55 protein-coding genes and 4 pseudogenes (1 of these 59 running past the window's edge) are annotated in these 57,671 nt (G+C 51.1%); 19 read left to right on the top strand and 40 right to left on the bottom strand.

Features of this window, described 5'->3' with window-relative positions; all coding sequences use genetic code 11:
- On the bottom strand, window positions 1-57 hold the beginning of the coding sequence (gene recA / locus DCH402_RS04680) for a recombinase RecA (protein WP_040000035.1). 1,020 nt of this gene lie to the left of the window's left edge; only the first 57 of its 1,077 coding nucleotides appear in the window; the start codon lies at window positions 55-57; the stop codon falls past the left edge of the window.
- A 109-nt stretch (window positions 58-166) separates the two neighbouring features.
- The gene (gene pncC, locus DCH402_RS04675; RefSeq protein ID WP_040000033.1) at window positions 167-655 is read right to left on the bottom strand and encodes a nicotinamide-nucleotide amidase; all 489 of its coding nucleotides are present in this window, start codon (window positions 653-655) and stop codon (window positions 167-169) included.
- A 267-nt stretch (window positions 656-922) separates the two neighbouring features.
- Here pncC and DCH402_RS22985 point away from each other — a divergent pair, with 267 nt between their 5' ends.
- From DCH402_RS22985 to DCH402_RS04665, 3 genes are all read left to right on the top strand, one after another.
- On the top strand, window positions 923-1,105 hold the full coding sequence (locus DCH402_RS22985) for a hypothetical protein (protein ID WP_233276321.1): 183 nt from the start codon (window positions 923-925) through the stop codon (window positions 1,103-1,105).
- Complete coding sequence (locus DCH402_RS21075; RefSeq protein WP_226052390.1) at window positions 1,086-1,391, top strand: GNAT family N-acetyltransferase; 306 nt, start codon at window positions 1,086-1,088, stop codon at window positions 1,389-1,391. Before DCH402_RS22985 ends, DCH402_RS21075 begins: the two co-directional genes overlap by 20 nt.
- A gap of 1,744 nt (window positions 1,392-3,135) precedes the next feature.
- Entirely contained in the window at window positions 3,136-3,591 is a 456-nt protein-coding gene (locus tag DCH402_RS04665) for an SRPBCC family protein (RefSeq protein ID WP_040000031.1), read from the top strand.
- Window positions 3,592-3,656: 65 nt separating this feature from the next.
- Here the strand turns inward: DCH402_RS04665 and cybB are convergent, their stop codons facing one another.
- The 3 genes and pseudogenes from cybB to DCH402_RS04650 all read right to left on the bottom strand — a co-directional run bounded on the left by cybB (window position 3,657) and on the right by DCH402_RS04650 (window position 5,363).
- A complete protein-coding gene (gene cybB, locus DCH402_RS04660; protein WP_040000029.1) occupies window positions 3,657-4,190 on the bottom strand; it encodes a cytochrome b561 in 534 nt (177 codons plus the stop codon).
- A gap of 327 nt (window positions 4,191-4,517) precedes the next feature.
- Window positions 4,518-4,709, bottom strand: a pseudogene (locus tag DCH402_RS22980) (LysE family translocator); the annotation flags it as partial.
- Complete coding sequence (locus DCH402_RS04650; RefSeq protein ID WP_040000025.1) at window positions 4,710-5,363, bottom strand: hypothetical protein; 654 nt, start codon at window positions 5,361-5,363, stop codon at window positions 4,710-4,712.
- Window positions 5,364-5,697: 334 nt separating this feature from the next.
- Here DCH402_RS04650 and DCH402_RS04645 point away from each other — a divergent pair, with 334 nt between their 5' ends.
- From DCH402_RS04645 to DCH402_RS04635, 3 genes are all read left to right on the top strand, one after another.
- The gene (locus DCH402_RS04645) at window positions 5,698-6,471 is read left to right on the top strand and encodes a (S)-acetoin forming diacetyl reductase (protein WP_012768726.1); all 774 of its coding nucleotides are present in this window, start codon (window positions 5,698-5,700) and stop codon (window positions 6,469-6,471) included.
- Between the two features lie 626 nt (window positions 6,472-7,097).
- Complete coding sequence (katB, locus tag DCH402_RS04640; RefSeq protein WP_411431455.1) at window positions 7,098-8,573, top strand: catalase KatB; 1,476 nt, start codon at window positions 7,098-7,100, stop codon at window positions 8,571-8,573.
- 60 nt (window positions 8,574-8,633) lie between these two features.
- Window positions 8,634-9,227: an ankyrin repeat domain-containing protein gene (locus DCH402_RS04635; protein WP_040000022.1), complete on the top strand. Its 594-nt coding sequence runs from the start codon at window positions 8,634-8,636 to the stop codon at window positions 9,225-9,227.
- Between the two features lie 88 nt (window positions 9,228-9,315).
- Here DCH402_RS04635 and mgtS read toward each other — a convergent pair whose 3' ends face one another.
- Window positions 9,316-9,411: a protein MgtS gene (mgtS, locus tag DCH402_RS22175; protein WP_012768723.1), complete on the bottom strand. Its 96-nt coding sequence runs from the start codon at window positions 9,409-9,411 to the stop codon at window positions 9,316-9,318.
- 1,041 nt (window positions 9,412-10,452) lie between these two features.
- On the opposite strand from mgtS, the gene ytfQ reads away from it, so the two are divergent.
- From ytfQ to eutR, 8 genes are all read left to right on the top strand, one after another.
- A complete protein-coding gene (gene ytfQ / locus DCH402_RS04630) occupies window positions 10,453-11,409 on the top strand; it encodes a galactofuranose ABC transporter, galactofuranose-binding protein YtfQ (protein WP_040000020.1) in 957 nt (318 codons plus the stop codon).
- Between the two features lie 76 nt (window positions 11,410-11,485).
- Entirely contained in the window at window positions 11,486-12,988 is a 1,503-nt protein-coding gene (gene ytfR, locus DCH402_RS04625) for a galactofuranose ABC transporter, ATP-binding protein YtfR (protein WP_040000019.1), read from the top strand.
- Between the two features lie 13 nt (window positions 12,989-13,001).
- On the top strand, window positions 13,002-14,039 hold the full coding sequence (ytfT, locus tag DCH402_RS04620; RefSeq protein WP_040003377.1) for a galactofuranose ABC transporter, ATP-binding protein YtfT: 1,038 nt from the start codon (window positions 13,002-13,004) through the stop codon (window positions 14,037-14,039).
- Complete coding sequence (gene yjfF, locus DCH402_RS04615; protein WP_040000018.1) at window positions 14,026-15,018, top strand: galactofuranose ABC transporter, permease protein YjfF; 993 nt, start codon at window positions 14,026-14,028, stop codon at window positions 15,016-15,018. The genes ytfT and yjfF overlap by 14 nt, the downstream gene beginning before the upstream one ends.
- A gap of 411 nt (window positions 15,019-15,429) precedes the next feature.
- Window positions 15,430-16,854 (top strand): phosphatidylserine decarboxylase family protein, encoded by a 1,425-nt coding sequence (locus tag DCH402_RS04610; protein ID WP_040000017.1) that lies wholly within the window; start codon window positions 15,430-15,432, stop codon window positions 16,852-16,854.
- Between the two features lie 98 nt (window positions 16,855-16,952).
- Window positions 16,953-18,641, top strand: coding sequence for a dipeptidase (locus DCH402_RS04605; RefSeq protein ID WP_040000016.1), 1,689 nt, complete (start codon window positions 16,953-16,955; stop codon window positions 18,639-18,641).
- Between the two features lie 472 nt (window positions 18,642-19,113).
- A complete protein-coding gene (locus DCH402_RS04600) occupies window positions 19,114-20,460 on the top strand; it encodes an aldehyde dehydrogenase family protein (RefSeq protein ID WP_050583353.1) in 1,347 nt (448 codons plus the stop codon).
- A 228-nt stretch (window positions 20,461-20,688) separates the two neighbouring features.
- Window positions 20,689-21,732, top strand: coding sequence for an HTH-type transcriptional regulator EutR (gene eutR / locus DCH402_RS04595; RefSeq protein WP_040000012.1), 1,044 nt, complete (start codon window positions 20,689-20,691; stop codon window positions 21,730-21,732).
- Between the two features lie 72 nt (window positions 21,733-21,804).
- Here the strand turns inward: eutR and yjiA are convergent, their stop codons facing one another.
- The 9 genes from yjiA to DCH402_RS04550 form a co-directional block, all read right to left on the bottom strand.
- The gene (gene yjiA / locus DCH402_RS04590; protein ID WP_040003375.1) at window positions 21,805-22,767 is read right to left on the bottom strand and encodes a GTPase; all 963 of its coding nucleotides are present in this window, start codon (window positions 22,765-22,767) and stop codon (window positions 21,805-21,807) included.
- A 31-nt stretch (window positions 22,768-22,798) separates the two neighbouring features.
- Entirely contained in the window at window positions 22,799-23,002 is a 204-nt protein-coding gene (locus DCH402_RS04585) for a YbdD/YjiX family protein (RefSeq protein ID WP_012768713.1), read from the bottom strand.
- A gap of 105 nt (window positions 23,003-23,107) precedes the next feature.
- Entirely contained in the window at window positions 23,108-25,255 is a 2,148-nt protein-coding gene (locus DCH402_RS04580) for a carbon starvation CstA family protein (protein ID WP_040000010.1), read from the bottom strand.
- Between the two features lie 412 nt (window positions 25,256-25,667).
- The gene (gene btsR, locus DCH402_RS04575) at window positions 25,668-26,393 is read right to left on the bottom strand and encodes a two-component system response regulator BtsR (protein ID WP_040000008.1); all 726 of its coding nucleotides are present in this window, start codon (window positions 26,391-26,393) and stop codon (window positions 25,668-25,670) included.
- A complete protein-coding gene (locus DCH402_RS04570) occupies window positions 26,393-28,078 on the bottom strand; it encodes a sensor histidine kinase (protein WP_040000006.1) in 1,686 nt (561 codons plus the stop codon). The genes btsR and DCH402_RS04570 overlap by 1 nt, the downstream gene beginning before the upstream one ends.
- Before the next feature lie 202 nt (window positions 28,079-28,280).
- Window positions 28,281-28,502: an acyl carrier protein gene (locus tag DCH402_RS04565; RefSeq protein ID WP_040000004.1), complete on the bottom strand. Its 222-nt coding sequence runs from the start codon at window positions 28,500-28,502 to the stop codon at window positions 28,281-28,283.
- A gap of 18 nt (window positions 28,503-28,520) precedes the next feature.
- Window positions 28,521-29,957, bottom strand: a complete 1,437-nt coding sequence (locus tag DCH402_RS04560) for an AMP-binding protein (protein ID WP_040000003.1) — start codon at window positions 29,955-29,957, stop codon at window positions 28,521-28,523.
- Window positions 29,954-31,072 carry a membrane-bound O-acyltransferase family protein gene (locus tag DCH402_RS04555; RefSeq protein WP_040000001.1) on the bottom strand — a complete coding sequence of 373 codons (1,119 nt, stop codon included), beginning with the start codon at window positions 31,070-31,072 and terminating at the stop codon, window positions 29,954-29,956. Before DCH402_RS04555 ends, DCH402_RS04560 begins: the two co-directional genes overlap by 4 nt.
- A 129-nt stretch (window positions 31,073-31,201) precedes the next feature.
- A complete protein-coding gene (locus tag DCH402_RS04550) occupies window positions 31,202-32,338 on the bottom strand; it encodes an SGNH/GDSL hydrolase family protein (protein ID WP_040003373.1) in 1,137 nt (378 codons plus the stop codon).
- An 885-nt stretch (window positions 32,339-33,223) separates the two neighbouring features.
- On the opposite strand from DCH402_RS04550, the gene DCH402_RS04545 reads away from it, so the two are divergent.
- Window positions 33,224-34,051: a methylated-DNA--[protein]-cysteine S-methyltransferase gene (locus DCH402_RS04545; protein ID WP_040000000.1), complete on the top strand. Its 828-nt coding sequence runs from the start codon at window positions 33,224-33,226 to the stop codon at window positions 34,049-34,051.
- A 124-nt stretch (window positions 34,052-34,175) separates the two neighbouring features.
- On the opposite strand, the gene DCH402_RS23240 is transcribed toward DCH402_RS04545, so the two are convergent.
- Window positions 34,176-34,310, bottom strand: a complete 135-nt coding sequence (locus DCH402_RS23240; RefSeq protein WP_267879508.1) for a type II toxin-antitoxin system Phd/YefM family antitoxin — start codon at window positions 34,308-34,310, stop codon at window positions 34,176-34,178.
- Window positions 34,311-34,535: 225 nt separating this feature from the next.
- Here DCH402_RS23240 and DCH402_RS04535 point away from each other — a divergent pair, with 225 nt between their 5' ends.
- Window positions 34,536-35,003 carry a hypothetical protein gene (locus DCH402_RS04535; protein WP_152486895.1) on the top strand — a complete coding sequence of 156 codons (468 nt, stop codon included), beginning with the start codon at window positions 34,536-34,538 and terminating at the stop codon, window positions 35,001-35,003.
- Between the two features lie 139 nt (window positions 35,004-35,142).
- On the opposite strand, the pseudogene DCH402_RS22170 reads toward DCH402_RS04535, so the two are convergent.
- The 4 genes and pseudogenes from DCH402_RS22170 to DCH402_RS04520 form a co-directional block, all read right to left on the bottom strand.
- Window positions 35,143-35,289, bottom strand: a pseudogene (locus DCH402_RS22170) (IS256 family transposase); the annotation flags it as partial.
- 25 nt (window positions 35,290-35,314) lie between these two features.
- A pseudogene (locus tag DCH402_RS22165) lies at window positions 35,315-35,499 on the bottom strand (integrase core domain-containing protein); the annotation flags it as partial.
- A 493-nt stretch (window positions 35,500-35,992) separates the two neighbouring features.
- Window positions 35,993-36,412, bottom strand: a complete 420-nt coding sequence (locus tag DCH402_RS04525) for a hypothetical protein (protein WP_039999998.1) — start codon at window positions 36,410-36,412, stop codon at window positions 35,993-35,995.
- Window positions 36,413-36,978: 566 nt separating this feature from the next.
- Window positions 36,979-37,227, bottom strand: coding sequence for a helix-turn-helix domain-containing protein (locus DCH402_RS04520; RefSeq protein WP_039999997.1), 249 nt, complete (start codon window positions 37,225-37,227; stop codon window positions 36,979-36,981).
- Window positions 37,228-37,326: 99 nt separating this feature from the next.
- On the opposite strand from DCH402_RS04520, the gene DCH402_RS04515 reads away from it, so the two are divergent.
- The 3 genes from DCH402_RS04515 to DCH402_RS04505 all read left to right on the top strand — a co-directional run bounded on the left by DCH402_RS04515 (window position 37,327) and on the right by DCH402_RS04505 (window position 39,604).
- A complete protein-coding gene (locus DCH402_RS04515) occupies window positions 37,327-37,560 on the top strand; it encodes a helix-turn-helix domain-containing protein (protein WP_039999996.1) in 234 nt (77 codons plus the stop codon).
- Window positions 37,561-37,661: 101 nt separating this feature from the next.
- Entirely contained in the window at window positions 37,662-37,910 is a 249-nt protein-coding gene (locus DCH402_RS04510; RefSeq protein ID WP_012885878.1) for a helix-turn-helix domain-containing protein, read from the top strand.
- Between the two features lie 374 nt (window positions 37,911-38,284).
- On the top strand, window positions 38,285-39,604 hold the full coding sequence (locus DCH402_RS04505; RefSeq protein WP_039999991.1) for a tyrosine-type recombinase/integrase: 1,320 nt from the start codon (window positions 38,285-38,287) through the stop codon (window positions 39,602-39,604).
- Between the two features lie 72 nt (window positions 39,605-39,676).
- Here the strand turns inward: DCH402_RS04505 and darG are convergent, their stop codons facing one another.
- The 20 genes and pseudogenes from darG to DCH402_RS04405 all read right to left on the bottom strand — a co-directional run bounded on the left by darG (window position 39,677) and on the right by DCH402_RS04405 (window position 57,602).
- Window positions 39,677-40,726: a type II toxin-antitoxin system antitoxin DNA ADP-ribosyl glycohydrolase DarG gene (gene darG, locus DCH402_RS04500; RefSeq protein ID WP_039999989.1), complete on the bottom strand. Its 1,050-nt coding sequence runs from the start codon at window positions 40,724-40,726 to the stop codon at window positions 39,677-39,679.
- A 13-nt stretch (window positions 40,727-40,739) separates the two neighbouring features.
- Complete coding sequence (darT, locus tag DCH402_RS04495) at window positions 40,740-41,387, bottom strand: type II toxin-antitoxin system toxin DNA ADP-ribosyl transferase DarT (RefSeq protein WP_039999987.1); 648 nt, start codon at window positions 41,385-41,387, stop codon at window positions 40,740-40,742.
- A gap of 104 nt (window positions 41,388-41,491) precedes the next feature.
- Complete coding sequence (locus tag DCH402_RS04490) at window positions 41,492-42,325, bottom strand: DUF4942 domain-containing protein (RefSeq protein WP_039999985.1); 834 nt, start codon at window positions 42,323-42,325, stop codon at window positions 41,492-41,494.
- Window positions 42,326-42,441: 116 nt separating this feature from the next.
- Entirely contained in the window at window positions 42,442-42,762 is a 321-nt protein-coding gene (locus DCH402_RS04485; RefSeq protein ID WP_039999983.1) for a TA system toxin CbtA family protein, read from the bottom strand.
- Window positions 42,763-42,787: 25 nt separating this feature from the next.
- Window positions 42,788-43,144 (bottom strand): type IV toxin-antitoxin system YeeU family antitoxin, encoded by a 357-nt coding sequence (locus tag DCH402_RS04480; RefSeq protein WP_039999982.1) that lies wholly within the window; start codon window positions 43,142-43,144, stop codon window positions 42,788-42,790.
- Between the two features lie 44 nt (window positions 43,145-43,188).
- Entirely contained in the window at window positions 43,189-43,662 is a 474-nt protein-coding gene (gene radC / locus DCH402_RS04475; protein ID WP_039999980.1) for a RadC family protein, read from the bottom strand.
- Window positions 43,663-43,735: 73 nt separating this feature from the next.
- Window positions 43,736-44,203 carry a hypothetical protein gene (locus DCH402_RS04470; RefSeq protein ID WP_050583262.1) on the bottom strand — a complete coding sequence of 156 codons (468 nt, stop codon included), beginning with the start codon at window positions 44,201-44,203 and terminating at the stop codon, window positions 43,736-43,738.
- 28 nt (window positions 44,204-44,231) lie between these two features.
- Window positions 44,232-44,798 carry a hypothetical protein gene (locus DCH402_RS04465; protein ID WP_039999979.1) on the bottom strand — a complete coding sequence of 189 codons (567 nt, stop codon included), beginning with the start codon at window positions 44,796-44,798 and terminating at the stop codon, window positions 44,232-44,234.
- Between the two features lie 67 nt (window positions 44,799-44,865).
- A complete protein-coding gene (locus DCH402_RS04460; RefSeq protein WP_039999977.1) occupies window positions 44,866-45,576 on the bottom strand; it encodes a DeoR family transcriptional regulator in 711 nt (236 codons plus the stop codon).
- 201 nt (window positions 45,577-45,777) lie between these two features.
- Complete coding sequence (locus tag DCH402_RS04455) at window positions 45,778-46,611, bottom strand: DUF932 domain-containing protein (RefSeq protein WP_039999975.1); 834 nt, start codon at window positions 46,609-46,611, stop codon at window positions 45,778-45,780.
- A gap of 86 nt (window positions 46,612-46,697) precedes the next feature.
- Window positions 46,698-47,564 carry a GTPase family protein gene (locus tag DCH402_RS04450; protein WP_039999973.1) on the bottom strand — a complete coding sequence of 289 codons (867 nt, stop codon included), beginning with the start codon at window positions 47,562-47,564 and terminating at the stop codon, window positions 46,698-46,700.
- A 480-nt stretch (window positions 47,565-48,044) separates the two neighbouring features.
- Window positions 48,045-48,689: an OmpA/MotB family protein gene (locus DCH402_RS04445; RefSeq protein ID WP_039999971.1), complete on the bottom strand. Its 645-nt coding sequence runs from the start codon at window positions 48,687-48,689 to the stop codon at window positions 48,045-48,047.
- Between the two features lie 11 nt (window positions 48,690-48,700).
- Complete coding sequence (locus tag DCH402_RS04440; RefSeq protein ID WP_039999969.1) at window positions 48,701-50,449, bottom strand: hypothetical protein; 1,749 nt, start codon at window positions 50,447-50,449, stop codon at window positions 48,701-48,703.
- Window positions 50,446-51,717 (bottom strand): hypothetical protein, encoded by a 1,272-nt coding sequence (locus DCH402_RS04435; protein WP_039999967.1) that lies wholly within the window; start codon window positions 51,715-51,717, stop codon window positions 50,446-50,448. Before DCH402_RS04435 ends, DCH402_RS04440 begins: the two co-directional genes overlap by 4 nt.
- Window positions 51,718-51,736: 19 nt before the next feature.
- Window positions 51,737-52,696 (bottom strand): ATP-binding protein, encoded by a 960-nt coding sequence (locus DCH402_RS04430; protein WP_081642126.1) that lies wholly within the window; start codon window positions 52,694-52,696, stop codon window positions 51,737-51,739.
- 341 nt (window positions 52,697-53,037) lie between these two features.
- Window positions 53,038-53,661 (bottom strand): inovirus Gp2 family protein, encoded by a 624-nt coding sequence (locus DCH402_RS04425; protein ID WP_039999965.1) that lies wholly within the window; start codon window positions 53,659-53,661, stop codon window positions 53,038-53,040.
- 240 nt (window positions 53,662-53,901) lie between these two features.
- Window positions 53,902-55,311: a YfjI family protein gene (locus tag DCH402_RS04420; RefSeq protein WP_039999964.1), complete on the bottom strand. Its 1,410-nt coding sequence runs from the start codon at window positions 55,309-55,311 to the stop codon at window positions 53,902-53,904.
- 136 nt (window positions 55,312-55,447) lie between these two features.
- Window positions 55,448-55,684, bottom strand: a complete 237-nt coding sequence (locus DCH402_RS04415) for a helix-turn-helix transcriptional regulator (protein WP_039999963.1) — start codon at window positions 55,682-55,684, stop codon at window positions 55,448-55,450.
- Between the two features lie 384 nt (window positions 55,685-56,068).
- Window positions 56,069-56,293 (bottom strand): annotated as a pseudogene (locus DCH402_RS23460) (IS110 family transposase); the annotation flags it as partial.
- Window positions 56,294-56,528: 235 nt separating this feature from the next.
- Window positions 56,529-57,602: a hypothetical protein gene (locus DCH402_RS04405; protein WP_152486894.1), complete on the bottom strand. Its 1,074-nt coding sequence runs from the start codon at window positions 57,600-57,602 to the stop codon at window positions 56,529-56,531.
- Between the last annotated feature and the right edge of the window lie 69 nt (window positions 57,603-57,671).

Genomic DNA, 57,671 nt, shown 5'->3' with positions numbered 1-57,671 from the left:
TTCGATCTGGCCCAGCGCCGCCGCCAGTGCCTTTTGTTTGTTCTCATCAATAGCCATTTTTACTCCTGTCGCGCAGCCTGCCGCTGCCTCTACGCCGTTGCTTATTCATGATTCACCGAACCGATGCACGCATTATACTGTATACTCATACAGCATCAAGCCTATTTTATAAAAATCTCTCCAGCAGCGTCTGCAGAGCAAAAGCGACGGCCTGCAGACGAACATCGCGGCGATCGCCCTCAAACTGCATACGCAGGGCTGCACGGTTGCCCGCTTTATCACAAAAACCGAACCATACGGTGCCGACCGGTTTATCTGGCGATCCTCCGTCGGGCCCTGCAATCCCGCTGACGGATACGGCGATATCCGCACCGGCGCGACTCAGCGCCCCCGTTGCCATTTCAGCGACCACTTCGCGGCTCACCGCACCAAATTCGGCCAGCGTCTTTTCCTGTACGCCGATAAGCATTTGCTTCGCCTGATTGCTGTAAGTGACAAAGCCATAATCAAACCATGCCGAGCTTCCCGCGACATCGGTAATAGCCTTTGCCAGCCAGCCACCGGTGCAAGATTCAGCACAGGTTATTTTTGCCTGACGCGCCTTCAGGCGCTCGCCTAACTGTTCGCTCAGTCGCAATATGTCTGTTTCTGTCATTACGGTATCCCGTTTTATCTATCGCACCTCATTCATCACCGCTCAATAGTAATGGTCGCCGTCTTCCTCGGGGTAGTATTTTTCCTTTCTCCACGTTCTTGCATCACAGGAATGCGAAGTCGCACGCAACATAACGCAACAGACTGTCGTATTATTGTCACCGTATCGGTATATGCTCGACACACAATAATAACGGTGATAGCGTTTTTTACGACATGCATGCCCCGCCTCGGGGCTTTTTTATTGGTACAACTGCAGAACACCGCAATGATTATCCGTAAGCTAATCCCCGACGACCTTGCTGAATTTCGGCGCATCAGACTGGAAGGCTTGCTGAACGCAGCTTACGCTTTCGGCAGCAATTGGCAAAAAGAGCAGGCCGAACCCGATAGCCTGTTCCTGGCCCGACTGGAACATAACCATATATGGGGTGTGTACGTCTGCACATGAATTAGGCGGCATTGCCGCTTACAGCGTAAACGATGATGAAGAAGGCACGATCTGGGGTGTTTACGTTGCCGAATCGCTACGCGGCACCGGTGCGTCTTACCCGCTAATGAGTGCATTGATTAATGACGCTCGTCTTCGCTTATCCCGCCTGACATTGACCGTCATGAATAATAATGCTCCGGCAATACAGCTTTACCGACACCTGGGGTTTGTACACAGGGCCGCTCTTCCGTCATCGCCGGCAGGCGACAGTGCACTTCAACAATGGTATTTGAAGCTAAAATAATGCAGGCCTGTCAGTTGAGCCGACAGGCCTGATGGGAACGGCATCCCAGAAGGAAATAACACTCTTGTTACGCAAAACCCCTGGCTACAGGGTGGATTAACGCATCAAGCGAGTTAACGTTACGTACCTCCGATACTTTCAGTTAAGTAAGACGCGGCGGTGATCCTGGAGCGGAATTAACGCCAGCCCCAAGGGCAGCCACCTGCCCGTCAACCCGAAAGCATACAGCGGCGGAAAAATCCTGTTATGCGTGTCTCATCCCTGGCGAGTTATTAGCGCGACGTTTTCCCTTTCATTTTTCACGTTATTCTATTTCCCATTCATTTTTAAAGCCCTGGAACGAAACCAATTACGTCTGTTTTATTTATCGGAAATAATTGCCTTAACATTACCTCCGATGAAAAAATATTTTTACTTCCCTGCATGATTGTACCCTGCTAAATTATTTAAATTGCAAAGCGAACCGGTGATACTAAAAAAAAGCCCACCGACGGGTGGGCTAAGCTATTGGTTTTCTCAACAGCAAGGGTTTAGTAGTACTGGCACGACAGTTATCCATTGACTGCCTGGTTATAAATTAGCTTTCTTTTCTTAAAACAACCTTAGTTTTATCGCCGCTAACGGAATTTAATTAAAACACTATGATGAAATCACATTTATACCCAAAATAATTCGAGTTGCAGGAAGACGGCGACGCAGAGAATCCCCGGGAGCTTACTCAAGTAAGTGACTGGGGTGAGCGACAAATCTGCCGGGAGCAGATTTGAACGCAGCGCGCTGCGGCCGTAGGGCGAGGCCCCAGGATGGGCCGAGTAATAAAGCCAACGCACCTGCAACGTGAAGTATGACGGGTATATCACTCTCAAAAAAAAGCCCACCATCAAGGTGGGCAAAAAACACTATTCTCTGGCATGAAGCATCCTGAAGACACAGGTTGGCGGTTTTCCTCCGCCTGAAAAAAATTCTACGACATTAATATTAAGCCAACATTAGGAAAACCAAAAAACACCTAAATCGCTAAAATTTTTTGGAGAACAGTTTTTCATTTTGTGAAAATGAAACACACAGTGAATAAACAATATGTACTCTTACGAATTAACCGTTCGGACGCATGAAAAGGAAAGCCCACCGAGTGGTGGGCAAAAAGAACATCTTTATAATAAATAAACCCTGGTGTTTGGCACTACAATGAGATTGACTGAAAACAAAATTACACCAGAGAGATTAAATTAACCTTAATAAAACGAATGCAATCTATTTTTTCTGTGATAATGACAACAGAAAAAAATCAAACACAAATAATAATACTTGCCGTGACCATCATGATGAACAAAAAGCCCATCAGAAAGATGGGCTAAAAAAGAATGAACATCGAAAATAAAATTCCTTACTCTAATAACATGGCACAGCAGTCAATTAACACTAAGTTAAAGTGTAACAGAAACCCGCCAGACTGCCCAAAAATCAGCCACTATTCTTTGTTTTTGTGAATGCGCGCAATCTCCCGGATGCGCCAGTGCCCCCTATCCTGCTGCCTGAGCAGATTTTTATTTCCTCACATTTGCAGGTTTCCACGGCCATCACGTACACTCGCCAGAAGAGATAACGAGACCTCGCTCTACAATCGGCTGCAGATAAACGTTCAGTACCGTAATGACTAACGGCAATAGCGGGGTATTGTCTGTTGCATTCGGCATTAAAGGGAGAAGACAACGTGCCATCATCATTTTTACGCGGACCTGGCATGATGGATAACCACACCGATCGGCTTAGCAGTTCGTTGATCATTCACCGATCGGCTGACGTGCTATTTGATTTGTGGCGTAATCCCCAAACATTGCCCGTATTGATGAACCATGTCGCCCATATTGACATCATTAACCGTACGGATTCTTTATGGCGCATGAAGGCCCCCTTCGGCCAGTATATTGAATGGAAGGCACGCATCGAGGATGAACAGCCGGGCGAGTTTATCTACTGGCGTTCATTGCCGGGCGCCAGAATTCCTAATGAAGGTCGTCTCTCGTTTCGGCCGCTCCCGAACAGCGAGAGTACCGAAGTCACCCTCAGCATTCGGTTCAATCCCCCCGGCGGCATTCTGGGAAGAACACTCAGCCAGGTGTTTCAACTGCTACCCAAAGAGATGTTAAACAAGACGTTACTACGCTTTAAACAGATGGCGGAACATCCTGAATCTTAGCTCTGGTGCATAAAAAAACGGGCGGCAGGAAAGCCCTACCGCCCGTCGTCGTTATATCGACGATATTATTTTTTGTCAGGCATCATGCGCAACAGCGTATCGTCACGCACCACATAGTGATGATACAGCGCAGCGACGGCATGGAACCCCACCAGGAAATAGCCGGCATTGGCAATCAGCTCATGGATGTTCAGTAAAATTTGTTTCATGTCTTCGTTCGGCTCTGCCGCTATCGGCATCGCAATACCGAATACTGACCAGTCAGCGCCACGGTAGTACATTCCCACCACACCTAATATCGGCAGCGCCAAAAACATCAGATACAGAAAGCCATGTACGGCATGGGAAGCGATCACCAGCAACCGAGCTGGTCGTGGGGTGATGGGAGGGGTCGGATAACGAAAGCGCTGCACCACTCTCAGGATCATCAGCACCCATACGGAAACACCACAGCTGTAGTGAATCGTCAACATTAATGCTCGTGCACTGCTTCCACGCGGAGCAAAACCACGCAGTTCCATCGCGGCGTAAGTGACTGCGACCAGCAGTAATGCCAGCCAGTGCAAGGCTATCTGAGATGAATGATACTTAGTCTTCATGGAATTCCTTCTCTGTATGGACATACAATCAATGTGAATATAGGACGCATACAGCCTAACGTCACTCTATTAAGCCAACCTTAGTTTTAAGCGACTTTTTAGTCAGACTCCACTCCTTCTATACTGTACTGCGGACAAAAAAATCCCGCCTTAAGCGAAGGCGGGAAAAACTACTCTCTGACAGGGATGAATAACACAACATCAACAAGGGTTGAGACAAACATTACCAGCCCCAGTGTATAGAACTGTCATCCGTCAGTAAGGTTGATTGGCAGGATGTAAGTCGAATTTGGTGCGGATAACATCACCTGACAGAGGGAAATCAGCGGGAAAAGGCCGCAAAGTCACGGCTACGTGCAAGTATGAAGCAGCGGTCATATAGAACAAAAAACCCAGCACCACGCCAGACAACGACACCAGACCGGCTCTGCGCCCCTGGCACACCGTGCGCGAGAGCAGGTAAATCATATTCGGGCCGGGTGTCAGCACCAGACCTAAAGCAATCGCAGACGCAACCACTCACTCCTCCGGAGGATAGTGATAATCCCAGCGGAAAAAACCGTGATCCTGAAACGAACCAGACTGTAACGACTGCTTTCGCGTTTTGACATAGTTTGGCGGCGGGCAGGTTACGTTGCACATCCAGTAGCCGGGAAACCAGCCCTCCATGCCGGGTAACAGCGCTATTTGCGTATCGAACGGATTCAGCTCAGGTAGCGAGTAGTAAACGAATTCACCAATAGAGTGTTCAATCCACTCTTCGGCACTGCCCAATTCCGCTAGCGCGTTAGGGTGCAACGGTGAACGGGCCAGATCGACAAACTCTTTGACGTGATTCATCGACCAGCCGCAAAACTCCAGCGAACGCGGCCGTTCCGCCATTTCATACAGTCGATCTACCGAAATTTCCGGCAACGGATCAGGCTGTTCGGGAAAAAACTCATTGTGCTTTTGCAGGCATAGCAACAGGTAGGATGCAACCAGCGCCCCTAACTCATGGATCACCAGCGCCGGGTGCTCACCCGCACCGCCGCCGATAATCAAATTGTCTGGCGTACATGAAAAATCATCCGCTCCCCAGGGAGAATCCGTCACGTCCTCCAGCGGATGATAGATTGGCAATCCGTTCAGAAAACCAACCAGTTCGTGTTTGATGGTATCGATGTAGCTCATGGTTACCGGCTTTTAAACAGTCATATAAGACAGATATCGGCGGGACATGGCCCGAATGATGTTCTTCGCAGGGTACACTGTGTTTATCGCCTTCTCCAGACCAATCTTTATCACCTAAGCGGCGATCACCCGACATGCCACATCTCTCTTCAGCAGCATAAAAAATCAAAAACACCACCGTATACAGATGTCATTAATGCATTTGTTTTTAATTGAGAAAAGTTAGTCTATTAAACTGATAGTCTTCGATATTTACTATAAGTTTTCATTCTAGTTACCGCGCGCTAGCCTGCCCGCAGAAGCTGTTCTTTCATTCACAACACAGGAAAAGACCATGAAACAAAAAGTCGCATTGGTCACTGGCGCAGGTCAGGGAATCGGCCGGGCCATTGCTCTTCGTCTGGCAAAAGACGGTTTTGCCGTCGCCGCCGTGGATTATAACGGTGATACCGCCGGCCAGGTGGCGCAGGAAATCAGGCAGCACGGCGGCAACGCCATTGCACTGATTGCGGATGTCTCCGACCGCGACCAGGTATTTCATGCGGTTCGCACCGCGCACAAACAACTGGGCGGCTTTCACGTGATCGTCAATAACGCCGGTATCGCCCCGACGACGCTAATCGAAGATATCACGCCGGAAATCGTTGATAAGGTATACAACATCAACGTGAAAGGCGTCATCTGGGGCATACAGGCTGCGCTGGAAGCGTTTAAGGCTCAGGGGCAAGGCGGGAAAATTATCAATGCAGCATCCCAGGCAGGCCACGTCGGCAACCCGGAACTGGCGGTTTACAGTTCCAGTAAATTCGCCGTACGTGGTCTGACGCAAACCGCTGCACGCGATTTGGCGCCGCTGGGCATCACCGTCAATGCTTACTGCCCGGGTATCGTTAAAACGCCAATGTGGGAAGAGATTGACCGCCAGATTTCCGAAGCGGCGGGCAAACCGCTTGGCTACGGCACAGCCGAGTTCGCCAAACGCATCACACTGGGCCGTTTGTCCGAGCCGGAAGATGTCGCCGCCTGCGTCTCCTACCTTGCCGGCCCTGACTCCGACTACATGACCGGCCAGGCGTTGCTGATCGACGGCGGTATGGTATTTAACTAAATAGGGTATTTCACTCAATGTGCACGACGGCATGGCTCGTCGTGCGCTTTATACCGTTACGCCGGCAGGCTTCAACACTTCTCGCCATACGGCGAGGGGTGTTTCTTCCCTTCCTCCTCTTCTGACCCGTGCGTAATGCAAACAGCAGAACACCATCACGGCCGGTGCTATAACGGTTTTTCAACCTTGTCTATGGCGACCTTCACCCTTTTAGCGACTCCCTACTCAGGGTATGCCTATTAATTCGATAGAAACAACTGCCGTTATCCATTTTGTCAAAAACGGTAAAGTAGCCACTGTTGCTGTAGGCGTTGAGACTCTCCAGTAACAGCGGCGGTTAACCAGACGGCCGACCATGAGCGGAAACCTCTCACACCCCGTCATGACGACAGGGAACGAACGATAGATAAACCGCATTCACCAACAGGGCATCGGTATTATCAAGGTCTCTGATGGAGAATCTTCTCTGCTTATAGCTTCGAGCAGTGCAATGGAATCACAGCAATAACCAAACCCTATTGTTGATAATAATCATACGGAAGATGAGGAAAGTTATGAGCAATCGCACCTCCATATATCGTGTCCCCGGCTGGAAAAAACCGCTGGCGATCATCATTTCACTCTTAATGGCCTCCCCGGTATTGGCAGATACCCTGACCCGCGATAATGGCGCACCGGTGGGCGACAACCAAAACTCGCAAACCGCGGGTCCCAACGGCCCGGTTTTACTGCAAGATGTCCAGTTGTTGCAGAAGCTGCAACGTTTTGATCGTGAACGTATTCCGGAACGCGTGGTACATGCCCGCGGCACCGGCGCACATGGGTCATTCACCGCGACGGAAGATATTTCGGATCTGACTATCGCCCAGGTGTTCAAAAAAGGCAGCGAAACCCCCGTATTCGTACGTTTCTCAAGCGTAGTGCACGGCAATCACTCTCCGGAAACCCTGCGTGACCCACGCGGCTTCGCCACCAAGTTCTATACCGCACAAGGCAACTGGGATCTGGTAGGCAATAATTTCCCGACCTTCTTCATTCGCGACGCCATTAAATTCCCGGATATGGTGCACGCGTTCAAACCCGACCCGCGTACCAATCAGGATAATGACGGACGCCGGTTTGATTTCTTCTCTCACGTTCCGGAATCTATTCGTACCCTGACCTTGCTCTACTCCAACGAAGGCACGCCGGCCAGTTATCGCAACATGGACGGCAACGGCGTTCATGCCTACAAGCTGGTTAATGCCAAAGGTGAAGTGCATTACGTCAAGTTCCACTGGAAGACGCTGCAAGGCGTGAAAAATCTCGATCCCAAACAGGTAGAGGAAGTTCAGGGCAAGGATTACAGCCACATGACCAACGATCTGGTTGCTGCTATCAACCGTAGCGACTATCCGAAGTGGGATCTTTACATCCAGGTGCTGACGCCGGACGATCTGGCTAAATTTGATTTCAACCCGCTGGATGCCACCAAAATCTGGCCTGGCGTACCGGAGCGTAAAATCGGCCAGATGGTGCTGAACAAGAATCCGGACAACTTCTTCCAGGAAACCGAGCAAGTTGCCATGGCGCCGGCCAACCTGGTTCCGGGTATCGAACCGTCTGAAGATCGGCTGCTGCAAGGTCGCCTGTTCTCCTACGCCGATACCCAGATGTACCGTCTGGGCGCTAACGGCCTGAGCTTGCCTATCAATGCTCCGCTGAAAAAAGCCAACAATATCAATCAGGATGGCAGCCTGAATAGCGGTCATACGCAAGACAAAGGCGTTAACTACCAGCCAAGCCGGCTGTATCCGCGCGAAGAGCTGGTTTCCGCCCGCTACAGCCAGACGCCGCTGAACGGCACCACGCAGCAGCGTAAAATCCAGAAAGAGCAGAATTTCAAACAGACCGGCGAACTGTATCGCTCGTACAGTAAAAAAGATCAGGATGATCTGGTACAAAGCCTTGGGTCCGCACTGGCGATGGCCGATACCGAAAGTAAAACCATCATGCTTTCTTACTTCTATAAGGCTGATGCAACCTACGGTACTCGCCTGACCAGCGTCGCCAAAGGCGACCTGAGCAAAGTACAGTCACTGGCCGGCAAACTGGCCGACTAAGGGAATATCGCCGCCCGGCACCTTCATCCGGGCGGCGATAATGACAAGGGAGTCGTCGTCATGAAACCGATTCATGTTCTTTTTTGCTTGCTGGCGTTCACTCAGGCAACCGCGCAGGCACAGCCAGCGGCGGTGCCGGTAACGCCGCCGGCCTCGCACATCGCGACAGCCACACCGCCAACGGCGAGTGAGCAGCAGATAAAAAGCCAGCTCAACCAATATTTATGGGATGCCGCCCGCACCGGCAACAACGCCGTCATTCAGGAATTTGCCGACGCGGGCTACAACCTCAACGCCCGGGATGAAAAAGGCTACACCGCCGTTATTCTGGCGGCTTATCACGGCTATTACGATACCGTATCGCTGTTGCTCAACCGCGGCGCCGACCCTTGCCTGCAAGATAATCGCGGTAATACCGCACTGATGGGCGCCGTATTTAAAGGTGAACTGAAGATTGCCCACTTATTGCTGAATGCAACATGTAATCCGGATACCCGCAATAACGTCGGGCAAACGGCGGCAATGTATGCATCGCTGTTTCAGCGCACGGAAATTCTCAAAGCGTTGCAGGAAAAAGGGGCGGATATGAACGCGACCGATGCGCTGGGTAATAGCGTGCAGGCGCTTGGAAAAGGTGAAGTAAAAGGGCAGTAGCCAAAACGAGCCGACTAAAACGACACGCCCCGCATGAAGCCATGATATTCAGGCGGGGCGTGTGATATCAGACTGGGTTAGCATGGATTCAGTCATCCCATTTGGGGCTTAGAAATGCGGCCAGAAATCCCGGTACAACAATCACGGCCAGAATCGCCAAATACACAGTAATCTGTTCGAACATAACAACCTCCTACGTCAACATGTAAAGCAACCTCATGGTTCCACCGCACATTCATACGATCAGACATTCACACAATCAGACATTCACTCATTACATGCAGATTTTATCGTCCGAAAGTTAAGCAAACATTAACGTTTTATTGAACATTAAAAAATCGGACCAGGACGAAAGCCCCAAAACAACCCTACTCTCGCCTCTCCCAACCACCACTTTCAGTGAGCCACATCCTGATGTACACCACAAAAAACAATAACCACTTGTTTTTAAAAACCTAATCACCTTTATACCCAAAATAATTCGAGTTGCAGGACAACACGCTCGCGTGTTGAACAACGCAAAGCGTTGGCCCGTCAGGGCAAGGCTCATTGAGCCTTGTAACGCGGCGACGCAGTGAATCCCCGGGAGCTTACATCAGTAAGTGACTGGGGTGAGCGAGGAAAGCCAACGAACCTGCAACTTGAAGTATGACGGGTATAGTCACGAAGGGAATTATACGCGAGCATATATAAAAATAGTGTAATGAATTTTATTGATAATAATAAAAACCTATATTTATTGTCAGCAGATACAAGAAAAATACACTATTCGTATGACGTATGCTTTACCTGATGCTGGAACGGACCATCAGGGACACCTTAAATATCCATATTCCGGATGCATTCCTGAAAAATAAAACAGACCATCGAAAAATAAGCCGATGGTCGTTATATTTCTTCAGTCTTAATCAATCCAATTATTAAAAAAATGACGTCGTTAATAGAAAGCCAGGCCGTCCTCTCCCGTTGTGAAAAAATGACCTAAAACAATATTTGCGTGGGGTCACAGATTCTTCGCTGACGGCTATTTTATCCATAAGATCAGCGAATACGCCCTGACCCTCTTCCCGCGGCAAAAACTACTGTTTTGTTATGAGCGTTTAGCAGAGGAAAAATCCCCCCGCCTGTCGTACCCCAGGATCGGGGCAATCCTGAATACCGAATAATACCGTTGTCCCCAAGAATGAAAAACCGATAGCCAATGATAACCAGAGAGGACACTTTTATGTGGAAACGCGTCATGTTAGCTTCAGCTGTGTGTGCGTCCTTGTCATCGGTCGCGCTGGCCGCGCCGTTAACGGTGGGATTTTCTCAAGTCGGCTCGGAATCAGGCTGGCGCGCGGCGGAAACCACAGTCGCGAAAGAACAGGCAAAAGCGCGCGGTATTAACCTGAAAATAGCCGATGCTCAGCAAAAACAGGAAAACCAGATCAAGGCGGTACGTTCCTTTATCGCACAAGGGGTGGATGCTATTTTCATTGCCCCCGTCGTGGCGACCGGCTGGGAGCCGGTGCTGAAAGAAGCCAAAGAAGCCAAAATCCCGGTGATCCTGCTGGACCGCGGTATCGACGTCAAAGATGACTCGCTGTATCTCACCACCGTACGTGCCGACAATATCAAGGAAGGGGCATTAATTGGCGAGTGGCTGATTAACAATGAAAACGGTAAAAACTGTAATGTCGTGCAGTTAGAAGGCACCGTCGGCGCCAGCGTCGCCATTGACCGTAAAAAAGGCTTTGAAAACGCTATCGCCAAAACACCCAATATTAAAATTATCCGTTCCCAGTCCGGCGACTTTACCCGTAGCGGCGGCAAGCAGGTAATGGAAAGTTTTATTAAGTCAGAAAATAACGGCAAGAATATCTGCATGGTTTTCGCCCATAACGACGATATGGTGATCGGTGCTATTCAGGCTATTAAGGAAGCCGGGTTAAAACCGGGAAAAGATATTCTGACCGGTTCGATTGACGGCGTACCGGATATTTTTCGCGCCATGCTGGCGGGCGAAGCTAATGTCTCGGTCGAACTGACGCCCAATATGGCAGGACCGGCGTTTGACGCGCTGGAAAAATATAAAAAGGAGGGTACATTGCCGCCCAAACTGATTCTGACGCCGTCCACCCTGTTCAAACCTGACAGCGCACAGACCGAGCTCGATAAGAAAAAGAACATGGGATATTGATCGTTTATCGTCATCTCCGTCCTGCCACCGCGACGGCAGGATGGAGGACATCGCCGGTTTTGTGAGGGAGAATCCCATGAACGATTTCGATAACCAGGAGATCCTGCGTACGGAAGGGCTGAGCAAATTTTTTCCCGGCGTAAAAGCGCTCGACAACGTCGATTTCAGCCTGCGGCGTGGTGAAATCATGGCGTTGCTGGGGGAAAACGGCGCAGGGAAATCCACATTGATCAAAACGCTCACTGGGGTGTATCAACGGGATGCCGGCGCGATTTACCTTGAAGGACAGTCTATCTCGCCGAAAAATACCGCTCACGCCCAGCAACTGGGGATCGGCACGGTGTATCAGGAAGTGAATCTGCTGCCCAATTTGTCGGTGGCGGATAACCTGTTTATCGGCCGCGAACCCCGGCGCTTCGGATTATTGCAACGCGCCGAGATGGAAAAACGCGCGGCGGCGCTGATGTCTTCCTACGGTTTCGAACTGGATGTACGCGAACCGCTGAACCGCTTTTCGGTCGCAATGCAGCAAATCGTCGCCATCTGCCGCACCATCGATCTTTCCGCCAAGGTATTGATCCTTGATGAGCCCACCGCCAGCCTCGACACGCAGGAAGTGGAGATGCTGTTCACCCTGATGCGTCAGTTGCGCGATCAGGGCGTCAGCCTGATCTTCGTCACCCATTTTCTCGACCAGGTTTATCAGGTGACCGACCGCATCACCGTGCTGCGCAACGGCGCGTTCGTCGGCACCCGCGATACCGCCTCACTGCTGCAAATAGAACTGGTGAAAATGATGCTGGGGCGCGAACTGGAACAAAACGCGCTGCAACGCGCCGGGCGCACGCTGCTGAGCGACAAGCCAGTGGTGGAATTCACAGGCTACGGCAAAAAAGGCGTGATTGAACCGTTTGAACTGGCGGTACGACCGGGTGAAATCGTCGGCCTCGCCGGGTTGCTGGGATCCGGGCGCACGGAAACCGCCGAAGTGATCTTCGGCATCAAACCGGCCGATCGCGGCGAAGCGGTGATCAAGGGAAAACCACAGACGCTGCGATCGCCACATCAGGCTTCCTGCCTTGGCATCGGTTTTTGCCCGGAAGATCGCAAAACCGACGGCATCATCGCCGCCGCCTCGGTGCGGGAAAATATTATTCTGGCGTTGCAGGCGCAGCGCGGCTGGCTACGGCCGATCCCGCGCCGGGAACAGATAGCCATCGCCGAGCGGTTCATCCGCCAGCTTGGCATCCGCACGCCGGGTACCGAGCAACCCATCGAATTACTGTCCGGCGGCAATCAACAGAAAGTGCTGCTATCTCGCTGGCTGCTGACCAAACCGCAATTCCTGATCCTCGATGAACCGACGCGCGGCATCGACGTCGGCGCCCACGCCGAAATCATCCGGTTGATCGAAAGCCTGTGCGCCAACGGGCTGGCGCTGCTGGTGATCTCATCCGAACTGGAGGAATTGGTGGGGTACGCCGACCGGGTGCTGATTATGCGTGACCGGCAGCAGGTGGCGGAAATCCCGCTCGACCAGCTATCCGTTTCCGCCATCATGAATGCCATCGCGGCATAAGGAGGGCATGGTGATGCCTCGATCACTGATCAAGCCGGGCTCCGATAAGCGCCCGTTTCGCTGGCCGGCGCTGCGGTTATCACAAGGTACGCCGCAGATTGCCGCGCTGGTGCTGGTGTTGCTGGTAGACAGCCTGGTCGCCAGCCACTTTTTCCAAATCGTGGTGCAGGATGGCCGCCTGTTCGGCAGCCCCATCGATATTCTCAACCGGGCAGCGCCGGTGGCGTTGCTGGCGATCGGCATGACGCTGGTGATCGCCACCGGTGGGATTGACCTGTCGGTCGGCGCCATTATGGCGATCGCCGGCGCGGTGGCGGCGTCGCTCACCGTGCAGGGCTACAGTCTGGGGATAGTGCTGCTGGCCGCACTCGGCGTCGGTATGCTGGCCGGGCTGTGGAACGGTATTCTGGTGGCGGTTCTGAAGATCCAGCCGTTCGTCGCGACCTTGATCCTGATGGTGGCCGGGCGTGGTATCGCTCAGTTGATCACCGCCGGGCAGATCGTCACGTTCAACTCACCACCGCTGGCCTGGCTCGGCAGCGGTGCGCTGTTCTGGTTTCCAACGCCTATCATCATCGCGTTGGTCACCTTGATTCTGTTCTGGCTGCTGGTGCGGCGCACCGCGCTGGGATTGTTCATCGAATCGGTGGGTATCAATATTCGGGCGGCGAAAAACGCCGGGGTCAGCACCCGCGCCATGGTCACGATGACTTACATGCTGAGCGGGCTGTGTGCCGCCATCGCCGGGGTGATCGTCACCGCCGATATCCGCGGAGCCGACGCCAACAACGCCGGTCTGTGGCTGGAGTTGGACGCCATTCTCGCGGTGGTGATCGGTGGCGGCTCGCTGATGGGCGGGCGCTTCAATCTGGCGCTGTCGGTGGTGGGTGCGCTGATTATTCAGGGCATGAACACCGGCATTCTACTGTCCGGCTTTCCGCCGGAGCTGAATCAGGTAGTGAAAGCTATCGTGGTGCTGTGCGTCTTGATCGTCCAGTCGCCGCGTTTCATGACCTTGCTGAAAGGAGCTGGCCATCATGATAAAGCGTAATCTGCCGCTGATGATCACACTGGCGGTGTTCGTGCTGGGTTACCTGTACTGCCTGACGCAATTTCCGGGCTTTGCCTCCACCCGGGTGATTTGCAACATTCTTACCGATAACGCCTTTCTTGGCATCATCGCCGTCGGCATGACCTTTGTGATCCTCTCCGGCGGTATCGACCTGTCCGTCGGGTCGGTGATCGCCTTCACCGGCGTGTTTCTCGCCAAAGCTATCGGCGTGTGGGGGCTGTCGCCGCTGGTGGCGTTCCCGCTGATTTTAGTGATGGGATGCGCTTTTGGTGCGTTCATGGGGCTACTCATCGATGCGTTAAAAATCCCGGCGTTTATTATCACGCTGGCGGGGATGTTCTTTCTGCGCGGCGCCAGTTATCTGGTGTCGAAAGAATCGCTGCCGATCAACCACCCGATCTATGAAACGCTCTCCAGCCTGGCGTGGACCATCCCCGGCGGCGGTCGGCTTAGCGCCATGGGGCTGCTGATGCTAATGGTGGTCGCCGTCGGCATCGTGCTGGCACGCCATACCCGCTTCGGCAATCAGGTTTACGCCATCGGCGGCAACAGCACCTCCGCCAATCTGATGGGCATTTCCACCCGCAGCACCACCCTTCGCATTTATATGCTGTCCACCGGGCTGGCGACCCTCGCCGGGATCGTATTTTCCATTTATACCTCGGCGGGGTATGCGCTGGCTGGGGTCGGCGTCGAGCTGGATGCCATCGCCTCGGTGGTGATCGGCGGTACGCTGCTGAGCGGCGGCGTCGGTACCGTGCTCGGCACGCTGTTCGGCGTGGCGATTCAGGGGCTGATCCAGACCTATATCAATTTCGACGGCACGCTGAGTTCCTGGTGGACCAAGATCGCCATCGGCGTGTTGTTGTTTGTGTTCATCGCCCTGCAACGCGGCCTGACCGCGCTGTGGGAAAACCGCCAGAATGCGCCGGTGCGCCGTATCGCCCCGCACGGATAACGGCAGCGCCCGCCGGCGGCAAACTTGCCATCGGCGGGAATACGCCTATGTTTGAATACAGGGATAGCGCATGTTGTCATCGGGCAACGACCCGATATCATACCCGTCATACTTCAAGTTGCAGGTGCGTTGGCTGCCCTCGCTCACCCCGGTCACTTACTTGAGTAAGCTCCTGGGGATTCGCTCTGTTGCCGCCTTCCTGCAACTTGAATTATTTAGGGTATATACCCACAGCGCTTTTCCCCCTTGCCACCCTTCGCTTTCCTTTCTTCACACCACCAGGTTGTACGTTGTTCGAACATAACGAGACGAGGCTACCGTCAGCACGGCAGTTAGCCTGTGCAACGGTCTTTTCCGGGTGGCGACACATTCATGGTTCGAGATTGACACGTTCTATCGAGAGGAAATGCTATGACTCACACCAAAAGCCACACAGCAAGCACACCTGAAGCAGAGCAGTCGCCACATTACGAAAGCAGCGGGCATAGCCTGCTGACTCTGGATAACGCCGGGCCGATCCAAATGGGATTTTGGGTGCCCAACCGGGTATGGGCTACCGCCAAATTCCTGATGCCACTGCGCGAACATATCGCCAACAAAAAACAGACCAATACCCTGACGCCGATGCAGCCGGTGCTCCAGAACTTTAAAAACTGGGTCACCAACCATAGCGTCTACCGTATGTGGCTCAATAGCATGATCGAACAATCCAACGCTTATGTGGCTTCGCTGCCCGAATCCACCCGTAAGGAGATCAGCGACGATGGCGACGCAACCTGGATAGACAGCTACGACAGCTTCTTCGAGATCCTCAACGAAATCATCACCACCTCGCCGTCGTTCAACACCACCGCACAAGTCGGGACGCCGATGAATGCGTTTCTGGCGGTCGCAATGGGCACAGAAGCAGGCGTGGCGCTGTTCCACGATGCGACGTTCAACCAGCAGTTCCGTCAGGTGCTGGACGCCTGGAACAGCTTCCTGAAAAGCAGCGCCTCGCTCGACAAACTCGATATCGCACAGCCGGAAAAACCCGGCTCCTGGATCTCCAAAGGCGCGTACCAGGCCGGCGTCTGGAACCAGATGCAGCACGATCCCAACCTGCCGGGTTACGGTTTCGCCAGCTGGAACGATTTCTTTATCCGTCAGTTCGTCCCCGGCGCACGCCCATTCCAGGGCGATCCGAATACCCAGATAGACATCGGCTGTGAAACCACGCCGTGGCGCTATGCCGACCAGTTGCAACTGGAGAGCCGGTTCTGGGTCAAAGACATTCCCTATTCGCTGCTCGATCTGTTCGGCGGTCAGCGGCAATGGGCCAAACTGTTCGAGGGAGGGCAGCTCTATCAAGGTTTCCTCTCCGCTACCCATTACCATCGCTGGAACGCGCCGCTGGACGGTTTTCTGGTGCGTTCCTGGGTTGAACCGGGTACTTACTTCGCTCAGCGCCCCGGGCAGGGCGAAAATCAGGGCACCTGGGAAGGCACCGAGTCGCAGCCGTACCTCGGCCATGTGGCCGCGCGCGCGGTGTTTATCTTCCAGCACAAGACCTGCGGCTACGTAGCGCTTATCTGCATCGGCATGGTGGAAGTCTCCAGCTGCGTGATTGAACCCAGCACCTTTATCGTTGAAGAGAGCGCCGAACCGGTCGGCATCACTCGCGGCGTCGAAATCGGTCACTTCGAATTCGGCGGCTCGACTCACATGATGATCTTCCAGAAAGATCGGGTGGCGTTGGAAAAATGGGCTATCGACGCCGTCCGTCACCGCAACGATAAAAATCCCGTCCCGCTGGGCAGCGTGATCGCCACCGCGCTGGATAGCAAAGGCCAATAAGCGCCCGCTCCGGGCTCCGGCTACGGTCGGAGCCCGTTTATCAACCCGGGCCGACGCCCGCTCCTGCGTGCATCGGCTTCAGTAAGGTCAGGTAAACCATGTGTACCACAATGATTATCACCCGCGGCGCCACCGCCGATGGCTCCACGATGGTGACCCATTCGGACGATGACGAACTGTCGGATCAGCGCTTTATCCATGTACCGGCACAGCATCATGCGCCGGGCAGCCTGCGCGGGATCATCGACGGCACCAACGTCAGCTATCCGCGCATCGTCAGCCAGGACCGGGGCGCCGGCTACCAGACGCCCGGTTGGCCGGAAACACCGATAATCGGCACTATTGCGCAGGTTGAGCACACCTACGCCTACTTCGACGGCAACTACGGCATCATGAACGAACATAATCTAATGTTCGGCGAATGCACCAACGGTGCCAGGTACGAACCGGCGCACGTCACAATGCAGCAGGCCGCCGAAAACAACACCCACTGCCGCCTGTTCTACAGCGCCGAGTTGTCGCGCATTGCGTTGGAACGCTGCAAAACCGCTCGGGAATCGGTGGAATTGATGGGGGCGTTGATTGACGAATACGGTTATTTCTCCACCGGTGAAACCTTGTTGGTTGCGGATGAAAACGAAGGCTGGGTATTTGAAATGTGCGCGCTGCCGGATGAAATCTACCACTCGGCCTGGGTCGCGCAGCGCGTCCCGGACGGCACCGTCTTCGTAGCGGCGAACGAATTCCGGATCCGGGAAATCCGGCAGGACTCGCCGGATCAGCTGTTTTCCCACAACTTACTGCCCGGGTTGAAAAAAGTCGGCTGGGCAACGCCGGAACAAGGCCCGGTCGACTGGCTGAAATCGGTCAGTTGGGGGGAATACAACCACCCCTACTATTCGCTGCGCCGCGTCTGGCGCATCTTCGATCGCATCAATCCGGATCTCGGCCTCAGCCCGTGGGTGAACGGCGGCAGTTACACTACCGACTACCCGTTCTCGGTTACCCCCAAAACCCCGCTGGTCGCTCGCGACCTGTTCGCGCTGTACCGCGACCACTACGAAGGCACCCCGTTCGACCTGACCAAAGGCGTCGCGGCCGGACCCTATGGCGATCCCAACCGCTACGTCGGCCCCTACGACGGCAACCAGAACAATGTCTCCGCTGACCGTACGCTGTTCGGCGCCTGGGAGCGCGCCATTTCGGTGTTCTATCAGGGCTATACCTACGTGGCGCAAACCCGCCCCGCGGCGCCGGATCTGACCCGCGGCATTGTCTGGTTTGGCCCGGACGTGGCTTACACGACCTGTTTTGCCCCCTTCCCGGCCAAACTCCCCGACCTGCCCGCCGCCTACCAGAGCGGCGATCCCCAGCAGTTTGATCGCCGGGCGGCATGGTGGGCGTTCGATTTCGTTGCCAACTGGGCCCGACTCAATTATCAGCGGATGTACCACGTGGATATCCAGCCGTTGCAGCACACGCTGGAAGCGCAGCAAGACGCGCGCGTGGCACAGTGGGACAACGCCATGGCGCAGCAGCCGGATGCGGCGCAACTGGCCCGGCTGTGCGAACAGAACGCCAACGAGGTACTCGCCCGCTGGTGGGCATTGGCGGATAGGCTGATCGCCAAATATTCCGATGGTTATATCAATCCGCCGCCGCTGCGCCCGCAAAACCCGCCCGCCATTCCCATCGGTTACCCGGCCGACTGGTTGAGCATCACCAACTATCGCGACGGGCCGATAAGCTACGACATGCCGGTCACCCTGGCGGCAACCCGCCGATGACGGCGCTACGGGGGTGTCGCTCCGCCCCCGTCTCATCCTGACGATTTCCATTCTGTTAATCAGGCGTTTTTTTTTCGTGATCTCTTTCACCCTTTATGTCGACTTGCCGAATTTTGTTATTCGCTTTGGCGAGCCGTTGCCACAATAACCGCAAGTCAACACAGGAACCGCAAGTCAACACAGGAAACACCGGGCCGCCGCCATCCGTACTGGCGCGGCATGAATAATGGAAGGGTTCTCTCAAGGATGAGATTCCCCCGTCGCGACGCAGCCAGCCATGCCGGCATACGCCTCTGCGCATACCGAGCCACACACGGCCCGACCTGCATAAGACACTGAATCCGCATCCGTACTTTTGACCACTGCACGTTTGATCAATCCGCTCCAGACCGGTGATCAACGACGCGTAACCAGGTGACACAACTAGAGGATAAGCCCTATGGAACACTCCGTGATCGAACCGACAGTACCGATGCCCCTGCCAGCGATGTTTGACGCGCCGAGCGGTATTTTCGACTCGCTTGACGACGCCGTTCAGGCCGCGACGCTGGCGCAACAGCAACTGAGCAGCGTCGAATTGCGCCAACAGGTCATTAAGGCCATTCGGGTCGCCGGCGAACGCTATGCACAAGTGCTGGCGGAAATGGCGGTCGCCGAAACCGGCATGGGCCGCGTGGTCGACAAATACATCAAAAACGTGTCGCAGGCGCGCCATACCCCCGGCATCGAATGCCTGTCGGCGGAAGTGCTGACCGGCGACAATGGTCTGACGTTAATTGAAAACGCGCCCTGGGGCGTCGTTGCGTCGGTCACGCCCTCGACCAACCCGGCGGCGACGGTGATCAACAACGCCATCAGCATGATCGCCGCCGGCAACAGCGTGGTGTTCGCGCCCCATCCGTCGGCGAAAAATGTGTCATTACGCACCATCAGTCTGCTGAATAAAGCCATCGTCGCCACCGGCGGCCCGGAAAACCTGCTGGTCAGCGTCGCGGATCCCAACATTGAAACCGCACAACGCCTGTTTCGCTACCCCGGCATCGGCCTGCTGGTGGTGACCGGCGGCGAAGCGGTGGTGGAAGCGGCACGCAAGCACACCGACAAACGGCTGATCGCCGCCGGCGCAGGCAACCCGCCGGTAGTGGTGGATGAAACGGCGGATATTCCGAAAGCAGCCCGCGCCATCGTTAAAGGCGCGTCATTCGACAACAACATTATCTGTGCCGATGAGAAAGTGCTGATCGTGGTAGACCGCATAGCCGATGCGCTGTTGGCGGAAATGCAGCGCAACAACGCCGTGCTGCTCACGCCGGAGCAAACCGAACGCTTGCTGCCGGCACTGTTGAGCGACATTGACGAGCAGGGGAAAGGCCGCGTCAACCGCGACTATGTCGGGCGCGATGCCGCTAAATTGGCCGCCGCCATCGGTCTGGACGTCAGCGAGTACACTCGCTTGCTGTTGGCGGAAACCGACGCCGACCACCCGTTTGCCGTCACCGAACTGATGATGCCGGTGCTGCCGGTGATCAGGGTGAAGAACGTGGATGACGCCATCGCGCTGGCAGTGAAGCTGGAGGGCGGTTGTCGCCACACCGCCGCGATGCATTCCACCAATATCAGAAACCTGAACCGCATGGCCAATGCCATCAATACCAGTATTTTCGTGAAAAACGGCCCTTGTATCGCCGGTCTGGGATTGGGCGGCGAAGGCTGGACTTCCATGACGATTTCGACGCCGACCGGCGAAGGCGTTACTTCGGCGCGCACCTTTGTACGCCTGCGTCGCTGTGTGCTGGTGGACATGTTCCGCATCGCCTGAATACGTTCATCTCGTTATTGCCGTTGGTGAATTGCCGTTGGTGAATCGCCGACGGCAATACCACCCGCCACAGCCACAAGGGAGATAAACCAAGGAAGTGATAAGAGGACGGGCCTGCCAGCGAGAAGGTAAAGTGTGCTTTAGCGCCTGTTCCTCCAAAACCGAATGCCGTATAACGGGTGATGCTTTGCAGACCCTGCCCGACATTGTCACGGAGGTGAGCTGACGATGAAACACAATCCGGTCAACCTGCATCATCTGGATGCAGAACGCCGTTTCCCGGCGACAACGGCGGTATCGCCGGACGATAACGTCCATCAGCGACAGACACAGGATGTCTATGCCCAGTCCCGCACCATCACCGCCTGGCAACAGATTTACGATCAGGTTTCGCCGGGCCACTTTCAGGGGGAATTACGCGAAATCCTGCTCGACGGTATCCAGCTTTGCCACGAATACACCAATCTAGCGTTGCGCCAGTCCTGCATGATATGGCCGGACTCTTTCTGGTTCGGCATTCCCGCTCGCCATGCCGGCACCGGCTTCATCGGTTCTCAGCCCATCAGCAACGGCGCGATTGCCGTCAGCCCCGGCGGCAAAGAATTCGAACTGAACACGCCGGATGATTACGCCATTCTGGGCGTGGCTATCTCCCGCGATGAACTGTTGCAGTACACCGATGTGCTCGAAGAGCCGGAACAACTCACCCGGCTGCTGGCGCAGAGCGCCACCTTGCTGGTGGAACCGCACAGGCGGGAAATCCTCTGGTCATTCGTACGCGAAGCGCTGTGGTATGGCTGCAACGAGCCGCAACGTCTCAAGCATAGCAACACGGCCAAGGTGATGAAGCACAACCTGCTGACCACGGTGATCTCGTTTCTGGAAAGCGCCCAGCCGGCCGACGCCAGCTCCGCACATACCGATAAACGCATCGGCTATCGCAGCCTGATCGGCCGCGCCAGGGAATACGTACTCAGCCAGCAGTCGGAGCCGGTCACGGTGCTCGATCTGTGCCGCCGCCTGCACGTCAGCCGCCGCACGTTGCAAAATGCCTTCTGCGATGTCATGGGGTGTGGTCCCAACGCCTGGCTGAAGATGATCCGCCTTAATGCGGTTCGCCGCGAGCTGGTCAGCCCCTACTCCCGTCACCACACCGTGCAAGACGCCGCCATGCAATGGGGGTTCTGGCACCTGAGCCAGTTCGCCTGCGACTACCAGCGGCTGTTCAATGAAAAGCCATCGGTGACGTTGAAATCACGGCTGGCAAGGTAAGGAAAAAACAGCGATAGGCTGAATCAAGGAAGGTGGGTGTTGCCGGATGCGTTATCACCCGGCAAGCATTCATTACGCATTCAGCGCATCAAATGCGCGGCGGATCTCGTCTTCCGGCAGCCGGATGCCGATAAATACCATCACGCTTTCGCGCGGTTCGTCCGCGTTCCACGGGCGATCCCAATCGGCGCTGTAGAGCCGTTGTACCCCCTGAAACAACAAGCGGCGATCATCATCGGCGATCGCCAGCACGCCTTTATAACGCAACAGGTTGTCGGCACAGTTCACCAGCAGTTGCTCCATCACCGCCGATACTGCCGCCATCTCCACCGGGCGCGTCAGTTGCACCACCAGCGAGGTGATGGCGTTATCCTGTTCAATCAACGGCCGGAAACGCGGCAGAGATACCGGCAACCGGTCGTTGAGCATGAAACCGTCCACCCCGAAGATCTGACGGTGGTCGATCTCGCCGTTGACCACCCGATGCAGCGTGGCACGCGCATTGATTCGTGCCAGTCTCGCTTCCAGCGCCTGGGTATCCCCCGCCAGATCGGTCTTGGTCAGCAAAATCCGGTCGGCGTAGCCTACCTGCGCCTGCGCCACGGTATGCCGGTTCAGTTGATCGTCGGCATGGACCGCATCGACCAGCGCGATTACCCCGTCCAGCAGGAAACGCTGGCTCAGGCGTTCGTCGGAAAAAAAGGTTTGAATCACCGGCCCCGGATCAGCCATGCCGGTACACTCGATCACCAGCCGCTCGAATATCAGCTCGCCGCTGTCGACCCCATCCAGCAGATCATGCAGCGCATCCGACAGTTCATTGGCGCTGCTGCAACAGATGCAGCCGTTACTCAGGGTGGTGATACGCGTCGCCCGGTCGCCCAGCAAGGCATCATCAATCGCCACCGCGCCGAATTCATTTTCAATCACCGCGATCTTCTCACCGTGATCGGCATGCAGCAGATGCCGCAACAGAGTCGTTTTACCGGCACCGAGAAAACCGGTGAGAATCGTCGCGGGTAATACGTTAGCCATCATCAAAAAACTCCTTGTCGCGCCCAGACGTTCAACAGCATCGGAAACCGCCCTTGCCGCTGCCGCCATAGCGGGCCTGCTGGCGCTCGCGGAAAAACTCCTCGTAGCTCATCACATCCTGGTCCGGGTGGTTGGTCTGCATATGCTGCACGTAGTTATCATAATCCGGGATACCCACCAGCATTCTGGCGGCCTGCCCCAGATATTTTCCCGCTTTCCCAAGGTTTCCGAACATATCGCCCTCTCTTTGTGTGAGCGCCTGACAGATATGAGCATCGACAGACATGAACGCCGACAGGCCCGTGCAGGCACCTGTCGGCGGTATTGTCCTCGCTCCCGCTTAGTGGTGAGAGGAGATCTTCACGCCGCCTTCCGGCACCGGCACATACGGTGTTTCGCGATCGGAACGTTCCGCCTGCTGACGCCCCTGCAACGCCGTGCGAATACCATAGAAGATTATGCTATACACCACCACCAGGAACAAAACGCTCAGCACGGCATTGGTGTAATTGTTCACCACGATGTGATGCATGTTGGCAATCTGCTGCGCACTCAAATCCGTGCCTTCGGCAATCCGCTGTTTGTAAACACGCGCCAGATACAGGAAGCCTTCCATCTGCGGGTTATTGCTAAACAGCTTCAGCCCCAACGCCCAGGTGGTGCAAATCAGCAACCAAATCGCCGGCAGCATCGTTACCCAAATATAGCGCGTACGTTTCATCTTGATCAGTACCACGGTGCCCAGCACCAGCGCCACGGCGGCCAACATCTGGTTGGAGATGCCGAACAGCGGCCACAGGCTCTTGACGCCGCCCAGCGGATCGACCACGCCCTGATACAACAGGTAGCCCCACAGACCGACGCAACCGGCAGTACCGACGATACCGGCGATCAGCGAGTCGGTTTTCTTCAGGAAGGGTACGAAGTTACCCAGCAGATCCTGCAGCATAAAGCGCCCGGAGCGGGTGCCGGCATCCAGCGCGGTCAGAATGAACAGCGCTTCAAACAGGATACCGAAGTGATACCAGAAGCCCATGTTGGCGCTCGGGATGATTTGGTGGAACACATAAGCGATACCCACCGCCAGCGTCGGTGCGCCACCGGCACGGTTCAGTACCGACGGTTCGCCGATGTCTTTCGCGGTTTGCAGGATCTGCTCCGGCGAAATCACAAAGCCCCAGGAACTGATGGTCGCCGCCGCCACGGTGGTGACATCATGCAACTGCGTCATGATGGCGGGCGCGTTGGCGCCACCCAGCTCGTGCAGGTTAGGCATGGTGATGCCTAACCCTACCGGCGGGGTGTTCATGGCGAAATACAAACCCGGTTCGATAATCGACGCCGCGACCAGCGCCATGATGGCGACGAAGGACTCCATCAGCATTGCGCCGTAACCGATAAACCGGGCATCTGTTTCGTTCGCCAGCAGCTTCGGTGTGGTACCGGACGCGATCAGCGCATGGAAACCGGATACCGCGCCACAGGCGATGGTAATAAACAGGAACGGGAACAGTGCGCCTTTCCACACCGGGCCGGTGCCGTCGATAAACTGCGTCATGGACGGCATTTTCAGCTCAGGGTTGATGATGACGATGCCGATCGCCAGACCGACGATCACCCCGATCTTCAGGAACGTCGCCAGGTAGTCGCGCGGTGCCAGAATCAGCCACACCGGCAGCAGCGCAGAGATAAACGCATAACCAATCAGCGCAAAGGTGATGGTGGTGTCTTTGAACGTCAGCGCCGGGCCCCAGTACGGATCATGCGCGATAACACCGCCGAACCAGATGGACAACAACAACAGCACGATACCGATGACAGACACTTCCCCCACCCGGCCGGGGCGCAGGAAGCGCATATAGATGCCCATGAACAGCGCAATCGGTACGGTGGAGCAGACGGTAAATACGCCCCACGGGCTTTCCGCCAGTGCTTTCACCACGATCAACGCCAGCACCGCCAGAATGATGATCATAATCAGGAAGCAGCCGAACAGCGCGATGGTGCCGGGTATCGGCCCCATTTCCTCTTTGATCATTTCCCCCAGCGACACCCCATTGCGGCGGGTCGACATGAACAGCACCATAAAATCCTGCACGGCGCCCGCCAGTACCACACCGGCCAGCAGCCACAGGGTGCCGGGCAGGTAGCCCATCTGGGCGGCCAGCACCGGCCCCACCAGCGGACCGGCACCGGCGATGGCGGCAAAGTGGTGGCCGAACAACACATTGCGGTTGGTCGGCACATAGTTGAGCCCGTCGTTGTTGACTACGGCGGGTGTGGCGCGGTTAGCGTCAAGTTGCATCACCTTACGCGCGATATACAGACTGTAGTAACGGTAAGCGACCAGATAGACCGCCACCGAAGCGACGACTACCCACATGGCGCTGACATGTTCGCCGCGGCGCAGTGCAACCACGCCAAGACAGCAAGCCCCGATGAACCCCAGTAAAGCCCAGGGAAGATGCCTGAGAAGTTTATCTTTCATAGCGTTTACTCTTCTTATTTGTGTATACCCTAAATAATTCGAGTTGCAGGACGGCGGCAAGCGAGTGAACCCCGATGAGCTTACTCAGGTAAGTGATTCGGGTGAACGAACGCAGCCAACACACCTGCAACGTGAAGTATGACGGGTATCATTACTAATGATGTAGTCACGTAATGTGACTGTAGTCAGGCTATTCGTCAGGTGATAGTTGAATTTGGGTCAGCGGTCGGATAAGCGGATGACCGGTCGCATACCGGGATAAGCGGTGACAGATTTTTACTTAAATTGACGAAATGCGCCCTGCGGCCAACGTTGCAGCCGCAGTAACGATGCCGTTGCCGTGTCATGAACAACACAAGAGACAGGATGAAAGGAACGGGAAATACGCCGCCCGCACACACGCGGGTCGGCATTAGCCTTTAAGACCAAGCAGTTGCTTGAGAGTTTTCAGATAGCGGCGGCTCACCGGCAACGCCTGGCCGCTTTTCAGCAGGATCTCCGCCTGACCGCTCTCCTCCAGCCGGATTTCACGCAAGTGGTCCATATTGACCAGATACTGCCGGTGACAACGCACCAGCGGGGTACGGCTTTCCAGCGTTTTCAGGGTTAATTCGGTAAAGCACTCTTCACCCTGCGGCCCGGTCACATAGACACCGCTTTGACGCGAGCTGGCGAATTGGACTTCGCTGCTTTTCATCAGGTAGATTCGGCTGTGGCCGGTACAGGGAATATAATCCAACCCGCGCTGATGGTCGGACAATGTGTCGATATTCTGCGCGGGACGCTCCCGGTGCAGATTACGCAAGGTTTTCGCCAGCCGCTGCGGATCAATCGGTTTAAGCAGATAGTCGAACGCCTGTTCTTCAAACGCTTTAATCGCGTACTCATCGTAAGCGGTAATGAACACGATGTAGGGCATATTGTCCGGATCGATCATGCCGATCATCTCCAGCCCGCTGATGCGCGGCATCTGAATATCCAGAAATACCACATCAGGGTGCAGCCGGTGAATGGCGCCGATCGCCTCTACCGCGTTGGCACACTCTCCCACCAGCTCCAGGCCGTCATCCTGCTCCAGCAGGCAACGCAGGTTGTCTCGCGCCAGCGGTTCATCATCAACAATCAGCACGCTCAACATCAGTGGCTTTCCTCGCAGGGCAACGTCAGATGGACATGGGTATAACGGTCCGGCTCGCATTCCACGTTCAGACCATATTCATTGCCGTAGCGGATGCGGATACGTTTATCCACCAGATTCATTCCCAGCCCGGTGCAGTTGGTGCCCGGCTGGTATAAACCGGCGTTATCTTCAATGCTTAACAACAGACGCTCCCCAAGCCGACTGGCGCTGATGGTGATGATCCCGGTGCCCAACAGGTGAGCGGTTCCGTGTTTAATCGCATTTTCCACCAGCGGCTGCAATGAAAATGCCGGTAATCGCATCGACATGAATTCCGCCGGCAGGTCAAAACGGATCTGTAGCCGCTCCTGAAAGCGCGCCTTTTCGATTTGCAGGTAAGCATTCACATGCTCTACCTCATCAGCCAGCGTCACGACTTCTTCTGAACGTTTGAGGTTTTTGCGGAAAAACGTCGACAACGACTGCACCAGCTTGCCCGCCTGGTCACTATCGCGGCGGATCACCGCCAACAGTGTATTGAGCGCGTTAAACAGAAAGTGTGGATTGACCTGGGCATGCAGTAGTTTGATTTCCGATTGCGTCAGCATCTGCTTGCTGCGCTCATACTGTCCGGCCAGGATTTGTGCCGCCAGCAGGCTGGCGATGCCTTCGCCGAAGGTGCGGTTGATGGAGCTGAACAGGCGGTTTTTGGCCTCATACAGCTTGATGGTGCCGATCACCTGCTGATTTTCGCCGCACAGCGGGATCACCAGCGTCGACCCGAGACGACAGGTAGATTGCAGCGAGCACTGATACGGCGTCTCGTTGCCGTCGGCGTAGACCACCTCGTTATGTTCGATGGCGCGCCGGGTATGGCCCGAGGCGATGGGCGTTCCCGGCAGGTGGTGATCGTCGCCGATGCCGATAAAAGCCAGCAGTTTCTCACGATCGGTGATCGCCACCGCGCCGATATCCATCTCCTGATAGATAACCTGCGCCACCCGCATACTGTTTTCTTCATTAAACCCCTGATGCAGGATACCTTCGGTACAGGCGGCGATTTTTAACGCCCGGGCGGAAAATGCCGAGGTATATTTTTCAAACATGGCGCGCCGGTCCAACAGGATGCGCATGAACATCGCCGCGCCGATACTGTTGGTGACGATCATCGGTGCCGCAATGTCTTTCACCAACGTCAGCGCGTCATCAAACGGCCGGGCCAGCAACAGAATGATCGCCATTTGCAGCAGTTCAGCGATAAAGGTCACCCCTGCCACGGTAAACGGGTTAAACAACCGGTCAACCCGCCCCCGGCGCATCAGCAAGCGGTGCGCCATGCCGCCCAGCAGCCCCTCGACAATGGTCGACACCATACAACTGAATGCGGTCATCCCCCCCAGCGAATAGCGATGCAACCCGCCGGTCATTCCCACCAGAATGCCGACGCCAGGGCCACCCAGCAGCCCGCCGAGCACCGCGCCAATCGCACGGGTATTGGCGATGGAGTCCTGCACATGCAGGCCAAAATAGGTGCCCATAATGCAGAACATGGAAAACATGGCATAGCACAGCAGCTTATGCGGCAACCGGACCGTGACCTGCATCAGCGGGATGAACAGCGGCGTTTTACTGAGCAAATAGGCGATTACCAGATAGACGCACATCTGCTGGAGCAACAGTAAAACCAGTTTGAACTCATACATGATAAAAACTCAGACGGGCAAAAAAACCGGGAATCGGACGATCCCCCGAGGAGCATACCCTAACACAAACTCACGAGGTTACCTTGACGAGATTCACTTATTTGTATACCCGTTTCCTAAAACAAAAGACCCCGAATGGCAACATCCGGGGTCTTCAAGACAAAAAACAATCGCCGTTTCAGGCTTAACCGCGAAGTTCTTCTTAACCGCGATGCTCTTCGATGTAACGAGCCAAATCCGCCGGGGTCTTCAGAACGTTAGCGACTTCAGTCGGCGGGATCATGCAGCCGTACACGTCCTGCACTTCCATCACCAGATCGACCGCCAGAATCGAGTCGAGGATGTCGGACTCGATCAGCTCATCGTTAAACCCCACTTTACGGGATAAGACCTTTTCAAACAGGGCGAGTATTTCTTGTTCCATCATATTTTCCTGGAGTAATTAATTAGTGCGGGCATGAGTATCCAGCAGTTTACGATCTATTTTACCGTTAGGATTCAGCGGTAACGCATCTTTAATAATAATTTGAGAGGGCACCATGTAGTGCGGGATCACCTGCGAAAGTGAGGTCTTAATCGCATCAGGGGCCATTTTCGTCACGCAGAAGGCCGCAATACGCAACACGCCGCCCCCTGATTTCATTAACGGCAACACTACCGCTTCGCTAATGTCCGGCATCGCCAGCAGACGATTTTCAATCTCGTTGATTTCAATGCGGTAACCATTCAGCTTGATCTGGCTGTCGTTGCGGCCCTGACAATACAGAATGCCGTCAACCTCGTAGCCCAGATCGCCGGTTTTATAACCCCGGAACGCCTCGCTCTCCCGGTGCAGCAATTTCGCCGCGTTCTCCTGCGCAAGCCCAAGGTAACCACGCATCACGTTTTTACCCCAGATAATCAGCTCACCCTCTGCGGTGATCTCCATTCTGGAGTCCGGCATCATCGCCCCCACCGGCAGCAGGTCGTTCTCACTGTTCAGTATCTCATCGGTAATGTCGATGACGGTGGTGGCGATGGTCGCTTCGGTTGGACCATAGGAGTTGAGAATTTTAGCGTGCGGGAAGCGGCGGCGCAGTTGTTTGACCAGCGCTTTGTTTAATACTTCACCGATAAACACGAAAACGCCGAGATCAGGCAAATAGTCGCTGTTGAACTGCGGGGAAAGCAGCCGCTGGTAGGCAAAAGACGGCGTGGAAACCCAAACGGAAACGCCGTTGCTTTTCAGCCGATCCAGCCAGTTTTCCGCGGCGATATCCTCTTTCGCATTCAGGACAATGTGCCCCCCGGTCGCCAGATTCGCCAGTAACGGAATCAACGACAGATCAAAGCTGAATACCGCATGATTCATCAACACCGGCAACTCAGGCAGTGCAAAGTCCTGACGAACCCACTTCATGAAATGCCACAGGCTTTCACGCCCGATCTGAACGCCTTTGGGCTTTCCGGTACTGCCGGAAGTGAACATGATATAAGCCAGATCCTGCTCGGCCAACACCTGCCCCGCCTCGCCGGTGGTCATAAACTGCCGTGTCGCCACATCATAGTAGTAAGGCGCTTTCGCCTGCCGGCAAATCTCGTTGAGCCGTTCCTGCGGATAGATACAGTCCACCGGGACGTAGGGAATGTTATGCAGCAGGCAGCTATAAATCGCTACGGCAAATTCCGCCTGCTGATGCCCGTATAGAACTACCGGAGTACCGGCAGGCTGCTGGCAATCCTGATAACGCTGCAGCCAGTCGGTAACGGCTACGGAAAGCTGTTGCCAGGTCAATGCTTCGTCGCTGCCGCTAATCGCCAGTTGCCGTGGGTTCGCGGGCTCGAGTAATGCTGTGTGCAAGAAATCTTGCAGTTCCTTAAGCTCGGAGAGGTAGTTCATAGTGGAGACATTCCGCTAAAGATGTAAAGGGAGACAGCGGCGCTGGCCAGCGTCAACATTCGTCCCAGAAACACAATCACTGGATAATGTAACCAGTTGCTGAGCGTTGGACTGCGTTTGGCTGACCACTGCAACATGTTATGTGCAACCGAAATGGCGCCAAACAGCGCGCCGCTGATGATATAGTGCCGTTCAAGTCCGTTCCATGCTCCCATACAAAACAGGGTGCAAAATATACCGATGTTTTGTGCCAGCGTTTTATTTTGTCGGAAAAAATCGATCTTCATCAGATTCATATAAATCGGCATAAAAACCACATCCCTTAGCCACTCAGACAAACTAATGTGGAAGCGGCGCCAGAAATCCTGCGGGTTTTTAGCCAGAATAGGCATATTGAAGTTTGCCGGAAGAGACAGGCCGAATAAGCGCCCGGCACCGATGGCCATATTGCTGTAACCGGCAAAATCAAAATAGAGATACGCACTGTAAGCCGCCGACATCACCACGCCGACGCTCAACGTAAACGGGCGATGGCTCCACGACTGAATAACCAGGTTATCTATCAGCATCGCAAACAAGAACTTCTGGATAATACCGATAAAAATTTGCTCCATGGCAGGTAAAAACTGCTCACGGGTAAGCCGAAAATCCGGCTTCTTAATATCCGTTATCCACGACCGCCAGCGGTACATCGGGCCGGCCTGGATCACCAGCGGCATAAAGAGATAGCAGAAGTAATGCAGGAAATTCCGGCCGTCTTTTTGAGTCCGATACAGTAATACATCAATGGCGCGAAACGTCATAAATGATAAGCCAATCATTCCCCAATGGTTGTTCAGGTGTAATTTCACCAACAACAACGGCAGCAGCGTCAGGGTAACGGCCTGCCAGGTCTTTAACCAGCCTTTTTCTTTCAGCGTCACAATAATATAAAAGCTCAGGAAAACTACCACGGGGATAATATAATCACCCTGGAAAATATATCCCCAGCCTAATAACACCAACACAGAAATGCCGGATAAATAAGTCAGCCGGTAATGCCATAGCCGATTAACCAGCACGAACAACAGTGCTAATGAAAACAGGCAGAAAAAAAATGTTCCGGAGCTATACATCATTCATCCTTCAGAACTTTTGATATTCAAAATGCACTTGTAAACTCATGCTGTCATCAACAGAAGTCCACGCGACGATGGTTACCGCCAGCAAGAGATAAATAAAAAAAAGGCGAATCGCGTATTTCATCATTTAAAACTCTCAGCAATAAAACGGTCCATCACCACCCATGCCGGGTCTGTTGGATGCAACCGGTCCCAGTTCCAGCCATTCTGATAAGGCAGTGCGTACATATCCAGATAAGGCACCTGATGTTCATCCAAAATCGCCTTGATTTGTTTATCAACCGACTGAAATTTCTCGTGATTTTTAATCGCCCACGGATTGACTGCATCCATAATCACCACCACCTGGACGTTACGCGCTTTCAGCAGTTTTATCGTCGCTTCAAACGTCTCCATTTGCGTGGGAAATAGCGGCGCGTTATCCCATTCATCCTGCGTTGGGTCGTCGTCGAAAACAGACTTATCCATCCACAACGTTTCTGCGCTTTGCTGGCGGGATTTATTCAGTTCCTGAGCATGCGCCAATTCACGATCCCAATCCGGCGTAATCGCGTTATTGGGCTGGCGAGGCCACGGTCTTTCCGGTTGAGGAACAATCTGCAACACGTCCAGCCAATACTTTTTTATCATTTCGCAGAAATTTGCAAACTGATAACTCACCGCTTGCCAAATAATAGTCGGACGCCAGCCATAAATCTTCATTTGACCAAACGTTAAATGACTGATCTCGTCCTCATTAATATGCTGTAAATAATCAACCAGTAAAGGACGTGCCTGCTCATCTTCCATCAGCGGGTTAAAAATCGGCGCTGGGAAATTATCGGCAAAAACCGCCGGTGGGATACCATCACCGTAAAAACTATCGGGTGCCAGTTGCAACACGACCTTGCTGCTCGCGTTCAGGTCGTTTTTAAAACGTGCCAGAAGTAAAAAATGCGTGATATTATCGATATAAATATCACCATAAGCGACCACCGGCCGCTGCAGCTGGTTATTAAAGTAATTATACACCGCGTAATATTCATCTTCGGACGTAGAAACCTCGGAGGCTCCGATGAAGAAGATGGCATTACCCTGCAACGCATGGGAAATGGCGGCTATTTTTTCTTTCAGCTCTTTTGGCGTTCCTTCCAGGGTTCTAATCAACGGCTGAAATTTTAGCGGCGGATCAAAGCTTGTCACCAGCGGGGGAACACTAAGAAACAAGACGGCAAGGGTCGCCATCATGATATGTAGGCAGAGAGTATTTTTGATTTTCATCATAAAAGTAAAACTACATCACATCAATTTGTTTGGAGTTTGTTAATTTTTATCTTCACAGCCACTCAACCACTGTTTTTTTCCGATACTATATACCAGGCTAATCTTCTATGATGAGCGTTGCTGTGTAACGGTATGTACAGTGTTTAGTTTGCCTTAATGATAGATTACATACCAACACGAAGGCGAACGCTAAAAAAGTAAGGAAGACGGCATCACTGCCATTAGCGCCCCGCGATGCTTTTTCGGTTCAGTGTACCGGTTGCAAGGCTTGCAGGCACGTAATCAAAGACATCGAACCGTTATCAAACTGCAGAAAAAAATCAGTCATCACCATAATAAAAAGGGCTTTTTTTTAAAAAAGAACAGGCTCATACCCATCATCCGACGAACTAATGACAAACACCTTATAATCGAGACTCTTTCACTTTATTTTCAAAAAAGTCAAAGACTCAGATCAAACGTGACATCAACTCGCCATTCACATACTTGCCGCTCACCCTCCTGCGTTGACGCCGCAATCTTCGCCACACCGTATCAGACATGCCTGATGTCTACCGGCGGTTCACCGCGGATTGATCTGCGCGCGCCATGATAAGCGCTCTCCTTCACCAGGCGATTATCCTGCATCAACAAACGCACGGAATCCGCCCCTCTCAACGTTAAGACATCGGCATCGGGCTTTATGGCGGCGCAAAAACAGCAAGATCCGGGTCGCCACAAGGCGCGTAACTTCCCATACTTGTCCCAACCCCGCCCTCACCCACACACGCATCCGGTGATGAAACAGCAAGATGGTTTGCCACAGGGGAGACTGGCGGTAACCTTTATCGCAACCAGTCTGCCGCACCCGAATAACGACCGATAAAGGGAGAAAGCATTACGATGTCAGACTACGCACGCATAGCCGATGCCATCACATTTATCGCCAGCCGGGTCAACCGCCAGCCGACGCTCGACGAAATTGCCGCACACGTGCACTTAAGCCCCTTCCACTTCCAGCGGCTGTTTAGTCGCTGGGCCGGCGTCACACCGAAACGCTTCCTGCAAGTGCTGACCCTTGAACGGGCCAAGGCGTTGCTGCGCGAGTCAAGGCCGCTACTCGACGTGGCCGACTCGGTGGGGTTAAGCAGCGGCTCACGGTTGTACGACCACTTCGTTCATCTGGAAGCGGTAACACCGGGGGAATACCAACAACAGGGTGCAGGCTTGGTGATCGAATACGCGGTTCACGATACGCCGTTCGGCAACGCGTTTATTGCCGTCACCCCCCGGGGTATCTGTAGCCTTTCCTTTCTGGACAACGCAGACGCAGGCGAGCAACGGGCAGAATTACATAACATGTGGCCACATGCCTTGCTGCATGAAAATCAGCCACGGATACGAACGGTGATAGAAACGATGTTCGCGGTAAAAAAGCCGCCGGACCGCCCAATCTCGTTACATGTTACCGGCACCAACTTTCAGATTAGCGTCTGGAAAGCGCTGTTGAAAATCCCCCCGGCAACCGTCGTGAGCTATTCCCAGGTGGCCGCCGCCGTCGGGCATCACAATGCAGCAAGAGCCGTTGGCCTGGCCGTCGGCGCCAATCCGGTCGCCTTCCTGATACCTTGCCACCGCGTCATCCAACAGAGCGGAAAAATCGGCGGCTACCACTGGGGAGAAACCCGAAAACACGCGCTTCACGCCTGGGAATCGGCACGGTATGAGTAGCCGGCGCTGACAGGTGGGCCAGCGTGTTTGTTTAACATCATGTTTCTTTCGATGGGGGAAAAACAGCAACAGACCGATTGGATTAATTGCTAGTGAATCAGTTCTGACTTGAAAACCCTGATGCTCATTCCGTGAACTCGGTCAGATCCTTGTCAGAGGCGTTTTGCAGCAGTGTCTGCCCATTCTGCGCAATCTCGCTTAACCGTTCAGCGGTTGGACGAAAACGCGCAGCGGTATACACCCTGATCTTACCCACCATTAGTGAACACTTGACTGTTCACTCTTACAAAAACTCAGGAAGAAGAAACTACATCTATTGTCATGGATGCATTTTTCGTTGAAAAGGAATCAAACCTCAAAACAAGAACGTGTTGGCTTCATTGTATTTTTGATAATAGATACAAACTGATAATATAATGACAAAGCACGCGATGCTTTGAAAGCTACAATTTTGGGTTTATATACTTCATAACAGGAATGTCAGATGGATATGATGAGTCTTTTTGTGGGGATTCTCGGGAGCATCATCGCAGCAGCCGTGATAACCCTTATTACCAAGTTGGTTTGGCCAAACTTTAGTGATACGTGCCTGTACAGGGGTATTCGTGTTGAAGGAGCATGGGACGTAATAGAAGAGCGTAATGGTGATAGTGCAACTGTAGGTCAGCTCAACCTAAAACAGCAAGGATGCCGTCTAAGCGGTACAAGTACCAGAACAAAGACTCGTGACGGTAAAGAATCAGATAGAAAATTCAATTACCACGGTTCAATTAGTGGCAATCAGATAACGTTGATTTTCGAAGATGCACGAGGAATTGGTTTTGATACCGGAACCTATGTATTTACTGTTTATAATGATGGTAAAACAATGGTGGGCATGTCGACATTCCACGGCAAGGCAGAGAATAAAATCATCTCGGAGACAAGAACATTAATAAAAACAATAAATTAAATTTAATTTTGGAAGGCTCACATAATAAACCTCAATACAAAATATTACACACTTAAAAGAATGCAGAATGAGTCGGTTTAATACTGAATTGTATTAGTCTCGACAGCCCTGTAAATAGCTCTGTGTAAATGATACCGTATTAAAAGTGATCGCTCAGGCGATCACCGAACTCGATAATAAAACGGCTCATCGCCAGCCGCCAGTTCTGGATAGGCATACTCCATTTTTTTGATGCCGACTGTATCGCCAGATAAATCACTTTCCGCACTGAGTCGCCCGTTGGGAATGTAAGTATCCCCTTTTAGCTCCACGCGCTTTGTAATTTCTTTCACTTCATTCAGTGTTCTAAACAAGTAAAATCCAGTATTTCTGTTCGGTACGTCCAGTCAAAGTGTTCGGTAAACGCATTCTGCGTTGGCTTGCCAGGCTTAATAAATTCCAATGTCACACAATGATCTTCTGTCGATTGTGCTAATGTGAGCGATACAAACTTAGGACTATGGAACCTGTGTAATAGCTAACTAATGGTTTGCAGGCCAGTACAGCATAGGTTTTCTACGCTTTGTATAAGTTTAGCCAGTGGAAAAAATCATGACTGATACAGCCTCAAAGAACGGTACGCCAGAATACTGATTACCCTAGATTTACGAAAAGGCATCATGATGAAAAGATTAAACCCCCCGAATGGCTGAGCTGTTTACCTTCGTTTCGAAAACTCACGCACTAGGTACAACAGATTAATCAGTATAGCCCAGAGATCAGAGGGAATGATTATTATTGCATTTGAACCCACAGTGAATTATCACCGGAACATAGCCTTGTGTTTTCAGGCTCATTGCATTGAATATCATAGTGTTTAATCTCTGGGGAGTAGATCACCCGAACTATGCGTTATGCCGGGATATTAAGATCGATTTCTCTCGCCAGTATTTCACGATTAAGATTATCTAACACGTTAAACGTTAGCAGGCTCCTTCCCTTTATTTTGGTTAATAATAACTCTGGCATGAGTGACAATATTTACTACCGAAATGAGAATGTATTCCTGTTGCAGCCATAACAGTGGATAGTTTTTTAGGTGAGCCTTCATAGCATTTAGGACAAAACGGTCCATTCGGTTTCCCTTCTACGGGGTTTAGTCGATAGTAGAAACCATCCCGAAAATCCAACTCATCCACAGCATTCAATTGAGCTTTGAGAGAAGTAATCTCGGCCTGGAGTGAAATTATTTCTTGCTGAGCCTCAGCTAGATTAATCTTTGCCTCACTTAGGCTTAAATATAGCTCACTCAGTTTTAAACGAAACTCTGCTTCATTGAATGCTGCAGTAGCCTCCTTCAGTTCTTTGGCAATATTGACGGCTAGTTTGACTGCGTTTAACCCAGCAGTAATCGATACAATGTCAGCCATTTTTTTTCCTTTGTAATAATCACTGAAATAGTCAGTCAACTATTTTATTATACAAAACTGGCTCATAAAGATCCTTGATAGAGTGCAAAAAAGTGACATTTAAAACTGGGATAATCAGATCGTTTTTTAACTTCAAATAACAAATCCTACATTTTTATGCATTATTAACGTTCGGTTTCGTTTTGCACACTGTTGCTGCGTAGCTCACAATTCAGACTGCGCAATCGCACATTTATCGCTCTTAAAACTCAGGTTTTCCATAGTTATAAAAGCGTAGGATGACACTGCGCAATTGGTCTACCTTACAGCAGGCTGAATGTTTAGGACTGGACGAGGCAGGAAATACACGAACAAAAGATAACAGTGCGCGGAGTAAGGATGCGTGCACAGTGGTATTTGCAGCGGCCATTACGATAAATGTCCGTGCGTTTGCAGGGGTGTTCCTCGCAGGTGGTGGTACTGCATTGCAGTGCCACGAAGTGATCTTCCCTACGGACGTGGGGTTATCACAACTCAATTCATTCTGCCACCGCACTACGGTGGCATTTTTCGGTTATAGCCTGGCTTTAATCGCCGTTAATGTCTTTTCCCTGTCGTTGCTGTGTCACGCGCCGATAGCGCGACGGCCAGATTTCTTGCGGTGTTTTTTCTACTGCCTGCGCGATCAGTCTTTCCCCTTTCGGCCAATGTCGGGATAACGCATTCGCCAGCGTTGACGAGGCCAGCCCATGCTGGCGTGATAGTGCCGCCAGCGTGGTTCCCCGTTTTCTTAATGCGGCAATGATATCTGCCGGATGCCAGTCACCTGTTTCCATTACTGCTCTCCTTTTGCCTGCAACCAGATATCCCATTTTGGGATATATCGAAACATGACAGATATTCGATTTTAGGATATTCGTCAAGAACATCATGTTATGGCATCAACTTATTCAGCCGAGTACCAGCGCATTATCAAAGCCCTGCGCGCAGCCAGAATCGCTCAAGGCGTGACTCAGACAACACTGGCACAAGCTCTCGGTAAACCACAATCCTTCATTGCCAAAATCGAGAACGGCGAGCGCAGGCTTGATATTGTGGAATTCATACACATCAGCCGCCTGCTTTCACTCGATCCTATCGCGCTCTTGCACCTGCTACTGAACAGCTAGTCACAGCGAGTCCCCTTTTCCAGACAACGTTAAAAATCCTTTTTTGGGATAAAGCGAACTATCACCGATAGTGCACCAGACCCGCTTTCGAGACTCAACGCATGGCTTCCACCTACACCGCTGAATATCAACTCGTTATCAAAACGCTGCGTGAAGCGCGTATCGCCAAAGGCATCACACAGGAAATGCTGGCGCAGGCGCTGGAACGCCCGCAATCGTTTATTGCCAAGGTCGAAAACGGGGAACGCAGACTGGATGTGGTGGAGTTTGTTCAACTGGCTCGTCTGCTGGCGCTTGACCCCGCTCAGGTGCTTAACAGCATCCCTTTCAGGCTCAAGCCATTGAGTTAAGCTTACCCTCGGCAACGGATCAGCGCATACAGCCCGCCCGGTAAATAGCGATTAATAGGGTCTGTAACCCTGGAGAATTAATAGAGCGGTTCAGGGTAATGGCGCAAATACGGCACAGCAACGAAAATGAATCGTGGAATAATTCGTGTAACTTATTGATTTAGATGGTGCCGATAATAGGAGTCGAACCTACGACCTTCGCATTACGAACTCAACAGACTGATGTTTCCCTCTGTTTCTCCTGTTCAAAATTGATTTTTTATTTTTTAAAATCAAATAATTAATCAACATTTAGGTTTCCACTCGTTCGCTGTCGTTTCCCCTGATATCATGCTAAGTGTGTACCCGAGAGTGTACCCCAGAAAGGACCTATTATGACAATCATCATCACTCAGGATCGACAGTTGGCATCCCTTTCAGTCACTGAAGAAGAGAAAGAAAACGTTGTCTCAGTCAAATCAAAAGCGGGTGGAGGCCTCTACGTTCGCGTACGCTATGGCAGCGAGAGTAAAAGCTGGATTTATCGTTACAGGATCGCACAAAAGCAAATCAAACTGACATTGGGTAGCTACCCTGCTATGAGCTTGGCTCAGGCTCGTCAGGCCCATGCCGACGCAGCAGAGCTGGTGAAGAAAGGCATTGATCCTCGTTACGTCAAAAAAAATGAGAAACAGCAAAACGAGCAAATGCCAATATTCGCTGACTTGTGGCAAAACTGGTTGGCATTCAGAACTGAGAGTAAACCCCTCAGCGCCCGCACCATTGCTGACTATGAAGGAACCTATCGCCGTCATCTTGAAAAAGCTTTGGGCAATATACGCGTTAACGATCTTTCACGCTCTGTCATTTTCGAGCATCTCAGCCGCGTGAGAAAGGAAAGCTCAGAAGGGGTTCGCAAAGGATTAATCATCCTGAATCTGGCCCTTGATCATGCCACGTTACAAGGACTGATTGAACATAACCCTGCTCGTCTACTCAAACCTGCCATGTTTGGCGCATCAATGGGTAAACCTCGTGAACGTTGGTTACCACAAAACGAACTCCACATGCTTTGGAAAGCACTTGATGAAGCCTCTGTTGGTGGTGGCTCCATTGCAGCAGGTGGTCGAGGAATAGCATCGAGCGTGGTGATGTCATTATCCGTTGCGAATGCACTTCGCCTGATCATATTCACGGGTGTTCGCCGGTCAGAAGCAGCAGAAATGCGTTGGGATCAAATTAACGGTGATCGTTGGACTATTCCTGCTACAAAAAATGGCAAAAGCCACATTGTCACACTACATCCCCACGCCTTATCCCTCATTCAAGAACAGCGCGTGATCACTGAAGGGGCGTATGTTTTCGGCTCCACCAGCAAGTCTGGATTTCCTATAACCGGTGATGCCCTCACACGTGCTCTGGAACGTGTGAGATCTAAATATCTTGCGGAACTTACGCCCTTCTCTCCTCATGACTTACGTCGCAGCGTGGCCACTGGTTGTGCAGAATATTTGGATGCACCAGAACGCTTGATAGAACTTCTGCTGAACCACGTTCCTAAAGATCGATTAATTCGGACTTATCAAGTTGGGCAACAAGCGGACAAACTGAAAAAGCTATTTCTACGCTGGGGTGATTTTATTCAGCAGGAAATCATTAACCCATCAGGGGCGATGCCAGATAATGTCGTTAAAGTTCAGTTTGGTGGTAAGTAACAAATAAGGTGCATGGCTCTGAGCGCAGTGTGGGCAGCAAGAGCCATGCGAGTCATTAAGCAAGGACTGAACTTAAGCAACGTTTGAAGTTAACCACCCCTTACGATGCAATGTATCTACGGCTAAAGATATCTGACGTGGTGTGAATTGCCGCTTTCTTTCATTCCAGGCATAGATAAAATCAGTAACATCTTCCGGGGACGTCAGCGATTCATATTGCATTGTCCAGTGAACCGTTGAAAGGAGTTCCAAACCAAAAGGCGATTCGAAACCTTCTACCAAATCAGATACTTTCTGAAAGCGGCGGTAAGTCTCTTCTTGCTGCTCAAGAAACGCTTTTGCTTCCTCTGCCACACCGGGAACCAGCGCGAGTTGCTTATCAGGCATATCACCGCCATCCGAATACCCTGAGATCATATGCCCCTCGATCGCGTTAAGCACATGCCGTAGGTTTTCCGCATAAGGCCCATAATGCGCTTTCTGATACTTAAGGCGTAATGGTTCCCCGGATTCTTGCATGAAATACATCAGCTTATGTAATTCTAGTAAAGAGATGAACGGATCTAACAACCCATTAAGATAACGCTGCATCAGTTCAACCAATGCGGCTCGCCCTGCTGTCATCTTTGGCACTTCTGTTTTATGTACCATACGTTCCGATGATGGTGCGCCGTTGGGATCGTAAATCGCAATTTGTACGGACTCAAGCGGTTGAACGGCAGACTCAATCAGGGGCTTAACATCTTGCCAGTCCAGGCCGCCTAAGCCACTCCCTAATGGGGGAATGGCAATGGAGCGAATATCATGTTGCCGGATAACGGCGACCAAATCGTCCAATCCTGCAACAATATCTTCAAGACGACTTTTCCCTTTCCAGTGGCGTTTGGTCGGAAAGTTAATGATATAACGAGGGTTTGTTAACTGCCCGGTCTCAAAGACGAACATTTTGCCCGGAACAACTTGTTTTGCTTTACAGGATGCAGCATAAGCTTTGAAGTTATCCGGGTAGGCATTTTTAAATTGCAATGCAATGCCTCGCCCCATTACGCCGACGCAATTAACGGTATTGATGATAGCTTCAGTCTCTGCCTGGAGGATATCGCCCTGTCTGTATTCAATCATTATGAAATCCTCATCAGTAGTACCATTCTCGTTTCACCTCAACAGGAGGACGATGCCCGCCAAGCGGGATCATGTTAGCAACCTGCTGATAAATCAAAGGTGAATGAACACCGATGCGCTCAATTAAATGCCAAGGGAAACAGCGCTCAATCAAAAACTCAGCCTGTTTCGCCTCTTTAGTTCCATTACCGCCGCTCCACTGATTGCTTTGTATCGCTTCCCAGTTCAGTTCTCCAAGCTGGGATTGTTGACAACGATCTTCGAAGTAAAGTGAACCGGCATTAGATAATGTAAACGCCCAGCGTTGGCGATGTTGCTCCGCCCATGCAATGGTTGTATAGAGGTCAGCTTCAAGATGCAAAATAGGTTCCTGACCACCACGGTAAGCCAACTCTGGATGATTGGACTTGTATATCAGGTATAGCATGACAGAGCGGGGACAAAAATAAAAAGGCACACATTGTCCCACATACAGATTGGGATAGTTTGTGAGCGTCAACTCATGGAGCCGACGCTGCTTAATGCTACTCATACCTATCATTGTACCGGCACCATGACGAACCGAGATTTGCTCGTCAGACAACAACCCTTGGGCAATGATCGAACGAAGTCGATCGATGTGAAGGATGTGGTAAATCTTGGGACGCTCAGGGATCGGCATACAAACCAGCTCCTTTTAGCAATTCAATGCTAACCTGCCGCAATAATAACAAATTCTGAGGGAGGAAATAGGCACGAATCCTAAGATTACCAGAAAGGAAATGACTACCTCGCCGCCAACATCCCCGGATAATGTTTGGCGATAATGTCGTTCATCTGATCGATCAAGTCAGGGCGTTTAAAGATGAGATGCCCGGTGCCTTTCTGAAAGTAACGCACACTAAAATACGCATCTTCGTATTCTTGCTGATGAGGATTATCACGGATATGGTTCATTAGCCGGATAGTCACATCGCCCCGGTTATCAGGAATGGGTTTGCCATCCAGCAAGGACAGCATCCGCTCCAGATCGGCCAGTTGATCGCGTCGCCAGCCCCAGTTCAGGCCAAAGCCCCAACGGTGGTACGTCACCAGATTGCTGATGATGATTTTCTTGCCAAAGTAGCAAGGATGGTTGGTTTTATAATCCCACGATAGCCCCTTGAATACATTAATCACCCCGCGTTCGAATACCTCCCGCTTACTCTGGTGAAGTTGTTCAAACGTGCTGAGAATATTGGCTTCGCTGATGGTCGGCAGGTCGCCCTCGTCCAGATTCTTATGCCACTGGCTGCGGGCTTGTGCGTCCATCAATGACAACATGCCGGATTTCAGCATCAGGTTGCGCCAGATATGGCTGTCCAGCGTGCGGATAATGGCTGGCATCGCCTTGTCAGGCGTTTCTGTCAGCCAGCAATCATAGCGATGCCCTGGCTTCAATGCCCAGTCTTCAGCGGTGCCGCCACCGATAGTCGCCGTTAGCGTTGAAATAGCCTGTAACTGGGTAATGAGCTGTTCTATCTGTTGCAGCGCGGCATCATGTCCAGTGACGATACGCGCAATGTTGGTCGAGCCAATCAGTTCGGTGTGGTCGGTTAACACCTCGGGTTCAGTGTGCATAGTGTGTTGTCCATACATAACAGCCAATACGCCAGCCGGTAAGGCTGGCGTATTATGCATCGGGGGGAAGGATTAATCGGTTTGGCGTTGTGTGACTGGAAAGCGGCTCGCAGTCTTTATGGCTTGAGCAGGCCGGTGGCGCGTCTGGCGCGGAGAATATCGACCGCGTTCAGAAACGGTTGTTGTTCCTGCCAGATAAAACCGCTGCGATCGATACGCACCAGCTCATAGCGCTCCACCAGAAAGTTCACGGCGTCCGGCAGCGAAACTCCGGCGTCGAGGTGGGCCTGGATCTCGGCTTCCTCGCAAAACGGCGTGTCGTTGAGCGTCAGCCCGTAGTGCTTGTCCAGCAGGTAAGTTAATAACTGTTGCCAGACATTTACAGGTGACAGGCATGATGATGCCTCCCGCGCCGGGGATGGGGATGGTGTTTCCATGGATAGGCTCTCTTAAGATAAATGCTTAAGGTGAAGGGAATGCAGTTGCCGGTGTGGCCGCCGTGGTCGGGTAAATCGTGATATAGACGTAGCCCGCACTGCCCAGTGTATCGGCCTCGCAGGTCAGTACGCCGTCATGCAGCGTGACGCGTTGCTGTCGGTAGGGATCGAGCTCACCGGTCACAAGCTTTTGCTCCAGTTGTTTCACCATCAGTGGGAAACGGTGTTCCAGATGGCAGGCCACGGTTGCACTGAAGGTGCCAGTCACACCGGCACGATCGGCGAGAAAATGCAGGTGACACCCTTCCTGTACCAGCCGGGCTCCAAAGCGCGGTTTCAGGGTGTGTTCAAGCCCCCATTCCGGGGCATCCGATAATGACAAGGTACTTTTCTCCTGACAGGTTAATGGAATGACAGCGAAAGGCCTTACAGCCAGCCGCGTTCGGCGAACGACACCACCTGACTGCCGCCAATGACCAGATGATCCAGCGTGCGGATATCCACCAGCTCAAGAGCGCTTTTTAGCCGTTCGGTAAGCGCCCGGTCTGGCGTGCTCGGTTCGGCATGGCCGGATGGGTGATTGTGCGCCAGGATCACCGCCGCCGCGTTGTGGCGCAGGGCCGCCTTGACGATTTCTCTGATGGGAATATCGACATGGTTGATGCTGCCCAGCGACATGGTTTCCCGGTCTATCAGGCGATGCTGGTTATCGAGAAACAGCACCATGAACACCTCCCGCTCCAGCGGGGCCAGATGCAGTTGCAGCCACATTCGGGTATAGGATGAGGCGGTAAACTGCTCGCCCGGCTGGCGCAGGTGGCGCTCCAGCAGGCGCTGGGCCCGGCGGATAATCCGTTGTTCGTGCTCAGACAACGGCGAACTCGGTGAGAATTCAGACATAACGTGATCCTTAAAAACAAAATGCCCCTGTTGCATAAGCAACAAGGGCACCATCGGAATAGGCAAGTAAGGTTTAAGCGGCAGTATTGATACAGTGGTGAATACCCTCCAGCTCCTGCTGTGTATTTTTAAGCCCAGGATTAAAGTGGCCTACTTTTTGGTCATTAACGTAAACATCAAACGTTGCGGCATGACTTAACGCGGTAATAAATCGTTCCCATGCATTATCTGCGTTACGCCACCCCAGAGAAGAAGGGAGTGGAAATTGCCGAGAGTCCACCACCACGGTTATAACCGTTTTCTCGTCATGCGAATCCGCCCCTCTACCATCAGGCAGCGTGATAAGTACATGGTGTTGTAATACCTTTTGGTTGTCTGGATTAGTCGTACAGTTGAGATTAAAAACGACCTTTTCCGGGCTGGTGATCATGTATTCGGAGACACCCATGCCAAAGCCGCTGGTCCACATATTCGGTATGGCCTGAGCCGTTGTGGCAATACAAGATAATGCAAACAGCAGCGCGTGATGTTTATATTTCATATTTCCCCCAGAGTTGAAAAAACTAACATCAACAATTTCCGTTACGACGACAGAGTTCTTTCATACTCTGTTGTGCTACCCATTGCTGTAACTGGCGATCCCTTTCTGATTGTCGGGCTTTAATGGCTGCCAGTTGTTTTTTATCAATACACTGTTCGGGAAGGACCATTAACACCTGGGGGGTTGCTTTTTGATTGATGAGCTCAAGCTGAACTTGAGTATCTATAATGCTGACATAGCAGCCTTTGCCGTTATCCTCTCCCTGATACACCACATCAAGGTCAGAATTATAACCACTGGCCGTTTTGAGATTCAGGCGGCGAACAGTTTTGCTTTTTTTGTCAGCCAGGAACAACGCTGTATCGTAGTCCCTGCGGATTAAAAATGTATGAGTCCACGGATAATAACCAATCATGGCGGCATTAAAACCCAGTGCATTCATCATCCTGTCATCGTCATAACCGTCAGCGGAAGTCCAGCCGCTCTCTTTCATTGCCATCCAGTGTTTCACATTACCCGTAATATCGTAGGCATGAGTGTTGCCAGTTAATATCAGGCTACCGGCCAGTATCATCGTACCCAGTATTTTCTTCATTGTGACATCCTTAAAATGTATTAACTTTTATTATCATCTACAGATATACCCCAATGAGAATTCAGACTTAACTGGCTGAATCCTCTTTGATTTTTTCAGATGGTGCTGGTGATAGAACGGTACGAATAAAGCCAAAGTGCGGAAGTGCCTGGATAAAGCCCGCTTGTGTGGTTAAGTGGCTCAGGCGCTTTCGTGGGATAAAGGTGGTGTTCAATACCGTTACAGCATGAATGGCCGTCAGCAGGTGAACCGTGATATGCCCGTTCAGTTCGCCGGTCAGATACCAGCGACCATCGAGGGATATCAGGCGGTACGGTGCCAGTCCGTCACAGCGTTCCCCGTCGGCCAGAAGCAGAACCCGCTGAAACGCGATAATGGCACTGACCAGCCGATAAAACACCAGTGCGCTGCCGGGGGATATTGCCTGGGGTGGCTGCCAAACCAGGCAGGGCATCCCTCCGGCAGTCAGTAACGTACCTGCCAGACGCCGGTCCAGCCCCGGAAAAATATCGGCAAGTCCGGCCCGGTGTGCAAAGGTCAGGGCATCCAGCGCCCCCTGTACTCCACCACCCAGGGTGCGCAGGCGGCAATGTCCCTGACTGTATTCCAAGTCCAGATACATCAGCCGCTCGCGAAAATCCCGCCGCAAGGTGCGGGTTGACACGCCAAACTCGGCAGCCAGCCGGGCCACATTCAGCGTTTCACCGGCAACCAGGCGGCTGATTATCAGTGACAGCCTGACAGCAAGCCGGTCATGGCGGCGCTCTGCCTGTGTCATATGTAAATCTCCGTGATGATTAACCGACAGAATATGAAGGTGATTCTAAAGAGGGGGGCGGACAGGATATGGACAGTTCAACGACTATTTTTCACTTACGGATAAACACAGATATCATGCAGGTTTCCGTTGATGTTGGTGAAGAAACAGACCTTCAAACCAAAGTGAAACGGACAGGGTGTGTCCAATTTTAACTCGCGGTTAACATGCTCCCCCCTGACACTGCGTCAGCAGACTTTCCGCCAGCACCCACAGCGCCCGGTTGAGCCGCACATCGTTGTCGATGCTGCTGACGGCACGGGTGCGGGCCCGTTTCCCCTGCGGGTTGCGACCGGGCAGCCCGCCCTTTATCAGGTTCTCCTGAATACGCTGAAAGGTAGTCCACAGGTCTTGCCGGTCGTCCTGCCAGCGGCGCGGCGTCAGGATTTGCGCTGCCGTCACCGGCTGATGCGCCTCACCAAAACGGTACGTCAGGGCGGCGTTTGCCAGCGCGGATTGCACCGGAGGCGGCAACAGCAACGACTGCATGGCATCGCGCTTTTCCTCGATGCGCTCAAAGGTATCCAGCACCTCATACGCGCCTTCAATCACCCGGCCCACCACATCGCCTTTATGGGGTACCCGCACCTCGCCAAAACTTTCGCCACAAATCAGCCCGTTCTGGCACACCTGTCGGAACAGCCCCGGCAGCATCTGGTAGCTGCTGGAGCCGTCATGGCTGTTGAGCAGGATGATTTCCGGCACCTGATGGCCGGTGATTTGCCCTTCCCGACGCAGGCGCAGCATGTGTTTGGTGTGCTCGCGACGGCTGTCGTCGCGCACGCGGGTCTGGCAGGCAAAGAACGGCTGGAAGCCTTCACGTTGTAAATTATCCAGAAGGGTAATCGTCGGAATGTAAGTGTATCGATCGCTGCGGGACTCATGCTTTTCCTCACTGAACACACTGGGTACGGTGCGAAACAGCTCTTCGCGGGTTAACGGACGGTCACGGCGGATAAGGTTTGCTGCGCCAAAGCGCGAGGCCAGACGGGTCATGGCAGACTCCTTGAGATGGCTGAAAATAAAAAGCCCGGTCGCACAGGCGACCGGGCTCGGAAAACGAAAATGGATGGGTAATCGACTTAGAAGAACACCGCCCACAAAGCGCGGGCCACGGACACCACGGTATCGCGCAGCGTCTGAATAAGCGTGCGCACCGTGGCCGGTATCAGCGGCAGACGGCTGACGGTATCGAGCGTGCTGCCCACCGTATCGGCAAAATCATCACGGGCTTTTTGAGTAACGCGTTCGCTACGAAGGGGCGGCTGTAGCTGTGTGACCAGCGGGCTGCTGGCTTCGCGTGGCAGGCTTGCCACCATCAGCGCCGCCATGTGCGACAGCCCCCAGCGCAGCCGCACCGAAACCGCGCAGACCGGGTGCACCGGCAAAAACAGGGTGTGCAGCAGGGCGATTTTGCGCGCAAGGCTTTGCCGTTGTTTGGCAGACAACGCCTTCACGCCACCCTCAGTGGGTTCAATCTTGTCCGCCTGACTGACCACAAACAACACCTTGTGCCGCCAGGCTTCGCCAATCACCTGATGGTAAAAGTGCTCGTCCACTGCCAGCGCCCGGTCATCGGCCTTGATTAGCCACAGCACCAGATCGAGATGCGGAAGTTGCTGGCGATACATCGCGGCATACTCAATATCACGCCGTTCACTTTCACCGACACCGGGCAGGTCTACCAGCGTCATGCAACGCTCACCCACGTTAAGGCGCAAGCGCAACGGCTCACGGGTAAAGGCCGACACATCACTGACCGGCGACACCTCACCGGCGAACAGCGCATTACACAGGCTGCTCTTGCCTGCACCGGTCTTGCCCATAATGCCGATAACCGGCTCGTAGTGGGTCAACTGCCGGATATGCTGCATGACTCGTTCTGAGGCCCATTCTGGTAAGTCCGTGAGTGAGGCCTGCAACAAATGTAGGCCTTCCTGATTTCTCATGACATCTCCTGAGACACATAAAACAAAAAAGGCGAATCCTTGAGAGATTCGCCGTAATGATGTTGCGTTCAGGGAAATGATATATGTCTGAAAAATTTTAGAGAGCAGGTAACTTATTAACAATAACCAAGGCTATAACCGGCCATGAGTATAGTATTTCTCGCCAATTACTGGCCGTATATAATTCATGCTAGTCCAGATCATGTGCCCCTAAAATTACCGATTCAGGGAATAAATTTTGCCCAACGATTGCCGCTTGAGCGGCGACGACATCTGGCACAAAGATGACAACAGCCAAGTCTGTTAAAACCGTGGTGATTCAAACAGATAATTACTTGAAAATAATATCTTCTCGCTTGCCATTATCTTGATATAGGAATAATTGGCCTTTCCATCCATAAGAAAGGCCATTGCTGTAAAAATAAATTATCCTCGGCTACAGTCGAAATTACTCAATATCATTTAAATTAACCCAATAAATTAGGGTCTTTCTGGCAGGACAAAACGTACTTCAATACGCCGCTGACGAGCATCCTCTGGTGGGATACCCGGGATAGGCTGAGAATCACCGTATCCAGCAACGATCACCCGACGTGCAATGGCTGGGGCAAGATCGCCCACGATAAATTTACGCGCTTCTCTCGCACGAGCTGCCGATAGCGTGAAATTGTCGTCATACACAGTGCAAAAACTTTCAAAATTCGTTACCGGTCGTATGACGGGCGAGTTATCGGTATACCCTTCAATAAACACCTGCCCGGTACTGAACTCGTTAAGAAACTTGACTACCTGTATTTCGATTGTGGTAAAAGCCTGACTCGCTTGTGAGGCAATACAAGCACTCCCTCGATTAAAAACACCATCACGTAGCGTGATTTTTTGTAAATTCACATCCAGTGCCACTAAGCCTTCATTCTCTGTACCATTAAGCGATGCTTTGATATTACCTAGCATCTCACCAACTTTAGCGTGCTGTGCATTAGCCCCTTGCTCCATCTCTTGCTTATGTTTGATATCCGACCACGTCTTTTGTAAAACCGACATCACCAACAGCAACATCACAACCGCCATCACACCAGACATCAGATCCGAGATGGAGACCCACTCATTAGGTTTGTCTTTCATGAGCAATCCCCTCAGGCGGCGTCGTTAACCGTGTGTAGTGTCACCAAGGTTTGGTCAAGGCTTTGTAACGTAGCGGCCAGCGGTTTTAGGCTTTGTTCAATTTGTTGAGTTATGCGATCTCGCTCAGGCGAAGAAAGTATTTCACGAATAACGCTCAATTCTTTGAGTCCATCAATCAGCCTGTTATCCAGCGAAGAGATAGCTGTAAATGCATCCGCACTGCTCAACATCTCATCACGTAATGATTCAATACTGCGTACCAATTGACTGATACCTGCATTAATGATGTCCATGCCTGATTGCAAGGGACTATGTTGTTGCATCACTTGTAGTTGACTAACCAGCGCTTCGATCGCAAGTGCACTTTTCTCGCCAGACTCCGTCATCCCCGCATAGCGGTTATTCAGGCTTGCGACCTGCCGATTGCTGTTGGATACCGCAGTAAGCCCATTAACAATTTGCTCACGCAAATCATCAACCAGTTTTGTCATGGCGATCACTTTCTCGTTCAATGTTTCACTGGTTATCATGAACTCACGCTGGGCATCACGCTGAGTTTTCATAGATTGGTCGATAGAAACGCGCACTTCACTCATAGTGGTGCCAACGTTCTGCGAGAGATCGGAAACAGCATGGGAAATACCATCCGTCGCATTTGCCATACTGGCGGATATCGAGCCCATATTCTGGCTAAAGCTTTCACCCATTTGATTAATAGTTGAACCAAGATCGTTTTTAACCGTTCCCAACATATCGGTAATACCTGTACGGAAATCACCAATTGCTGCTTGCAAGTCTCCTGCTGAATCACCCATTTCCTGCGCAGCATGAGCCATTTTTCCTGCTGATTGTTGTATGGCGACAAGATTATCGCTATTGGCGTCAATAAAACGTTGCAGTGATTCACGCGTCGTTGTCAGTTCAGCCAGTTGCTGCTGATTCTGTTCCGATTGAGCCTGGTCGCTTGCGACTAACAGTTGCAGTGTGGATTGCAACACATCGCTGAGTTTTGCCAAGTGATTTTCTCGGTTCTTATCTTGTAACGATGCCTCATGGCCTTGCTCTACCAGAATCTTTAATAAAGGCTCTAGCCCAGAGTGCAGCATTTGTAGCGATTGGCGTGTTGCTTCCCCCTCAATTTGAGTGCAAACCCCCACTCCCTGTAATGCATCAAGCAGCCGCTGGTGAGTTTGTTCATGTTCGATACGTTTATTTTGGCGAGAGAGTTCAAACGCGGCTTTCATCTTTTGTGTACACCAGCGCAAGCGTTTCTCATCATAGCCTTTTACGGCAACCCAAGTTTTTAGTATCAGGAATGCACTGATCCCCCACGTAGAGGTCTTAAATTTTGTCCCTAACCCTTCCATCATTCCCATTAGGTTGGACATGGCGCTATCCATTCCTGCGGAATTCGCATCAATCAATATGTTCGATGCCTTGTTAAGTGCGATTCCTAGGCCAAGGAACGTTCCCAGAAGCCCTAGAATCAACAAAATCCCAGGCATAACATCAGCCATTTTCTCTGCCGGACTAGCAACGACCGTACTGATTTCATTCACTGAACCATGTTCAACATCAATCGCGTCTGTAGATTCTGCGGATACGTTACCCTGCCATTTATTTTCCCAAAACTGAACATTAGCCTGACGTGAAAGCTGTACGATCGTCATGAGAACCAGAAACAACATCACTCCACCGAACATCAATTGGATAATTTCAACATCCGGTAACAGGAACGCAAGGAACTCATGAAATGTCATGCTGCCACCTCAACTAGTTTACTGGCACGTTCACGGCTGGCTTTTTCAAAGATGTTGGCAAAATCGATAATCAAGCTTTGCTGTTCACTATCAAGATCTTCCCAACGTTTACCAAACTGCGCACATTCAATAATCACCATACCGACTGTGCTGCTGTCTTCCATCAGGTATTCCTGACCGGCAAATTCTTCCGGTTCTTTTTCCAACATCTGTAAAAAGCCTTCTGCGGCAAAAACATAGTTGCGCATTTCATTGGTACGTTTACGTTTTGCCTCCATCGCAGCCTGTAACTCAGGTAAGCGAGCTTCCAGCGAACTAAGCATCACCACCTCTTCTCCTTGGAGATCCCCAAGGCGCTGACCGATCTGTAAACGGCGCAGCAATACCTGCTCTTTGGAAAGGCCGTCATTTAACGATTTCCACTCATTTTCCATATCCTGGAGGTTATAGCCCCAAGCCATGATCATTTCTTCAAAGACAAAAGGAATGAGTTTCTTACCAAAACGCGCCATCACAACGCGATCAAGGCGCTGTGCCGTTTCATCGCTCAATTGTGGATTGGGATTCAACAATTCGTTACCCGTTTCAATCAGGAACAAATCGTCATCCGTTATCGCATTAATGTCCTGCGCACGAGTCAGATGTTGTTCGGTATCTTTCAGCAGCTTTTGAGAGGCACGCAAACGAAGATAATGCTCAAAATCATTGATTTGAATATTCTCCACTACATCCTTAATTTTTGTGGAAAGTTGAGCATAGAGGATTATCAGGCTAGCGAGATCAACGGCACTGGCTGCTTCGCCACGCATTTGGCTACGGGCTTCGCGTAGCACTTCTTCATGCTCACGCGCTTTGTCCATTTCTTCCGGCGTGAGGAACAGGTCTTTAAGCTGTTTGGCTTTTTGTATAGCCCATTCAATGGCTTTACCAATACGTTTCGCCAACTCACTTTTGTCCCATTCAACTAACAGACCAAGCGCTTTATCCAACGCTTGCAATGCACCACCAATCCACGGGAATTGCGGTAACGCTTTCCCAGCCAGTTTTGCTGCATTCTGCACGATAGGGCGAATCACATTACTGATAAACGGCTTCACCTTCTCCCAAACGCTTTTTACACTTCCTACAAAGGTTTCCGCTTTCTCTGCCATCCAGGAAACAGCTTTAGCTGCGGTTTCTTTAACTGCATCCCAGGCCCGTCCAGCCGTGCTCGTCACAGAACTTTTTGCGCTACTGAACAAACTCTTGACGCTTGACAAAAAACCCATTTTTCTCTCCTATTATTTTTTATTGGATACCTAATAATTTTTTTGCTGTGCTGACTTCACTCGATGTACGCCCTGAATGCGTGGCAATCGCTTGATGAGAAGCAAAAACTTGTTCGATAGCACTACGTAAGTGATTGATACTGAGTTGTGGCGTTATCCCTTCTTGTTCGGCTTCCAGCAAAACCTTAGGTAGGGCAAGGCGCATACAAGTACGAATTTCACGACCGGCAAGCCCTGCAGAAAGAGCGCTGACAGCCTCTACCAGCGTTTCTCGCGCCTGAGATAACGGAATCTCCGCAACCAAAAATTTGTTCCATAGCTGTTGGCGCGCAGCAAGATCAGGCAAGGTAAACTCAACGTGATAACCAATACGGCTACGAAACGCTTCATCGTAATTTCGGGCAAAATTAGTGGCAAAAATCACAATACCTTCAAAGCGTTCCAACTCAATCAGTAAGGTAGAACGCATCGCGTTCACTTCATTATCGACACCTTGTGTAACAGAAGAGAGTCGTTTACCAAGTAGTGTGTCTGCTTCATCAAAAAAAAGTAATGCGCCTGTTTCTTTTGCTTTGGCAAACGCTAATTGGATATTCTTGGCTGTCTCCCCCATAAATTTACTTTCCAGTTCAGCAATCCCTAGCGCAATAAAAGGCATACGAAGTTGTCCTGCCAACGCTTCAGCACACAGGGTTTTTCCCGTTCCCGGCGGACCATAAAAATTGAGAATGGCTGTCACCCCCATAGGGTCAACACAAGCAAAATTCCATTGCTCATAGATAGTTTTATGAAAGCGTAATCGAGCCAGACACTCATCTAATGCTGTTCGGGTGGATTGAGATAAAATGACGTCTTTATCAAGGGTAAAACGAGGGTTTTTTATCATGTTGATATCTGAAAACACTCGACTATCTTCAACTCGCTCAAGTGAAGATAAAGGCTGTCTGGATGGAGCAGAGCCGTTACTGTTTGTTGCCATGAAACACTCATCCTTGACACATGAATTAATTAGCGAGATAAATATTAGCAGTATTCATTGTGAAATAAAAAAGCCATCATCTATATATATTAGATTTTCACTCGCCGCGCAATATACAACCAGGGATGTTACACCGTATTTATATCTGCGATGTTTTCCAGACTGGAATTAACATAATTACCCCTATCATCAGATAAAATGGCCCATATATAATTATTATCCTGGTATCACAGGAGTACAATAATATCGCCACCCGGGCAGAGAAATTATATCCCTGCCAAAACGTGCCTTGTACGGTCGGATTTCACACATCAAGATATGAAGTTATTCAGAAACAATACTCAGAAATTACTACAGCCAAACGATCTATATCCCTCACCAAAAATCTTACTTTTCACTTTGGTGAGATAGTCAATCCGGTTCAGTAAGTCGCTGGGATAAATGTCATTGAGAATATCGTCACGGTTCAGGGTATATTTACCATTAGGGGGGTATTGCACCAGGTGCTGTCCCTCTTCGGGGGTCAGGTTTAATGCACTACACCATGCCGAGGTGATCATGGTTCTTAGCGTATCTTCATCCAGATTGAAATCACCCAGGTGGTAATAAGCATCTTTGTTCAGGAACAGAAATACATGAAAGTGACGTTTACCATTCTGAGTAAATTCCCGTACCCACGCATAACGGAGCGTATTCGGGTGTACCCTTTTATCATCTTTACGTTTACGTTGTTCATCTGCTGCCAGTTTGGCTTTCAGTGAACTGGTAAATCTTGATATAGCACCTGAATCAGTATTAGCGATACAGGAAATGGTATCACCATTATCCAGAATAGCCGGGTCATGAAGATCCACCCGTATTGCCAGTGTACGGTTGTGTTCTTTAACAGCCTTATTAATGACTTCGATAATTCTTTCTTTGTATGATTTAACATGACTTCCATACTCGCTCTCGTAGATATTCATAATAAATTATTCCTTGATGGATAACAGTCATCGCATTACTGGCTATATCTTATTAGCGTGGTGGATATATGGGCATTGTTAATGACAATACGTTAATAGCAATATAATAACTATCCGACACTCTATTTCAGAAAAAAATAGCCACAGCCTGCGATGACTGATTAAAAGTTACTCTGCAATTAATTACAACGATGGCTCTTTAATAAAACGATTATTATCGTTTTAAATTTGGCTTGTCCGTTACATAAAACTATCGGCAGGTTGTATAAAAAGGGTTTTCCCTCTTTTCTCTGCCCGTATTTTCTTTTGTGAGTAAAGCGTACTGAGTAGTTCATTCACTTTACTCCGGTTCCTGAACCGGTTCGGACCATATTGCAGGATGGTTGTCTTCCTGATATACGGCACGAAATACTTGTAGCAATAATCTCTTATCCACGCGTAAAGTTCATCCGCTTCGGAACTTACCAGAATCAGGGGCTCGGGCTTAGAGAAAATTCGCACATATTCATCTGCATACCAGGCACTTATCTCTACGGCTGATTCCACCGCATTAAGAGATATGTCTCCTTCATCACCGTTGAAATAATGCAGCAGTGCAGCAATTCTTGCCATGTTCTCTGCGATCTTAGACGCATAATCCTTAAAGTCAGACAGGTAGCCAATCAGGCCCATTTCCGACTCGACTTTGTTATAAAATTCGATCCAGCGTTTTTCTGCCTTAGGAGAGAAGTGCAGGCATTGACGCTCATTTTCATCGTTTTTGGCTATGCTCTCATTAACGATCTCCATCAGTCGCTGATGAAATATCGGCAGATGCTCACTTGAGACAACCGAACTGGTAATTTGTCTGTAGCCTTGTGTTGAGCCAGGCTGGCACATAAGACACCGTGCGAAGAAGCCTATCCCTTTTGCCATATCGCCTTTCCGCTCGATGTAGCCCTTAAAAACATCAGGCTGAATCATCAGCGACAGCGTCATTCTGGCATCCCTGATTAATTTATCAGGCTCTTTTTTCCTTTCTACGGGAAACATTGCACCATCCCACATCTTGTTGATGAAAGGCAGCTCGTTCAACGTGTAACCGTTAAAAATAGTGCCAGCCTCATCAGACATAATACCGACAGATCGCCAGCGCCCACAGAGGTGATCTTTTATCGCCGCTGGTGTGGCATCGTTGAATATCTGTTTGTACCTTACCGGTGCCTCCGGGTACGCCGCCAGCAGTGCTTTCAGTCGTTCATTCGTTATGGAATGCTCTTTATTAAGGCGAATGTCTGATTTCAGTTTTGACATCAGGGCTTTCTTCTCAACATTAAAAGCCGTTTCATCATTTCGCCAGATGGCAAGATCATGCGTATACTTTTTAAATAAATTTTCTTCCAGTTGATGTAATGGCTTCATCAGCAGTTTATCAACCGTACTTTTTCGCTCACCAGATTCCGCCAGCGTCAGTAAAAAAAGCGATACCGGGCTGCGCAAATTATTCAGTCGGCACACATCAATCCGGTTCTGACAGGCAAGCGAAATACCCCCCAATACCGATGCGGCAATCAAGCCCGTGGGAGCCTGAGTGTGCTGCTCCACTTCATAAACCGCGTTTTTGATGATCTGCGGAAACACGTGTACAGGAAAAGGACGACCACACAGCATAGATACCTCTTATTCAGTTAATGTTTAAAACGATTCCCCTTACCTTGCTATTCCGCTATTAATGGCAGAAATAGCAGGATGAACACGGGGCATTCAGGAAAAAAAGCAAAAAATAAATGCCAAAAAAACCCTGATGCTAACGCTCATTGATCCAACAAAGCAGGTCACTTAACAGCCATCCGCAGGATTTCAGGCCGATAGACTTACGTTGTGGAAACTTACCCACCTGTTCCAGTTTCCACGCGGTAGAGCGGGAAATGGACGTGATTCTCTGGCGCTCACATTCACGCACCAGGCGATCGCCTTGCTCACCGTAATCCCGAAGGATTCGTAGGCGCTCTTCAGCTGTCGGGATGATAAATACGGTGCTCATATTGCCTCCTTTTGTTTCGATGGACGCAATGATGCGGTAGAACGCAATTGAAAATAAAGAGGGTTTAGCCTTACTAAGCGTCTTAGTAGCAAGAGCTTTTTTACGCGTCCCCCCGTCATTCACATAGTAGTTAACCCACTGAAATTAATATCGAAATATGTAAAATAGTGAGATTAAAAAACGCCCTATAAGGCTGCTTACTGGCGATGAAAAAGGTTTATGGCAGGAGGTGTAGCTCTGTTGAGCTGAGACATGTGCCGACGTCTGAAATGAAAATTACTCGCAAATAAGCCGGAGTTGATGGGTGAAGCTGCCGACACAGCTCGGGTATACGAGCACTAATATCATCTAAATAGCTATATGGACACCGACCCAACGCAAGCACGGGCTGATTTGTCTGACGTCATGCCCGAATGTCTTAAACTGGCGGGACCAGTAATTGGCACTCCCGCACGCTTCCATCACAATTCTGGACAAGGGTTGCTGAGCAATAAAAGCCATCAGCTTTTCACGAGTGATCATTTTGTTCGCCTTTTTCTCGCCTTGTGCAGAAACGATATGAACCTGAAAAACTCGCTTTGCCAGATCAATTCCGATAATTTGTTCTATGGGACAGCTCTTCATTGTGCTGATGGATGACACTTACAGCATGGTTCACTGAAGCCAATATGGGGAGGTGCCCATTTCATTATCGCGTATAGCACTACATTTGGAATGTGTGCGATCTCCCATCAGCTTTGGCCTTTCACGATGAGAAGTGAAGCATCAATGTGCGAAACTATCTAGTTACTGAACTAATCCTACCCAGCAATAGGAGACAAACTTACTTTTTCATGACCGTTTTTTATAACCATTTTTTTACCTCCTCCTTGCTAAAGGAAAAATCTAATTTATATTTTTCTTGCTGTGCTAGCTCTGTCAACATTTTCGCTACCGCAAATTCGCTTTTTCTAATATTTTTTTCTTTGCATACCTCATTGATAAAAATAGATAATGTTTCTATCTGTACGGCATAGGTTCTAGATTGATGTTTTATTTCCTCTGGTTTCTTTATCCACCCTTCGATAGTTTTCCCCTTTGTTCTTCCATTATAATTACTTTTGAGATGTTCGGCCGCTTTATAGGCTATTGTTTCATCATTCCCTTCCCTATCCCCCCACCACTCACGAATAACGATATATAATGCAACCCTGTGTTTTAGAACAGGATAAGATTTTACAGAATCAAATGCCCCTACGTCGTTAGGTGAGTTTGATGAATTTTTTTCATTAAGGTAGTTTTTATTCACTAACTCCGTTAAGAGAACCTTCTTCAAATTAGGAAAATGTAATTTAATATCATCTTTCCTGACAACTAACTCATTTCTTTCGATATACACAGGCTCATCAAAGATCAAGTGTTCGCAATCAGTTGAAAAATAATTTTCTTTACCATGATAGCGATAAACAAGCACAGCACCGGGAATATCTCTTTTTCTTTTAAAAGTCTCTAGATCCGTTAACGTATACTTTTTAGACAAATGAGCAATGTACGTCGGCTTTACCACCCAAAATCCGAATGCAGTTCCAAAGAATACCGTCTCATAAAACTTTCCTTTAGGCGAAATATTTTTAAAGTCAAACTCTGAATATAGATATTTTTCTACAGTTACCAATCTTTCCGAGAAATTATCTTCAGGAATAAAAATTGATGTTTTTAGTCCTTTATAGTCATGGTAAAATCTTTCATTAAACGTAGCACTCCCTCCTTCATGGGTGTACATGTTTGAGGAAAATTGCTTTATTCTGCATGGGTGAGCTTCAAAATAGACAAAAAGGGTAATATCTCCATCAGTCCATTTTTGGATAATGTCCTTAATGTGAATATTGTATTCATTAACCACTTCTGACAAAGAAAGGTAGTTATCCACATTATCCATCTTAGCCTTCAATATCATCAAAAAATTAATAAAAATAGTATGTTATCAACATCTATTGACTAAAAACTG

It is taken from the genome of Dickeya chrysanthemi NCPPB 402 (genome assembly GCF_000406105.1).
GTDB classification, from domain to species: domain Bacteria; phylum Pseudomonadota; class Gammaproteobacteria; order Enterobacterales; family Enterobacteriaceae; genus Dickeya; species Dickeya chrysanthemi.
Note: the sequence above shows the minus strand (reverse complement) of the source record. Positions and strands in the feature narration are given on the sequence as shown.

Coding starts and splice junctions, on each gene's coding strand:
- pncC (WP_040000033.1), bottom strand. CDS start 655: ATGACAGAAACAGACATATTGCGACTGAGCGAACAGTTAGGCGAGCGC.
- DCH402_RS22985 (WP_233276321.1), top strand. CDS start 923: ATGATTATCCGTAAGCTAATCCCCGACGACCTTGCTGAATTTCGGCGC.
- DCH402_RS04665 (WP_040000031.1), top strand. CDS start 3,136: ATGATGGATAACCACACCGATCGGCTTAGCAGTTCGTTGATCATTCAC.
- cybB (WP_040000029.1), bottom strand. CDS start 4,190: ATGAAGACTAAGTATCATTCATCTCAGATAGCCTTGCACTGGCTGGCA.
- DCH402_RS04650 (WP_040000025.1), bottom strand. CDS start 5,363: ATGAGCTACATCGATACCATCAAACACGAACTGGTTGGTTTTCTGAAC.
- DCH402_RS04645 (WP_012768726.1), top strand. CDS start 5,698: ATGAAACAAAAAGTCGCATTGGTCACTGGCGCAGGTCAGGGAATCGGC.
- katB (WP_411431455.1), top strand. CDS start 7,098: ATGGCCTCCCCGGTATTGGCAGATACCCTGACCCGCGATAATGGCGCA.
- DCH402_RS04635 (WP_040000022.1), top strand. CDS start 8,634: ATGAAACCGATTCATGTTCTTTTTTGCTTGCTGGCGTTCACTCAGGCA.
- mgtS (WP_012768723.1), bottom strand. CDS start 9,411: ATGTTCGAACAGATTACTGTGTATTTGGCGATTCTGGCCGTGATTGTT.
- ytfQ (WP_040000020.1), top strand. CDS start 10,453: ATGTGGAAACGCGTCATGTTAGCTTCAGCTGTGTGTGCGTCCTTGTCA.
- ytfR (WP_040000019.1), top strand. CDS start 11,486: ATGAACGATTTCGATAACCAGGAGATCCTGCGTACGGAAGGGCTGAGC.
- ytfT (WP_040003377.1), top strand. CDS start 13,002: ATGCCTCGATCACTGATCAAGCCGGGCTCCGATAAGCGCCCGTTTCGC.
- yjfF (WP_040000018.1), top strand. CDS start 14,026: ATGATAAAGCGTAATCTGCCGCTGATGATCACACTGGCGGTGTTCGTG.
- DCH402_RS04610 (WP_040000017.1), top strand. CDS start 15,430: ATGACTCACACCAAAAGCCACACAGCAAGCACACCTGAAGCAGAGCAG.
- DCH402_RS04605 (WP_040000016.1), top strand. CDS start 16,953: ATGTGTACCACAATGATTATCACCCGCGGCGCCACCGCCGATGGCTCC.
- DCH402_RS04600 (WP_050583353.1), top strand. CDS start 19,114: ATGCCCCTGCCAGCGATGTTTGACGCGCCGAGCGGTATTTTCGACTCG.
- eutR (WP_040000012.1), top strand. CDS start 20,689: ATGAAACACAATCCGGTCAACCTGCATCATCTGGATGCAGAACGCCGT.
- yjiA (WP_040003375.1), bottom strand. CDS start 22,767: ATGGCTAACGTATTACCCGCGACGATTCTCACCGGTTTTCTCGGTGCC.
- DCH402_RS04585 (WP_012768713.1), bottom strand. CDS start 23,002: ATGTTCGGAAACCTTGGGAAAGCGGGAAAATATCTGGGGCAGGCCGCC.
- DCH402_RS04580 (WP_040000010.1), bottom strand. CDS start 25,255: ATGAAAGATAAACTTCTCAGGCATCTTCCCTGGGCTTTACTGGGGTTC.
- btsR (WP_040000008.1), bottom strand. CDS start 26,393: ATGTTGAGCGTGCTGATTGTTGATGATGAACCGCTGGCGCGAGACAAC.
- DCH402_RS04570 (WP_040000006.1), bottom strand. CDS start 28,078: ATGTATGAGTTCAAACTGGTTTTACTGTTGCTCCAGCAGATGTGCGTC.
- DCH402_RS04565 (WP_040000004.1), bottom strand. CDS start 28,502: ATGGAACAAGAAATACTCGCCCTGTTTGAAAAGGTCTTATCCCGTAAA.
- DCH402_RS04560 (WP_040000003.1), bottom strand. CDS start 29,957: ATGAACTACCTCTCCGAGCTTAAGGAACTGCAAGATTTCTTGCACACA.
- DCH402_RS04555 (WP_040000001.1), bottom strand. CDS start 31,072: ATGTATAGCTCCGGAACATTTTTTTTCTGCCTGTTTTCATTAGCACTG.
- DCH402_RS04550 (WP_040003373.1), bottom strand. CDS start 32,338: ATGAAAATCAAAAATACTCTCTGCCTACATATCATGATGGCGACCCTT.
- DCH402_RS04545 (WP_040000000.1), top strand. CDS start 33,224: ATGTCAGACTACGCACGCATAGCCGATGCCATCACATTTATCGCCAGC.
- DCH402_RS23240 (WP_267879508.1), bottom strand. CDS start 34,310: ATGGTGGGTAAGATCAGGGTGTATACCGCTGCGCGTTTTCGTCCAACC.
- DCH402_RS04535 (WP_152486895.1), top strand. CDS start 34,536: ATGGATATGATGAGTCTTTTTGTGGGGATTCTCGGGAGCATCATCGCA.
- DCH402_RS04525 (WP_039999998.1), bottom strand. CDS start 36,412: ATGGCTGACATTGTATCGATTACTGCTGGGTTAAACGCAGTCAAACTA.
- DCH402_RS04520 (WP_039999997.1), bottom strand. CDS start 37,227: ATGGAAACAGGTGACTGGCATCCGGCAGATATCATTGCCGCATTAAGA.
- DCH402_RS04515 (WP_039999996.1), top strand. CDS start 37,327: ATGGCATCAACTTATTCAGCCGAGTACCAGCGCATTATCAAAGCCCTG.
- DCH402_RS04510 (WP_012885878.1), top strand. CDS start 37,662: ATGGCTTCCACCTACACCGCTGAATATCAACTCGTTATCAAAACGCTG.
- DCH402_RS04505 (WP_039999991.1), top strand. CDS start 38,285: ATGACAATCATCATCACTCAGGATCGACAGTTGGCATCCCTTTCAGTC.
- darG (WP_039999989.1), bottom strand. CDS start 40,726: ATGATTGAATACAGACAGGGCGATATCCTCCAGGCAGAGACTGAAGCT.
- darT (WP_039999987.1), bottom strand. CDS start 41,387: ATGCCGATCCCTGAGCGTCCCAAGATTTACCACATCCTTCACATCGAT.
- DCH402_RS04490 (WP_039999985.1), bottom strand. CDS start 42,325: ATGCACACTGAACCCGAGGTGTTAACCGACCACACCGAACTGATTGGC.
- DCH402_RS04485 (WP_039999983.1), bottom strand. CDS start 42,762: ATGGAAACACCATCCCCATCCCCGGCGCGGGAGGCATCATCATGCCTG.
- radC (WP_039999980.1), bottom strand. CDS start 43,662: ATGTCTGAATTCTCACCGAGTTCGCCGTTGTCTGAGCACGAACAACGG.
- DCH402_RS04470 (WP_050583262.1), bottom strand. CDS start 44,203: ATGAAATATAAACATCACGCGCTGCTGTTTGCATTATCTTGTATTGCC.
- DCH402_RS04465 (WP_039999979.1), bottom strand. CDS start 44,798: ATGAAGAAAATACTGGGTACGATGATACTGGCCGGTAGCCTGATATTA.
- DCH402_RS04460 (WP_039999977.1), bottom strand. CDS start 45,576: ATGACACAGGCAGAGCGCCGCCATGACCGGCTTGCTGTCAGGCTGTCA.
- DCH402_RS04455 (WP_039999975.1), bottom strand. CDS start 46,611: ATGACCCGTCTGGCCTCGCGCTTTGGCGCAGCAAACCTTATCCGCCGT.
- DCH402_RS04450 (WP_039999973.1), bottom strand. CDS start 47,564: ATGAGAAATCAGGAAGGCCTACATTTGTTGCAGGCCTCACTCACGGAC.
- DCH402_RS04445 (WP_039999971.1), bottom strand. CDS start 48,689: ATGAAAGACAAACCTAATGAGTGGGTCTCCATCTCGGATCTGATGTCT.
- DCH402_RS04440 (WP_039999969.1), bottom strand. CDS start 50,449: ATGACATTTCATGAGTTCCTTGCGTTCCTGTTACCGGATGTTGAAATT.
- DCH402_RS04435 (WP_039999967.1), bottom strand. CDS start 51,717: ATGGGTTTTTTGTCAAGCGTCAAGAGTTTGTTCAGTAGCGCAAAAAGT.
- DCH402_RS04430 (WP_081642126.1), bottom strand. CDS start 52,696: ATGGCAACAAACAGTAACGGCTCTGCTCCATCCAGACAGCCTTTATCT.
- DCH402_RS04425 (WP_039999965.1), bottom strand. CDS start 53,661: ATGAATATCTACGAGAGCGAGTATGGAAGTCATGTTAAATCATACAAA.
- DCH402_RS04420 (WP_039999964.1), bottom strand. CDS start 55,311: ATGCTGTGTGGTCGTCCTTTTCCTGTACACGTGTTTCCGCAGATCATC.
- DCH402_RS04415 (WP_039999963.1), bottom strand. CDS start 55,684: ATGAGCACCGTATTTATCATCCCGACAGCTGAAGAGCGCCTACGAATC.
- DCH402_RS04405 (WP_152486894.1), bottom strand. CDS start 57,602: ATGGATAATGTGGATAACTACCTTTCTTTGTCAGAAGTGGTTAATGAA.